We start from the raw sequence: 57,671 nt of genomic DNA, 5'->3' as shown, positions 1-57,671 counted from the left end.
TATAATTGATCCTCCCAAAGATGGACTGTAATTTATTCTTCTCCGCCAGCGCACTCCTGTTGGTCGGTGTAATCTGGGTACTCGTCTGGTCCTGATACCTGGGTTCAATGCCATTGTCGCTAAACCCCTCCATGGCCAGCGAGCTGACTTCAATCAAGTATTCCTGATAGGAGTGCCCCGCGAGAAGGTTTAATGAGTGGGCTTTGGAATCGAGCGCATACGTAAGCGTATTTTCTACCAGGGTATTCGTGTTCTTATAGTTAAATTCTGTAAGAGTGCCCGTCTCGAATCCCTCGAGCAGGGAATACGGTGATACCTGAACGGCTCGATCGGTTGCCGAGTAGTCCCGTCCAAAATTGAGCCTATACCTAAGACCATCAACGATTTCCAGCGTAGGCGCGACATTCGCCACGATGCGATTATTCAGGCTTTCGTCAAGGTACAGGTCGTATCGCACGACGGGGTTCAATATTTCATCCAGCAGGGTAGGAACCCCGTCGCTATATACCGGGATGGTTGGGTTCAGCTGCAGCATATCGACGACCATAGCCGTATTGTCTGGCCGGAGATTGCCGGAGTGAATGGCATTGATGTGATAATCCACATGAAGCCGCCCGTTCAGGGCAGACTGGCTCATGTTGAGTCGGGCAGAATACCGATCAAGGTTACTTTCTTTGAGAATGCCTTCCTGGTTCTGCAAACCGAGTGACGCGTAATAATTGAATCGATCGCTTGCAGCACCACTCATAGAGAAGTTGATGTCGCTCGATAATGCCGTCTGGGTGAGTTCATCCTGCCAATCGGTATTGGCCCCAAAATCATTAAGCTGCCCACCAACATTTTGAACCCGACTACGAAATTCGGAGGCACTGAATACATCAATCGTATTGGTCATGGACGACCAGCCCACAGAGCTGGACAAGTTTATCCTGGTATCGCCTGACTGCCCTTCTTTCGTCGTGATGACAACCACACCATTGGCGGCTCTTGCTCCATAAAGAGCCGTCGCGGAGGCGTCTTTTAGCACCTCGATGCTTTTGATATCAGCCGGGTTGATGAAGTTCAGCGGATTATTCGCGACCCCGATCGACGAGTTGTCCAGCACAAAACCGTCCAGTACATAGAGTGGCGTAGTGCCAGAGCGTAAACTGCCTATACCTCGAATAATGATGTCTTGCGAAGCGCCCGGCTCACCGCTGGCATTCGTCACGTTTACACCCGCCACCACGCCCTGAAGCAACTGCCCGGGGTTAACCACCACCCCCTGATTGAAGTCTTCCGCGGTAGCGGAAGCTATAGAACCAGTGATGTCCGATTTCCGCTGGACGCCATACGCAACGACAACCAACTCGTCGGTTTCTATCGCCATAGGAATCAGCCGTGCTTCGATCGTCTGACGTCCATTTAGTGGGACACTCAGGGTTTGATATCCCACAAATGAAAACAACAGGGTATCATTCAGTGAAGGTGCGGCAATTTGAAACTCGCCATCCCCGCCAGAAGCTGTACCGATGTTCGTTCCTTTAACGATAATGTTCACGCCCGGGAGGGGTAGATCTGTCATGTCATCGGTCACAACACCTCTCACGGTTTGTGCCTGGACCGATCCTGCACACAATAAAAAGGCGAAAACAAACCACAATAAACGCATATCGGCAATGACTACTGTTCTGATTCGTCTCATAGCACAGTCTGGTGTACAACTAGGTTGAGGGGCCCGCGATGGCTCTATCCTTCGGAAATTCACTTTCACAACGTGTGATACCGTGGGCACGATCGAGGCGGAAGAACGCTAACGAACGTAGGTGCTATAAGCAAATTAAACAACTGTTGTGTACGGCCTCTGGGGTAGAGCCGGCCGGCGTGCGCCGGGCGGTGTGGAAGCATGCCGTGCCGGCGGGAGTCTACATAGTGCGGCTGGTGACCGGCGGTGCAGCGCGCGTCCAGACGATCGTGAAGGTGGAGTAGGCGCGACTCACTCGTTGAACCGGAACACCTCCAGGTCGACGAGCCGCCGGCCCGTCCCGGTGCCGCCCTGCCCCGACGACCCGCCTGCGATCCAGAGCGCACCGTCGTAATAAAACATCTGCGTGCCGTGGCGCTGGATGTTCAGATGATCTAACGCGTGCCACGTCCCGGTCTCCGTATCGAGGGCCTCGGTTTCGGACCACGCCTTGCCGAATCCCTCCCCGCCGGCGACGATGAGGTATTTGCCGACGGCGGCCGTGGGCGTGCCGGCGCGTTCGGTTGGTATGGGCGCATCGTACAGGCTCGACCAGCTTCCCCTCGCGATGTCGTACACGTCCACCACGGCGACGGTGCTGTCGATGAAGCCCACCACGTCCGACGTGCGGCCGGCGGCGGCGTAGATCTTGCCGTCCACGACGGCGGCCTGGAAATGATCGCGGCGGTGCGGCGCGTCCGGCAGTTCGGTCCATTCGCCCGTCGCCAGATCCAGCCGGTCGAGCCACGTTTTCGCCTCGGCCGGCGGGCCGTGCCCGCCCACGTTGCCGGCGACGAGGTACAGGTGGTCGTCTACCACCACGGCGCCGGCGCCGCCGCGACGGCGGTGCGCGGGGATTTCAGGGCCTTGCGTCCACGCATCCGTCGCGGGGTCGTAGACCAGGACGTGCGAGATGCCGACCTGCTTCCGGTCGATGTCCGTCCACGCGCCGGCGACGTAGATCTTACCACGATGGGGCACGGCCTGGAAGTGATGGACGATCAGCGGGACGTTCGCGCCCTGCGTCCAGGTGTTCGTTTTGGGGTCGTAGATGCTCGTGTAGGCCGGCGGGTTGCCGAGTCCGCCGATCATGTACATCAGGCCGCCGACCTCGACGAAGGCGCTCTCGAAACGCGGCTCCGGGGTGTTCTGCGTCTCGACGGCTTCCCACGAGCCGGTTGGCTGGGCGCCGGCGGGAGAGTTGGATGCCCAGAGCAGAAGTCCCGCCAAAAACGGGATCAGGTGTCGTTTCGCTGGTTCAAGCATGATCGTCAACGGACGCGGTAGAACAGAGATCGTGTTCAATAAAACTCGTACATAGCGCGCTACAAATGCAAAAAAGAGCCGCCAGGGGCCCGTCTTCCGGAGACGCTCCACGCCGTTTGTCCAGCATCGTGACATCCATGCGTGCGACCGCGAGGCTCCCTCGCGCTCCGTTTCCGGGTGCGCAGCACCCTGTCTCGCACGACACGTTTCCGGGAACACCCCGATTGGCGGCATCGTAACCTCCCCGGTTCCGGGGCAGGGATCTTGACCTGAAAGACTGCGCCACGGAGCCTCAACGAGAATCAGGCAAACTCGCCACGCACACACTCGCCACTGTGAGTTGGTGCACGGATAGTAGGTCGATATTCGGCATGTCAGTGCCGTATGTCGACCTTTTTTTATGCACTAAAATCAACCTGACGACGCCCATGCATGCTACCGCACTGAACGGTATCGAGACCCACGCCACGGCCCAGCGCACGACAGAAAACCCCACACCCATCCCGGTAACCATCGCCTACGGAGACGGGATCGGCCCGGAGATCATGGAAGCCACGCTGCGTATCCTGGAGGCGGCAGGCGCCCCACTCCGCTACGATGTCATTGAAATCGGACAGAAACTCTACCAGCAAGGACACACATCCGGGATCGCGCCGGAAGCCTGGGACATCATTCGAAGAAACCAGGTTTTCCTGAAGGCCCCCATCACGACCCCTTCCGGAGGGGGCTACAAAAGCCTGAATGTTACGATCCGGAAGGCGTTGAATCTCTTCGCCAACGTCCGGCCAACCAAGTCGTACGCCCCCTACGTCGCTTCGTCACATCCGGGTATGAACCTCGTGATTATTCGCGAGAATGAGGAGGATCTCTATGCGGGGATCGAACACCGGCAGACGAACGAGGTGACGCAGGTTCTGAAGCTGATCACGCGCCCCGGATCGGAGCGCATCGTACGTTATGCCTTCGAATATGCCCGCGCCTACGGCCGGCGCAAGGTGACCTGCATGACGAAGGATAATATCATGAAACTGACCGACGGCCTGTTTCATCGCGTATTTGAGGAAGTCGCGGCTGCCTATCCGGACATCGAGTCTGAACATCAGATCATCGACATCGGGGCGGCGCGTGTCGCGGCGCAACCCGAGCAGTTTGACGTCATCGTGACGCTCAACCTGTATGGCGACATCCTCTCCGATATCGCCGCACAGGTCGCGGGCTCGGTAGGATTGGCGGGTTCCGCCAACGTGGGCGAGCATGGGGCCATGTTTGAGGCGGTCCATGGCTCGGCGCCCGACCTGGCCGGTCGGGGCGTGGCCAACCCGTCCGGGCTCCTGCTGGGGGCTGTCCAGATGCTCGTGCACGTCGGCGAGGCCCGGCGAGCCGAGACCATCAAAAACGCCTGGCTGGCGACGCTGGAGGCCGGCCTTCATACGGTCGATATCTTCCGAACCGGCCTGAGCAAACGCGAGGTGAGTACCGAAGCCTTCGCCGATGCGGTTATCGAACGGCTGGGTGAACGCCCACGGTCCCTGACCCCGGTGAAATATCGGTCCGGGGGCATCTCGCTCGCCTCGGCAACCGCTCGCCCGGCGAAGAAGGCGCTGGTCGGCGTCGACGTGTTCATCGACTGGTCGGAGGACGGGCGAAATCCTGACGTACTCGGGCGCAAGCTGGAATCGGCCGCCCCGGACGGCTGGCGGCTCAAGATGGTGACCAATCGGGGTGTCAAGGTGTATCCAGACGGCCTGCCCGAAACGTTCTGGACCGATCACTGGCGCTGCCGCTTCCTGCCGGCCGCGGAGGGCGCGATCGACTTTGATGCCGTGCTCACCCTGCTCGCCGGAATCCATCAGGCCGGCCTCGACGTGATCAAGACGGAGCACCTGTACACGTTCGACGGCGAACGCGGCTACTCGCTCGGGCAGGGAGAATAATCCTTCGCTGGACGGTCGCTACCCACCGTCCAGCCGGCCCGGCGTGCGCATGCTGCGCGGCGCAAGGCGGCTGAACAAAAAAGCCCCGGGTCCTGCCTTGACAGGGCCCGGGGCTTCGTATCGGGTGGAGATAAGGGGAGTCGAACCCCTGACCTCTTCAATGCCATTGAAGCGCTCTACCAACTGAGCTATATCCCCGTATGGCGCTCACGTCATCCTGCGGATTCCGTGAAGGGTTCAAGGATCCATGAGCAAGGTTTCAGGCAACGCCTCGTTGAACCTTGAACGTTTCGCCTTGAACAACACAGGAAATCCTGGAATCCCTGTGTGTTACAGGGCACGCAATATACGGTGCCCAAAGTCCGCTATCAACGCGGGCTTCCCGGGAAAAGTTCTCAGGGTCCCGCGCTTCAAGAAAGACTCACAGAGACGGGGCTGGAAGTGCGGGGTGGGGGGGTGAGCGAGGGTGGTTGATGAAGGTCCAATGTCCGGTGACCAATGTCCTGCAGAATGTGGTATCGTTCGCACGTTGGATTACGCCTCAGCACGTTGGGTTACGCTTCGCCAACCCAACATACCCATCCATCCACCATCGATGATTGACCATCCTCCATATCCGGAAGCCCTTTCTTCGTGCAAATTTTGGCGCAAGATCGGCGGATTTGTACGTTATTAGCCAACCGCACCGAACGACGCCACGCAACCCGCCCCTTTCATGCCCGCGCCCAGCATCTTCGTCTTTCCGGACGACGTCACCGAGGAACGCCTTGCCGCCTCGGCCGCCGGCTGCGTCGCGGCGTGCGGCGCGCCGGGCCGGCTGTTCGTTGTGGCGTCCGGCGCCATGCTGGAACGCATGCCGGCCATCGACCGGCTCAGCAGCCGGCCGCTGCATCGCATCGCGGGCGGCGCGCTCGTCCGGCTCCAGGAAGGGCGCGTGCACGAGCGCACAACCTCCGAAGCCATCGCGGCCTGCTGCGACGGGGTTCCGGACGACGCCATCGTCCTCGTCGAAGCCGGCGAAGCCACCGACGCCGACGGCCAGCGGGTGCCGCTCCGGCCGACCGGCATCGCGTTCACGGCCACCCTCCTCGCGCGGTACCTGGATGCGGTGTCCGTCACGTTCTGGACCCACACGCCGGGGGTATTGTCCGCCGACGCCCGGTTCGTGCCCGAAGCGTTTCCCCTCGCGCACCTCAGCTTCCGCGAGGCGAGCGAGATCGTGTATCCTAACACAGGATTCCTTCACCCCCGCGCCTTGCTGCCGCTCTTCGACCGGCAGACCCCGGTATTCATCCGCTCGTGCCTCGCGCCCGAGGCGCCGGGGACCCGGATCGACCACACGACGGGCAGCACCCAGGGGATGGCCAAGGCCGTGACCGCCATCGAAGGCGCCGGCCTGGTCGTCATCGAAGGCGCCGGCATGATGGGCATCCCCGGCATCGCCGCGCGGGCGCTCGGGGCGCTGGCCGAGGCCGGCATCAACATCGTCATGCTATCGCAGGCGTCGACCGAGCAGAGCATCGGCATCATCGTCTGTCAGCAAAGCATGGAGCCGGCGCTGCAGGCGGCGCGCAAGGGACTCGCCCACGAAATCGAGCGGGGCGAGGTGCAACGCGTCTACGTGCTGCCGCACCTCGCCGTCGTCACCGTGGTCGACGACAACATGCGCTACCGCCCGGGCCTCACCGGCCGCATGTTCTCGACGCTCGGCCGCGCCGGCATCAACGTGGTGACAATGGCCGAGGGGGCGTCCGAGACGAACATCTCGGCGGTGGTGGAAGAGGCCGATCTGAAGCGGGCCGTGCAGGCGCTGCACGAGGCGTTCGCGCTGGGCCGGCAACGCGCGCATGTATTCATGTTCGGCGCCGGCACCGTGGGCAGCATGCTGCTCAAGATGCTGGGGCAGCAGACGGAAACGCTGCTGGAGCAGATGAACCTCCACATGCAGCTCGTGGGCCTCGCCAACACAAAAGGCATTTTGTGGGATGTCGACGGTATCCCGTTCGAGGAGGGCGTCGCGCGTATTCGGCAGGCGAGCGAGCGGCTGGACCAGGACGCCATCATCCAGCATCTCATCAACAGCCGGCTCGACCGCCTCATCGTCATCGACGCGACAGCCTCGGATGCCGTCACGCAGATGTACCCGACGCTCCTCGAACACAACATCGCCGTGGTCACCCCGAACAAGCGGGCCAACACGCAGTCGATGGCGTTCTACAACCGCCTCCGCCAGGCGGCGCGCGACCGGCAGGTGCCGTATTTTTACGAGACGACCGTCGGCGCCGGCCTCCCGGTGATCAGCACCCTACGCGATCTGGTGCGCAGCGGCGACCGGATCCTCAAGATCGAGGGCGTCCTCTCCGGCACGCTCTCGTTCGTCTTCAACCAGCTGGCCGCCGGCCAGGCGGTCGACGCCGTCATCCGCGAAGCGCACAAAAACGGATATACGGAGCCGGACCCCCGCGACGACCTCAGCGGCGAGGACGTCGCCCGCAAGCTGATGATCCTGGCCCGCGAGATGGGGCTCGCCGTCGAGCGGAGCGACGTGGACGTGGAATCGCTCGTGCCGCCCGGGCTCGACGGCGTGTCGCTCGACGCGTTCTGGTCCGGCCTCGCCGACGGCTTCGCCGGTCTGCAGCAGCGCGCCGAGGCGGCCCTCGCGCAGGGCCGGCGCCTCCGCTACGTCGCCGTCATCGAAGAAGGCCGGCTCCATGTACGGGTGCAGCCCGTCGGCGACGATTCGCCGCTCTACGGGCTTTCGGGCACCGACAACCTCGTCGCGTTTACGACCGCGCGGTACCGGCATCAGCCCCTCGTCGTGCGCGGCCCCGGCGCCGGCCCCGAAGTGACGGCCGGCGGCATCCTGGCCGACATCATCAAGGCGGCGGAACTGGTCACCTGAACCTTTCGGAGGCTCCCCGATGAACATCGCACTGGTAGGCACCGGTCAAACCGGCAGCGTGGTGGAGGCCCTGGCCCGCGAACGCGGCCACGTGGTCGCCGCCCGGTTCAACAGCGCCCGCCCGCTGCTGGGCGAAGCGTCGGCCGAGGGGTTCGTGGGGATCGACGCCGTGATCGACTTCTCCCTGCCGGCGCTCGCACTGGCGCACATCGAGCGGTACTGCGTCTGGAACGTGCCGGCGGTGATCGGCACGACCGGCTGGTATCACGACCGGGGCCGTGTGGAAGCGCTCGTCCAGCAGCACGACGCGGCGGTGCTGTATGCGCCCAACTTCTCGATCGGTGTCGCGCTGCTGATGCACGCGTTGAAGAGCGTCGCGCCGCTCATCGACAAGCTGCCCGAATACGACGCCTACGTCCACGAAGTGCATCACCGCCGGAAGCTCGACAGCCCCAGCGGGACGGCCCTGCTGCTTGCGGATGCGCTGATCGAACACCTGAGCGCCAAAACCCACATCACGGCGGAGGCGCAGCATGAACGCATTGCGCCGGATGCCCTGCATGTCAGCTCGACGCGCGCCGGCCACGTGGTCGGCCACCACACCGTCTGTTTCGACGGTCCGTTCGACACGCTCCAATTCGTGCACGACGCGCGCAACCGAAACGGTTTTGCACACGGCGCCCTGGTGGCCGCCGAATGGCTGCCCGGCCGGCGCGGCCTCTTCACCCTCAACGACATGCTCCAGACGGCCTGATCCGCCGCACACGCCATGAACGAACGCCATCTCTTCCACGGCACCGCCCCCGCCCTCGTCACGCCGTTCACGCCCGATGGCGAGGTGGATGAACCGGCGTTTCGCCGGCTGATCGACGACCAGATCGCCGGCGGCGTCGATGCGCTGGTCGTGCTCGGCACGACGGGTGAAAACCCGACGGTCACCCCGGCGGAACGCTCGCGGCTGGTGGACATCGGCATCGCGCATACCAACCGGCGCGTGCCGGTCATCATCGGGGTGGGCACCAACCATACGGCGGAGAGCGTCCGCTTCGCCCGCGAGGCCCGCGCCGCCGGCGCGGACGGGCTGCTCGTCGTGGGCCCCTACTACAACAAACCCACGCCGGCCGGCGTGATCGCGCACGTATCCGCCATCGCCGACGCGACCGACACGCCCATCATCCTGTACAACGTCCCCGGCCGCACCGGCAGCAACCTCACGGCCGACACCCAGCTGGCCGTGGCGGAGCACGTCCCCTCCGTCGTCGGGCTCAAGGAGGCGTCGGGCAACCTGGCGCAGATTTCCGACCTCCTCCAGCGGCGGCCGCCGCACCTGGCCGTGTACTCGGGCGACGACGAACTCACGCTCCCCCTGATCGCGCTGGGCGCGGAGGGCGTCATCTCGGTCATCAGCAACGCCATCCCCAAACCCTTCTGCTACATGGTCCGCGCCGGCCTCGCGGGCGACTATGAGACCGCCAGGAGGCTGCATTTCGACCTGCTCGAAGCCATGCGGATGTGTTTCGTCGAGAGCAATCCGGTGCCCGTGAAGGAGGCGCTGGCGCACGCCGGCAAGATGAACGCGCGCGTCCGGCTGCCGCTCGTCGGTTTGCAGGAAGCCAACAGGGAGAAGGTGCTGCGCGCCTTTGCGCCGTTCATGAAGGGTTGATCGACCGTCCCGCGCCTAGCGGGAAACGAAGCGCGCGGCGATGTTGGCGACGACGGCGGTGTAGAACGCGGCGCCGATCCAGTGGGAGAGCACCAGGCTGATGTCCCGCGCGCCGGATTGCAGGACGAGCAGGGCGACGAGCAATCCGTTATGGAGGAGGGCGATGACCAGCCCCATCAGAAAGGCCTGCGGCGGACGAATGATGGGCATTTCGCGCTGGTCCGGGTTCTGGAAAAAGCCGACCATGAAGCCGACGATGGTCTTGACGAACATCTGGATGCCCCACGTCCCGTAGATGACATCCATCAGGAATCCCAGCGCAAAACCCGACACCGCCCCTACACGCCGGCCATAGGCAAAGCCAAGCCACGCGATGTAGATGAGGATGCCGTCCGGATACGCCCCCCAGAGCCTCAATCTCCCCAGCACGATCCACTGAACCAGCACGGCCAGCAGTCCGGTGAGGGCAATGCGAAGGAAGACGGGCATGAACGACGGAGCGCGAAAGGGAAAAACGACGGGGGAAGTTCCGCCTTTAACGCCTGAGTCGCAAGTTGTGCCAGTGCGGCTGCTGTGTAATCCCCCCTACTCGTGCACGTAGCCGATTGCGGGCAGGAGGATGGGTGTATGAAAGGATGGGTGTATGGGAGGATGGGTGTATGGGAGGATGGGTGTATGGGAGGATGGGTGTATGGGAGTTGTTTTGGTGGACCAGGGTAAGGGTACTCCCAAACCCCCAAACTCACATACTCCCAGACTGCATATTCCGCGCATTCGGGGGAGTAGCCAGGGATCAAGCGTCCTCGCTACGGGTGATGGCGAGCACCACCCGGTCCATCGTCTGCATGATCCGATAGCTCGGGACGGTGTAGTTATTGGCGATGAGCGAGAAGGCGACCAGCCGGCCGTCCGGGGTCTGGGCGTAGCCGCTCAGGGCGCGGACGTATTCGAGCGAGCCGGTCTTGGCCCACACGGGTTCGCCGCGGAGACGGTAATCGAGCGTCGTCTCCGCCTCGCCGCCGCGCGCAAGCGAGCGGAAGAAGGTGTCGCGCTGCGGATGCCGGTTCATGTAGGCGAGCAGTTCGCCGATGGTCTCCGGCGTCACCATGTCCTTGCGGGAGAGCCCCGAGCCGTCGCGCGCCGAAACGCCGTTCATCGGGATGCCCGACTTCCTCAGAAACTCCTTGACCCGTTTCTCCGCCCCGTCGGTCGACCCACCCCATCCGAAGGTCCGAAAGAGCTGCTCTGCGTAGAAGTTGTTGCTCTCCTTGTTGATGTGCATCATGATCTCGCTGAGCGGCGGCGACTGATACGTAAACAGCTCCTGCGCCCGACGGTAGTCGATCGGTCGCTCGAGATCGTCGATATCGACCAGCACAACATCGACGGCGATGCCAACGGCCTCCAGTTCCTGTTTGAAGCTGTGCAGCGCGAGCAGGGTCGGGTTGGAAACCGGGATGGTGACGCTGCGCCGGTAGGTGCGCGGCACAGACCCGTCGAGAAGGACCCGCTCCGTGCCCAGCGTGCGATGCACCTGGATGGACTGCCCCCGCCGGCGCGCGCTGGTCGAGGCCTGGTTGCGGATGTCGAGGTAGCCGCCCGGCTTCGCGTTGATGATGGGCGCTTCGCCCACACGGCCGGACTGGATCTGCACGACTACCGTGTTGTCGAGCGCCGATATCCCGCTCACCGCCGGCGCGAACGATTCCGTCGCGATGTATCCCACATCCCACCCTTCGGGATAGGGCGATTCGTCGAAGATGTTGTCGTCGCCGATGATGCGGCCCTGGATCCGCGTCACCCCCTGCGCCGAGAGGCCGCGCGCCCAGGTCTGCATCGGATTGTTGCCGCGGAACTCGCTGCTGGCAAAGGTCGGGTCGCCCGAGCCCTCGAGGATGAGATCCCCCTTGAGCACGCCGGCCTCGATGTCTCCCAGGAGATGGAGCGACGTCGTGTAGGTGTAGTCGGGCCCGAGCACGTCGAGGGCGGTGGCGGTCGTGAGCAGCTTCTGATTGGACGCCGGCATGAGCGTCTTGTCGCTGTTCTGGGTATACACCACGCGCCCCGAGCTGAGGTCGCGGACGTATACCCCCCAGATGGCGGCGTTGACGGATGGATCGTTGACGAGGCGCTCGATCTGATCCGATAGCGATGCCGGCGCGACGGCGCCCCCGTTGAAGAGGCCGACGAGCACGAACAGCGCGGTCAGCCGCATCGCCGCAGAGAAGCGAAGATTCATGTGTAGACTACCCGTATTCAAAAGCGTGTGGGTCGCGGCAACCGATACAACCTGCCGTATGGTGGCCCCGCTGCCGCCCGCAGTATAGGAAATTTCTGCCGGCGACGGGTCATCCTGCAGCAAACGGCCGGTGCGCCTTTGACCCTTGCAAACGGCTCAAGATGCGCGCTTCGTCCGATCCTGCTTGCTTCTTGTATCGCAGGCACTTCGTACCGTTCCAGAGCCTTTATACGAATGCAGGAACTACCATACAAGCACCGTACCGGGAATCGCCCCGCCGCCGGCATCCCACCGTAGCGGACAGGAACACCCCGGGCGTCGGAGGGTTTGCCCCCAACCCACTCGCCGAACGATTCCGCCTGGACCGCGGCACACGAAACCGACCTCTTCATGGCACAACCGACCTCTTCACGGCGCGCGCGACAGGGACGCAGACAGGGCGCTGCCGGCGTCGACAAACGGACCGCCACCCGCGCGGCATCGAAGCGCAACGCCGCGATGGTCTTCACCGCGCGCAACTACCTGCTGATGCTCCTTGGCGTGGGGCTCGTCGTGCTCGGGTACGTGTTGATGCGGATGGAAAACGAGGTCGACGGATTCATCTCGCTGTACGTAGCGCCCATCCTCCTGCTCGGGGGCTACCTCGAGATCATCTACGCCATCCTGTGGCGCCCCCAAAACCGGCCTGCGCCCGAAGAAACGGTGGAGCAGGCCTAGCCGGCCCCGCCCGTTCGCACCGTCAGGGATACAGCAGATACGGGGTCCGGAGCACCTTGAAGGCCGCCACGTCCTCTTTCCACGACGCCACGATCTGATCCGCCGTCTCGCCGGCCCTGAGCTGCGCCTCGAGGCGCGTCGTGCCCGCCAGCCGGCTCAGCCAGTTCGCATTGAGAAACGACGCCCGCTCGGCGGTCGGCGCCATGCGGTAGAACGCCTCCACCAGATGCATGCCGGCTGCGACGGGCCGGAGCGCATGCGCATCGGTTACCGTAAGCCGCACGCCGCGCACCGCCTCGCCCTCGAACCGGGGCGACGTGGCCATGCCGGCGATGGGCTGGGGGATGAACTCGGCCGGATCGAAATGCAGACCAGGTATCGCCAGCGCGTTGAGGGTATCGGCCAGCCGGCGGCCATTGGCCCAGGTCGCCCCCACCATCTTGAACGGCTCGCGGGTGCCGCGGCCCTCGCTGGCCTCGACCGCCTCGAAGAAACAGGTGCCCGGATACACGAGCGCCGTCTCGAGGTCCGGGATGTTCGGACTCGTCGGCCGCCACGACAGCCCGGTCTCGCTCCAGAGCATCCCCCGCGTCCACCCTGCCATCGGGACGACGTGCAGCACCAGCGACTCGAGGCCTTCCACCCAGCCTTCGCCCTGGATCATCCGCGCGAGTTCGCCCACCGTCAGGCCGTGGGTGACCGGTATCGGGTAGGCGCCGACGAACGACGTGTGGGCCATGTCGAGCACGAAGCCCTCGACGTGTTCGCCACCGAGCGGGTTGGGGCGGTCGAGCACGACGAACGGCACGCCGGCCTCGGCGGCGGCCTGCATCGCAAGCCCCATGGTGGAGATGTACGTGTAGAACCGGGCGCCCACATCCTGGATGTCGAACACGAGCACATCGATCGAGGCCATCTCCTCGGGCGAGGGCTTTCGCCGGCTGCCATAGAGGCTGTAGATCGGCACGCCGGTGCGCTCATCGCGACCGCTCTCGACGTGTTCCCCGGCCGCCGCGTCGCCCCGGAGGCCGTGCTCGGGGCCGAACAGGGCGGCGAGCGTCACCCCCGGCGCCTCGTGGAGGCGATCGGCGAGATGGACCGAGTCGATCATCGAGGTATGGTTGGCGATCAGGCCGACGCGTTTGCCGGCCAGCAGCGCATAGTCGTCATCCGCGAGCGCCTCGGCGCCGATCCGAACCCTCGGCGGAGTATGCGAGGCCTCCGGGCCGGCGGTGGAGCCGGCGCAGCCCGCGAGGATGGCCATGCCCAGAACAAAAAAGGCGAACCGGTTCGCCTTGCGACGCACCGATTCGCCCGATACCTGCCTTTCGGTCATCGTCCGGCTCAGCTGTTGGAGACGATTTCGTACTCCGGGAAAAAATACGCCGCCTCGATGCGGGCGTTTTCGTCGGAATCCGAGCCGTGAATGATGTTCTCGCCGACCGAGTCGGCATAGGCCTTCCGGATGGTGCCTTCCGCCGCCTGGGCGGGGTTGGTGGCGCCGATCAGCGTACGGAAATCGGCCACCGCGCTGTCCTTCTCCAGCACCATCGGGACGCAGGGTCCGCTGGACATGAACGCGGTGAGTTCCTCGAAGAAAGGCCGGCCACGGTGTACGGCGTAAAATCCTTCCGCCTCGATCTTGCTCAGCTTCATCAGCTTCATCGCGCGAATCTTGAAGCCGGCCTTCTGGATGCGGCTCGTCACTTCGCCGATCAGCTCTTTCCTGACGCAATCCGGCTTCAAAATGGTCAATGTACGTTCACTCGCCATGTTTTTCGTATGGAATGAGAGGTAGGTTGTCTGATTGAAAGGGGTGATTATACGTGCCGTTCGGCATGGTACGACGACCGCACGAGGGGGCCGCTCTCGACGTGATCGATGCCCTTCGCCTCGCCGGCCTGTTTATAGGCGACGAATACATCGGGGTGGATGAATGCCTCCACCGGCAGATGCATCCGCGTCGGCTGCAGGTATTGTCCGATGGTCATGACGTCGAGCTCGATCGCCGCGAAGTCGTCCATCAACGCAAGCACTTCCTCTTCGGTCTCACCCAGGCCCACCATGATGCCGCTCTTCGTGCGCAGGCCCTGGTCCTTAGCGCGTTTGAGCACGTCGAGCGAACGCTGGTAGTTCGCCTGCGGGCGCACGCGGCGGTAGAGCCGGGGCACCGTCTCGACATTGTGGTTGAGCAGCTCCGGACGGGCATCGAGCACGACGTCGAGCGCCTCCCAGATGCCGCGAAAGTCGGGTATGAGCACCTCGACGGTGCAGCCGGGCTGGTACTCCCGGATCATGCGGATGGTCTCGGCGAAGATCGGCGCGCCGCCGTCCTTGCGCTCGTCGCGGTTGACGCTGGTGACCACGGCATGCCGGAGGCCCATGAGGCGCGCGGCCTCGGCCACCCGCCGCGGCTCGTCCCAATCCAGGCCGGCATCCGGCCGGCCGGTGGCGATGGCGCAGAACCCGCAGGAGCGGGTGCAGACGTTGCCGAGGATCATGAACGTCGCCGTGCCGGCCGTCCAGCACTCGCCCATGTTGGGGCATCGCGCGCTCTGGCAGACGGTGTGCAGCTGGTGCGAATCGATGATGTCGACGAGCTGCCGGTACGTCTCGCCGTAGGGCAGCTTGACGCGCAGCCAGTCCGGCCGGCGGCCCCGGTCGTTGGCGACGACAGGCTTATCGATCACGGGCAACTCGAAGAAACCGGAATCTCCATCACCCGTTGGAAGGAGCGGTTCTTTCTTTACCCGTTTTAATGCAACTTCTCCCGGATGCAAGGGCTTTTTGGCGCCCGTATTCGGCAAAGGAGAATCAGACATAGGGTATGGTCGTGGGTATTCTGTACAGCGGAATGCCGTCGCTTCGCTAATAGAATGGGGCTTTCTGCCGATCCTGAAGGAAGCAAAACGACCTCCTCGTGAGTTGACTTGGCTACCCCTTCCCGCCAATAATGATCCCCCTTTCGGGCGATCCACGGGGCGCCATGCGTCGCCACGACACCCTGTTTTTCGCTATAGATCTGGAATCTGTCAAGACACTATGCAAACCGTATTAGATACGCGCTCGATCACGCCGGAGACCGTTCGTTCCACCCTGTCCCGCCATATGCTCACGGATGGGCTGCACCTGGTGCTGGACATGGAAAAAAGCCAGGGCGTGAACCTGATCGACGCATCGACCGGGCAAGGGTTTATCGATTTTTTTGGCTTCTTCGCCTCGAATGCGCTCGGGATGAACCACCCCAAGCTGACGGGCGACGCCGGCTTCCGGAAGCGCCTCATGGAAGCCGCGATGAACAAGATCACCAACTCGGATGTGTACACGGTGCACATGGCACGTTTCCTGGACACGTTCAGCCGGGTCGGCATCCCCTCCTACCTGCCCTACGCCTTCTTCGTGTCCGGCGGGGCGCTCGCCGTCGAGAACGCGCTCAAAACGGCCTTCGACTGGAAGGTGCGGCTCAATCACCGGAAGGGCTTCCGGCGCGAAGTCGGGCAGCAGGTCCTGCACTTCGACCAGGCCTTCCACGGCCGCTCGGGCTACACACTCTCGCTGACCAACACGGCCGATCCGCGCAAGACGCAGTATTTCCCGAAATTCGACTGGCCCCGCATCCTCAACCCGAAACTGTCCTTCCCGCTGACCGATGAGCGGATGACCGAGGTGCTGCGGATGGAATCGATGGCGCTGGCCCAGGCCAAGACGTACTTCCGCGAGCGGAAGGACGACATCGCCTGCATCATCATTGAGCCGATCCAGGGCGAAGGCGGCGACAACCACTTCCGCCCCGAATTCCTCCAGCAGCTCAAGAACCTCGCCCACGAGAACGACGCGCTGATGATCTTCGACGAAGTCCAGAGCGGCGTCGGCATCACGGGAACGTTCTGGGCGCACCAGGCGCTGGGCGTGGAACCGGACATCATCGCCTTCGGCAAAAAGACGCAGGTGTGCGGCATTCTCGCCGGCCCCAAACTGGATGAAGTCGACGGCCACGTGTTCAAGACCGCCAGCCGCATCAACTCCACCTGGGGCGGCAACCTGGTCGACATGGTGCGTTTCGACCGCATCCTCGAGGTCATGGAGGAAGATCACCTGGTCGATAACGCCGCCGAGACCGGCGCGCACCTCCTCAAGCAACTCCACGCGTTCGCCGAACGGCATCCCTCGGTCACGAACGTCCGCGGCCGCGGCCTCATGTGCGCCTTCGACCTGCCTTCGGCCGACTACCGCGGCCGCTTCCTCAACGAGACCTACCAGCAGGGCGTCCTCGTGCTGGGCTGCGGCACGCACTCCGTCCGCTTCCGCCCGCCGCTCACGATCACCCCGGACGAGATCGATCAGGGCCTGGAGATCCTGGGAAAAGCGCTGGCCAAGGTGGCGTGAGTGGGTGTGGGAGTGCGGAGGTGCCTCAGGATCTGCCCCCCTCACCCCCCCACTCCCAACCTCCCATACCTAAATCCTTCGTCCGAATTCCAGCACACGGGCCCGGGCGGATCGAAGGGTAGATAGGCTGCTTCCTCGCCGGCGCGGCCTCTCGGTGAAACGCGCATGCGCCTTCCGGCTGCCCCGAACCCTCAGCCGGACTTCCTGGAGGCCTCTATCGTTTGCCACGGAACGATAATCCATCGGACGAAGGCATAATAGTTGACGTAGTCGTCGCCGAGACGGTTCTTATTGAATGCGCGTCTCGCATCCGATGTACGATCCTTCGAGGAGTAGCCAATCCAGAGCCGTGATACCCCCTGAGGCGGCCCATCGCGATGCGTCAAGACTCGCCCCTCCCCGGTGAACTTCCATGCGACGAACTTTTTTGCCGGCGCTGTTGCTTGCCAGCGCCACGCTTGTGCCTGTCCAGGCGCAATCCCTGACGTCCGCCCAGGCCCGATACCACATCGCCCCTCCGCCTGAAGCGGTCTGTATTCTCAAAGCCGTACCCGAAGATCTGGGCGTTTCGTTCGGCCCCCGCACGACGCCGGGCAAAGCCGGCGCGGCGTCGGCTACGTTCAGCGTCAACTACCTCGATGCGGCCATGGACGACCCCTGGCCCCAGGAAGCCAAGGATGCCTTCGACTATGCGCTGGGCATCTGGGCCACGCACATCGAGTCGGCCGTGCCCATCGCCGTCGATGCGACGTGGGCCGGCCTCGGTGGGTGCGATCTCAACCAGAGCGTGACGCTCGGATCCGCCGGTCCCACGTTTTTCATCAGCGACTTCGGCGCCGGCGAGGCGGACACCTACTACCCGATCGCCCAGGTCGAGGCCATGATCGGATCCAACTTCGTCCCCGGATCCGCCGACATCATCGCCCGCTTCAACCGGGCCTGCGACGACCCGGGGTCCCCGCTCTGGTATTTCGGCACCGACGCCAACCCCGGCCCGAACCAGGTGGATTTCGTCAGCGTGGTGCTCCACGAAATCGGCCACGGGCTCGGCTTCACGGGCACGGCGGACGTCGATGACGGCCTCGGAAGCGGCGGCTCCATCGAATGCGACGGCACCGCCGGCCATGGCTGCTTCTCCGACCCGCCCAGCATCTACGACCGTTTCACGACGAACGCCGCCACGTCGGGCGTTTCGTTGCTCGAGACGGGCTCCTTCCCGATGAACTCGACGACGCTCGGTGACGCCCTCCAGGGCGGATCGGGCGCCGGCGTCTTTTTCGACGGCCCCGCCGCCCGCTATGCTCACGGCGCCGGCGGCCCGAGGCTCTTCGCGCCGGCGGAATGGGATGCCGGATCGAGCTTCGCGCACCTCGACGAGTCGTCGTTCCATAACACGGCGAACGCCCTCATGACGCCGGCGCTGAACAGCAACGAGGCGGTCCATCTGCCGGGCCCGATCGTCTGCGGCATCTTTCAGGACATGGGGTGGCCGCTGGGCAGCGACTGCCTCGACCTCCTCCCCGTAGAGCTGACGCGCTTCGAGGCCATCGCCAACGGGCGCTCCGCCCGGTTGACCTGGAGTACGGCCAGCGAAACGAACAACGCCGGCTTTGAGGTCGAGTACCGCACGACGGACGGCGCGTTCGCCTCGCTCGGGTTTGTCCCCGGCGCCGGCACGACGTCCGAACCCCGTTCGTATGCCTTCACGACACCCCGGCTGACGCCCGGCAGCCACCGTTTCCGGCTCCGCCAGGTCGATTTCGACGGAGGCTTCACCTACAGCCGCGAGCGCGACGTGACCATCCTGGCCACCGAAGCCTACGAGGTGTCCGCCGCCTTCCCGAACCCGTTTAACCCGCAGACCCAGCTTACCGTGGCGGTGCAATCCGCCCAGCGCGTGCGCGTCTCGCTGTACAATGTGCTCGGGGCCCGCGTCCTCGACCTGGAAGACGCGCCGCTCGACGCCAACCGGTCACATACGTTCACCCTCGACGCCGCCGGCCTTCCCAGCGGTCTCTACCTCGTCCGCGTTATCGGCGAGACGTTTACCGACACGCAGACCGTGACGCTGCTGAAGTAGCGTTACCGCCCGGCGATGGGCGAGCGCGCAGGTATGCCATGCAAAAAAGGGTAGAGGACGGGACAATGCGCCCGGCCTCTACCCTTTTCCGTATCAAGCCCTGTGCTCGCGGCCTACGCTTCCGCTTCGTCGGCCTCCGGCGCATCGTCCGGAGCCGGGTCATCGTCGCCGGCCGGCAGGACGCCTTCCACGCCTTCGATCGCCTCTTCGTCCTCGAAGAACGCGATGCGGGTCACGTCGGCGATGGCATCCTGATCGCGGATGCTGATCAGGCGCACGCCCTGCGTGTTGCGGCCCAGCATGCGGATCGCGGCGACGTCCATGCGGATCATGATGCCGTTCGTCGTCACGATCATCAGGTCGTCCGTGTCGTGGACGCCCTTGAGGGAAACGAGCGGCCCCGTCTTCGGCGTGGTCTTCATCGTCAGGATGCCCTTGCCGCCGCGGCTCTGGATGCGGTAGTCGTCGAGCGGACTCCGTTTGCCGTATCCGTTGGCGCTGATCGCGAGCACGGAACGGTCGTCGTCGTTCTCGAACACCGTCATGCCCACCACCTGTTCGTTCGCCTGGAGCGCGATGCCGCGCACGCCGCGCGTGTTGCGGCCCATCGGCCGGGCGTCGTTCTCGTGGAACCGGACACTGCGTCCGCTCGAGGAGGCAATGAGGATGTGCGCGTCGCCGCCGGTGATCTGGGCTTCGAGGAGCTGGTCGCCCTCGTCGATCGCGATGGCGATGATGCCGTCGATGCGAGGCCGGCTGAACGCCTCGAGCGAGGTTTTCTTGACCTGCCCCTTGAGCGTGGCCATCATCACGAAATGGCTGTTGAGGAACTCGTCCGACTGGAAGTCCGGCTTGCTGACGGCGAGCACGGCGCGGATGCGGTCTTCGGGCGACGTCTGGATGAGATTCCGGATGGAGCGTCCCTTGCTGGTGCGTCCGCCCTCCGGGATTTCGAAGACCCGCAGCCAGTAGCACTTACCATGGTCGGTGAAGAACAGCAGATAGTCGTGGTTGAACGACGTGAAGAGGTGCTCCACGAAGTCCTCGTCGCGCATCCCGCTGCCCCGCTGCCCGACGCCGCCGCGACCCTGCTGGCGGAATTCGGACGTGCTGGTGCGTTTGATCAGGCCCTGATGGGATATCGTCACCACCACCTGGTCGGCCTCGATGAGGTCCTCGATGATGATGTCGCCCCCACCCGTGTAGTCGATGTCCGTCCGCCGCGCGTCGCCGTATTTTTCCTTGATGACGAGCAGTTCATCCTTGATGATCTGCATCCGCAGTTCGCGGCTGTCGAGGATGCCCTTGAGGCGGTCGATTTCGGCGAGGACGTCGCGCAGTTCGTCTTCGATCTTCTGGCGCTCGAGGCCGGTGAGCCGGCTCAGGCGCAGGTCCAGAATCGCCTGGGCCTGGATCTCGGAGAGTTCGAAGAGCGGATTGCCGTGTGTGGGCAGGCCGAAGCGTTCGAGCTGCGCCGGCGTGAGCTGCTCGGGGAAGACCCCCTGCATCAGGTTCGTCCGCGCGGCGTCGGTATCCGGCGAGTAGCGGATGATCGTGATCACCGCGTCGAGGTGGTCGAGCGCGATGACGAGGCCGCGGAGGACGTGCGCCCGTTCCTCGGCCTTGCGCAGTTCGTACTGGGTCCGGCGAACGACGACCTCGTGGCGGTGGTCGACGTAGTGCCGGATCATGTCCTTCAGATTCAGCGTCCGCGGCCGGCCGTCCACCAGCGCCACGACGTTGACGCCGAAGGTCTGCTGACAGGCCGTGAATTTGTAGAGCTGATTCTGAACCACGAGCGGGACGGCGTCCCGCTTGAGTTCGACGACCACGCGCATGCCGTCGCGGTCGCTTTCGTCGCGGAGGTCGCTGATGCCCTCGATGCGTTTCTCGCGGACGAGAAAGGCGATCTTTTCGAGCAGGGCGCTCTTGTTGACCTGGTAGGGGATCTCGTCGATGATGAGCGCGGCGCGCCCGCCGGCCATCTCTTCTTCCCGGATCTTGGCCCGGATGACGACGCGCCCACGCCCCGTGAGGTAGGCGCTCTGAACCCCGGCATATCCATAGATCGTGCCCCCGGTCGGAAAGTCCGGCGCCGGGATGAAGTTCATCAGCTCCTTGATCTCGATGTCGTTGTTGTCGATATAGGCGACGATGCCGTCGACGACTTCACCGAGGTTGTGGGGCGGGATCTTGGTGGCCATGCCGACGGCGATGCCGTCGGTGCCGTTGACGAGCAGGTTCGGGATGGCCGCCGGCAACACCTGCGGCTCCATCAGCGAGCCGTCGAAGTTTTCCTGGAAATCGACCGTCTCCTTGCCGATATCCTTCAGCATCTCGTCGGCGAGACGCGTCATGCGGGCTTCGGTGTATCGCATGGCGGCGGCCGAGTCGCCGTCGACGGAGCCGAAGTTGCCCTGGCCGTCGACGAGCGGGTAGCGCATCGAGAAGTCCTGCGCCATGCGGACCATCGTGTCGTACACCGCCGAGTCGCCATGCGGGTGGTACTTACCCAGCACTTCACCGACGATACGCGCGCTTTTTTTGTACGCCGCGCCCGGCGTCATCCCCAGTTCGCTCATCCCGTAGAGCACGCGCCGGTGCACCGGCTTGAGGCCGTCGCGCACATCGGGGAGGGCCCGGCTCACGATGACCGACATCGAATAATCGATGTACGAGGACTTCATCTCGTCCTCGATGTTGATCGGGATGATCCGATTCTGATCTTGCTCCATAAACCTTCAATCGAGTCAGCTTCGCCGGCGCCTCCACGACGCATCGAAAAGCCTGACAGAGCGAGCCGGCGGCAGGCATCCTCCTGCTCCCTCCTCCTCCCCGGCACTCAGGGGAGGCACTCAGGGAAATGCAGGAAAAAAGCGGGATTCTTGCCCGATTACGCCACAGCGTGAGGCGGCCGTTACGTGCTCGCAAAAAAGCTGCACAGCAAACGCCCGGAGCGGGGATTTGATCCGTTTTTGTGGGATATCCGGCGAGCCCGCGAAACGGGTCCCGCGCGGGGCCGGATGGGCGCCGACACAGGCGGTTCGGGACGCCTCTGACCGGGGGCGGGGGGAGGGCACGACCTATCGTGCCCCTATGAACCCGGATGCATCCTGAAAGCTGAAACCTCGATCCTCAAACCGCGAACCCTTTCACATCTTCCGGGTGCTCTTGACCCATTCGGCGGCGTAACGCGCCAGTTCGGCCGCGTCCTTCAGCAGGATTTTCTGTTTGAGTCGCGCTTTGTAGGATTCGACGGTCTTGGTGCTCAGCGTCAGCTTTTCGGCGATGTGGCGGGTGCGGTAGCCTTCGCCGATCATGCGAAGGACCTCCAGCTCGCGGTTGCTGAGGCGATCCACGGGCGAGGCATGGTCCGCGCCGCCGGAGAGCAGCTTGAGGATCTTGGAGGCCGCCTGGTCGCTCACGTACACCTCGCCGCGAAGCACGCGCCGGATGGCGTGGATCACGTTGCGCGGGTCCTCCTGCTTCATGACGTAGCCGCGCGCGCCGGCGCGGAGCGCGCGCTCGGCGTACAGACTCTCGTCATGCATCGAGAGCATCAACACGGGCAAATCGGGATACTGCGCCTTCACGTTGCGCACGAGATCCATCCCGTTGATCCCCTCCATCTGGATGTCGACGATCACGAGGTCCGGCGAAGCCTGTTCGATCGCCGTCATGGCCTCGAATCCGTCGGACGCCTCGGCGCAGACGGTCATGTCGCGCTCCTGGTTGATGAACTGGGCGAGGCCCTGCCGAACGATGGGGTGGTCGTCGACCACGAGAATGCGTTTGCGAATCGGCTCCTTCGTCGGAATGGAAGCGGATATCGCTACGGTATCGTAGGAGCTGTGCTGCATGGATCCATACATGGGCTTAAGAGGTGACAGGTTCTTCAGTATGCGCTAAAACACCTGGATATACAAGACTGCAAAGCACGAGCGTACCGCCTTGTTCTCGGTTTCGGATATTTAGCATGGCGTTAATCATCTGCGCGCGGAAGGCCATGATCCGCAGGCCCATGCCTTCCCGGGCCCTGTCGGCGGTCGTGATGCCGGCTCCGTTGTCCCGAACCGCCAGCAACAGCTGATCGCCGTCCTGATTCAGTTCGATGTTCACGTGCGTGGCACCGCTGTGCTTGATCGCATTGTTGACGGCTTCCTGGCAGATGCGGTACAGATGGGTGGCTACCGTTTCATCCCACAGGGGGGTGTCCAGATGGCAATCGGCGGTGCAATGGATGCTGGCCATCTGTTCGGTATTGGCGGCCAGATCCTCCAGCGCGCGGACGATGCCGGTGCCGGAGAGGTCGACCGTGACGAGGCCGCGCGCGAGGATGCGGGCCTGGGATTTCGTGTCGTTCACCAGTTCGGCGATCGTCATCGCGGCGCGGGCGGCATCCTCGTCCAGTTCCTGCAGCTTGCGTTCGAGGCTGCGCGCCATGAACGCGAGGCCGGTCAGCTGCTGGCCGAGGCCGTCGTGCAGGTCCCGCCCGATGCGGCGCTGCTCGCGTTCGCTTATCTCGACGAGTTCGCGTTCGAGCCGGCGCGTCTCCGTGATGTCGCGCTGAACGGATACATAATGGGTGATCCGGCCGGTGTCGTCGCGGACCGGGGAGATCTGCCAGCGGACGAGGAAGCGGCTCCGGTCCTTCTTGTACAGCACGATCTCCGCCGAAAAGGCGTCGCCGCGCACCAGATGGCTTCGCATCTCCGTGAGCACGTCGCGATTCGTCTCGGGCCCCTCGAAGATGTCCAGCGGCTGGTTCATCAGCTCGTCGGTCGCGTAGCCGGCCATCGCGGCCATGCTCTCGTTCGCGTAGACGATGTGCGTGCTGTCGTCGTCGAGATCCGCGGTCGTGATAAACATCCCTTCTCCGGAACTGCGGACCGCCGTGGCCAGCAGCCGGCGCTGCTCCTCCGCTTCCTTGTGCGCCAGGATGTTGTGCACGCGCCGCTCGGCGACGGCGAGGCGGACGTTCATCAGCTTCTGCGCGATCGGCTTGGCGATGTAATCGTCCGCGCCGGCCTCGAGCACCGCTTCGAGATGCTCGGGCTCGTTCATGGCCGTCACGACCAGCACGATGCTGAAGGGCCCCTGCGGGGAGTTGCGCACGTTGCGGCAGAGATCCAGGCCGCTCATCCCGGGCAACATCCAGTCCAGCAGCAACAGGGGATAAAAACCTTTCTGATAGGCCTCCCAGGCCTTCTCCGCGTCCGAGAAGGAGTCCACCGTATGCCCGCGCGACTCGACGATGCGCACGAGGAATCGCTGGGTGATCTGGTCGTCTTCGACGAGTAGGACGCGCATGAACTTCCGGGGCTGAGTGCTTACGTGAGAAAAATGCCGGCTACGAACGACTGGAGGGTTCGAGTACCTGCGATATCACCTGATAGAGTTCCTTTTTCGTGAGGGGCTTGCCCAGGTACCCATCGAATCCCTGCGACAGGAAGCGTTCGCGGTCCCCCGCGATGGCATAGGCGGTTAGCGCCACGACGGGCACCTGCTCGTATTGCGAGAGGTGACGCAGCGCGCGGAGGGCATCCACCCCGGTGCGATTCCCGCCCAGGTTGATGTCCATGAGCACGATGTCGAACTGCTGACGCCGGGCGGCATCGAGCGCCTGGTCCTCGCGCGAGGTGAGGGCCACCTCGTATTTCTCGGAGAGAAATTTCTGCAGCAGCACCCGCGCGTCGCGGTTGTCCTCGAGCACGAGCACGCGCGGCCGGCTCCGGCTGATGCCGCTGCCCCGGTACCGCATGGCGGCGTCCGACACGTCGATCGGCGCATCCGCCACCCGTTCCATGGGCAGCAACACCGTGAAGACACTGCCGTGGCCGGGGTTGCTCTCCACCTGGATGGCTCCCCCCATGAAGGCCACGAGGCGTTTCGTGATCGTCAAGCCCAGCCCGTTCCCCTCGAACGAGCGCGCCATGCCGGTGCTCTCCTGCCGAAAGGCGTCGAAGACGTAAGGCAGGAAACCGGTCTCGATCCCGATACCGGTGTCCTCGACGCGAATCTCGACCTCCTTGCCGCGGGGTTGCATCGTCACATGGATGCCCCCCTCCCGCGTAAACTTGATGGCGTTGCTGACCAGGTTGTTGATGATCCGGTCGAGACTCGTGCGATCGACCACGGCGCGGATGTCCTGGTAATCGGAGGCGAAGGTGAGAAAAAGCCCTTTTTCCTCGACCTGCATCGCCAGCTGCGACACCAGCGCCTCCACCTCGTCGACGATATTGACCTCCTGCGGCTTCACCTTGAGCGTGCCCGACTCGAGCATCGAGAGGTCGAGGATGGAGTTCAGGGTCTGCAGCAACCTATGCCCGCTCTGTTCGATGAGTTCGATCAGCTCCCGGTGTTCTTCCGACACCTCCTCGGCCAGGATCGACGCAAAGCCGATGATCCCGGTCAACGGCGTGCGGATCTCGTGGCTCATGTTCGTCAGGAACGACGATTTGAGCAGGGTCATCTCCTCCGCCTTGCTCCGCGCCGCGATCAGCTCCTCTTCCGTCTTTTTGCGTTTGGAGATGTCCTCTACCAGAAAAATGAAATATTCGAGTTCGTCGTTTTCCTTGCGCAGGGCCGTGGCGACGACGCTGCCCCAGGCATAGGCCCCGTCCTTCCGCTGCAGCCGCTTCTCCATATGGAAGCGGTCCATCTCGCCGTCGTGCACCTGCTGCACGAAGTGATTGTAGATGGTCAGATCCTCGCTGTACGTCAGGTCGCGGCACGTGAACCGGGTGAGTTCCGCGGCCGAGTACTGGAGCATGTGCTGGAAGGCCGGATTGGTGGTGATGAGCCGGGTATCCGGCGTGGCGATCGCGATCCCGATGCCGGCGCGGTCGAAAACCGCCTGAAAGCGCTGTTCGCTGCGGGCCAGGGCGTTCTCGGCCAGCTTCTGCTCCGTGATGTCGTGCAACACGGCCTGGACGACGGACCGGCCGTCGATCAGCAGCGGAACGCAGCGGGAACGCACGATACGCTCCTCGCCGTCCTCGCGCCGCAGCCGGTGCTCGATGGTCGGGATCGTTCGGCCGGCCTCGACCATCCCCATCGCGCGCCGCACGTCGGCGGCATGCTCCGGGAAAAAGAAATCGTAGATCGAGCGGTCGTGCAGGGTCGCAGGGTCGACCGTCCCGAGCAGCGTGGCGCACGCCGGGTTGACGTGCACGATGTTGCCGTATTGCAGGATGGCGATCGGCTCGGGATGGTTCTCGACGAGCTTCCGCCAGGGGCTGCTCACGGGGATGCCCGGGCCGGCCTGATCCAGTTCGCGGATCTCGCGGATCGACCGGAAGCTGAGCACCGCGAACGCCCACCCGCCGGCGCCGCCCCGCAGCAGGGTGATCGAGGCCATCGTCTTGAGCAGGCCGCCGGCCCGATCGCGCTGCACGACCTCGCCGGACCATGCGCCGTCCGTCAGCACCTTCCCCAACGGCGTCGCGTCGTCGTCAAACGGGTACCACGTGGGGAGGACGTCGTCGATCATGCGACCGACCGCCTCGGCCGGCGTCCACCCGAACAGGCGCTCGGCGGACGGATTCCACTGCAGGATCCGCCCCGTAACATCCACCACGACCACGGCGTCGCTCAGGTAGAGGAAGACGTGCTCGAGTCCGTGATGGGGCTGACCGGCAGGCGCGTCCAGCGATTCCTCGGCGACTACGGACTGTGGGCCGCCGTCACCGCCGGCGAGGCCTCGTTCTGCATTGAAGAGATGCGCAAACTGGAATTGCGGACGTGATCGTTCCATACTCGACTTTCCTGCTATGGAAACTACCGAATATCATGATGTCCCCCGTCGCGCGGCGAACAGGGAGATAATGAGCGACACAGACATGGCGGAAGACGTGCTTCGGATAACCGCACCAATGTTCCGGGCCGCACACGGGATGCGAACCATCGGATACCCACCCGCTGGAGGGATTTGAGGAGCGCAATATACTGATAGGCTGGCTCTCGTGCGGCGGATGTATGTAAACGATAAGCTAACATAGATAAAAAACTTTTTCTTATTTGCAAGCAGTCTTCAGATTTAGCGTGGTCTTTTTATATTTCACGGATCAGACCGAAACACATCTGACATGAACCGCGGGATAATCGCCGTATTTTGCTTTCTTTCCTTTGCCTGCAACCGCGGGATCTCTTTACCTATGGCCGATACGACTACCCCCTTTCCCCTTCCGGCATTCGATCTACAGGGACATCGCGGCGCGCGGGGCCTGCTACCGGAAAACACTATTCCCGCCTTTTTGAAAGCGCTGGACATCGGTGTTACCACGCTCGAGATGGATGTGGTGATCTCGAAAGACCTGCAGGTCGTGGTTTCGCACGATCCCTGGTTCTCGTCGGAGATCTGCACGCGACCGGACGGACAGCCTGTGCCGCCGGATCAGCGCGAGGCGTACAAATTGTTTGAGATGACCTATAAGGAGATCGCCCGGTACGATTGCGGGAGCAGGGGGAATCCGCGCTTCCCCGGGCAGGAACCCATGCGGGTTGTTAAGCCATTACTAAAAGATGTCATCGCGGCCGCGGAGGCTTACGTACAGGCGCATAACCTCCCAGCGATTTTTTACAACATCGAGACCAAGTCCACGCCCCGGACCGACCGCATCTACCACCCGGAGCCGGCGCTCTTCACCGAACTGCTCTACGACGTACTCTCGGAAGCCGGCATCACCCAGCGCGCCACCATCCAGTCGTTCGACGTGCGCACGCTCCGCGTGGCGCGCCGGCTCGACCCGCACCTGCGCGTCGCCCTCCTCGTCAGCGCCGACGAGGACCGGGGCTTTCGCGGCAACATCGACGCGCTCGGCTTTGCGCCCGACATCTACAGCCCGCAGTTCACGCTGGTCGACGAAGCGCTCGTCGCCGAGGCCCACGCCCGGCAGATCGCCGTCATCCCCTGGACCATCAACGCCCTCGAGGACATGCAGCGCCTCAAGGCGCTCGGCATCGACGGACTCATTACCGACTTTCCGGATATCGGCATCGCGCTCCTGAACGAAGACGGCTCGTCCATGTGACGCCTTCGCAACGAGCCCGCGGCGCGGCGATCTTTTTTTGGCCGGCCCAGTAAAACGAACACCGGCCAAAACCCGCGCCCTCAGACCAGGCGCACCCCGAGCCGGCAAACCCTCTAAGACTATGATGCCAGACCCTATTGAGGACCGCGACGCCAACCCCGCCGCGGACGCCGCCCTCCGACAGCAGATCGAGGAAGCGCTCGACATGATCCGGCCCTACTTGATGGCGGACGGCGGTTCTGTGCGTCTGTTGAACATCACGGCAGACCACGTCGTCGAGCTGGAATTGCTCGGCGCCTGCGGGACCTGCCCCATGAGCACCATGACGCTCCGCGCCGGCATCGAGCAGGCGCTCAAGCGCACCATTCCGCAAATCTCCCGCGTCGAGGCCATCAGCGCCTCAGCCGCCGCCTGAACCCGCCCCGCCGGGGCGCTCCACGCGGACGGTCCAGAACGGCAGAAAAAACCACCGGCAACGGGCATCGCGCGTCAGGGAAGCCCCGGGTTCCAACGTCAGTTCCACCAGCATCGGCGACTCCGTGCCGGGCGTCAGCGGCACCCCCAGTTCGATGGGCCGGTCGCGCGGCATCGTCAGCGGCCCCCCGGCGTTGGCATCGTACAGCACGAACACGTCGCTCAGCACCAGCCCCAGCGAATCGTACGGCTGCGGAGGCACCCGCGTCGAGAAGATCGTCTTGCTGCCCGGCCGGCGCGACGCGGTGATGTCGAAGCTGTTCAGATCGGCCGGATAACTCGTCCAATCCCCTCCGCGCGGTTTAAAACGGACCTCCTCGACCCGAAACCGCAGCGCCCGGGCATCGGCCGGCAGGGCGGTATCACCAACCCGCACATCGATCGTGAGCAGCGCCATCTGCCCCGCGGCCTCGCCGCTCCGCCCGGTCAGATGCGCCGGCTGGGGAGGGGATGTCTGGATCTGGCGCGTACCGCCGCAGCCGGCGAGCACCAGGCAACAGAGGTACGCGAACGAAGTGACGAACGATCGGATCATGGCGCGTGCTGGATAGGATAAGCGGGGGCACCAAGATACGACATCGGCGGGACGTGGAACGAAACAGGCCGGCCGCCCCGAAGAGCAGCCGGCCTGCGATATCGTCTTCAAGGCCGAGAGGCCTTGAAGCCCCTTGAAGGCCCCGCGGGACCTTCAAGGGCAACAGGTTACTTCACGAGCACCATCCGGCGCGTCATCACCCGATCGCCGAGATCGAGGCGATAGAGGTACACGCCCGAGGCCACCGGGATGCCGGCCGCGTTACGGCCGTTCCACTGCACGTCGTACGTGCCGGCGGGCATCTCCGCCGCGACGAGCGTCTGCACTTCACGTCCGACCACGTCGTAGACCTTCAGCACGACCCGCGCGTTCTGCGGCAGCGCAAAACGGATGGTCGTCACCGGGTTGAACGGGTTCGGATAGTTCTGATGCAGTTCGAACGTCTCCGGCAGGGTCTCCTCTTCGTTCGCCGTCGGCGACGAGTCGGAGTTGTCGAGCTCGTATTCGCCCGAGCCTTCCGCGTCGATGATCTTCACCTTCGACACGAGGACGGCCGAGCCGGCTACCTTGCCAACCACACTGCCGTCCGAGCCCGCGACGCCGCGAACCTCCACATACTGCCCATCGCCCAGGTTCTCGAGGTCGAGCTGCGCGTTTTCGTCGCCCAGCACGATCGTGTTCTCGTCAACCCGGTACGTGGTGCCGAACATCGTGAACTGATCGCCCTCGATGTCGCCGATTTCACCCTGGCTGAGCGACACGTTCTGGATAGAAACGCGCTTCAACAGGATGGAACCGTTCGGCTGGCCTTCGGCGATGACCGACACCGTCTGTCCTTCGACAAAGGCATCGACCGTCGTCTCCTCGCCGTCGAGCCCGTAGAAGAGGGACTCTTCGTTGATAAAGAAGAAGACGTTCATCACTTCGAGCACGCTGGCGCTCACGGAGACGATCGGACCTTCGACGCGGATGTCGGTCGCATCCTCGCCCAGCTGCTGAACCTGGAGCGCGACGAGGTCGTCGCCGGCCAGGAGCAGACCGCGGACGCGGACGGCATCACCCACGGAGAAGTTGTCCATCGTGATCGGGTTCTTGTCGACATCGTAGAACACCGTGTTCGGGATCACCTGGAAGCGGCGACCCAGCACCACGAACAGCTGGCCGAATGCGGCTTCCACGGTGCCGGTGAGCACCACTTCGTCTTCGATGCGCGGCAGCAACTCGATCTTCGTGGCCACCGGCACGCCGCCGGCGCCCGGAACGAAGGTCAGGTTGATCGTCTGACCCGCCACCAGATCGCCGAGCGAGATGTCCTCGCCGTCGGCGTCGAGGATCTCGGTCGTGACGTCGACCGTCACTTCGAGACCGGCGATATCGATCGTCGACGAGCCGATATCGGTCAGCGTACCCGTCAACTTCTGATCGCGCGGACGCGCCGTGATGGTGCGCGCCAGATAGACGCCTTCACTCTCCTCGATCGCGTGCACTTCGACGCGCATCCGCTCGAAGAGGTCTTCGAACGTCATCGCGTTGCCCAGCGGATCCTCCATGATGGTTTCGTCATCCACCCGGAAGGTGTAGCCGCGCATCGTGAACGAATCGTTGCCGAGCGTAGCGATGCGATCGACCAGCGTCTTTTCGTCGCGAATCAGGTCGAAGACCTGGACGAAACGAGCCAGCAACGCATCGCCGTCGCCTTCGAGCGCGACCACATCCACGTTGTTGTTGTTCTGGATGGTCGACGGATCGAGCGGCCGGCTGTTGCCGTCCAGCACGAACGTCTGCGCGTCGAAACGCACCTCGATACCGGCCAGCTCGAAGCGGTCGCTACCCAGGTTGCTGACGATGCCGCGTATATCCAGCGCCACGCGCGGGTCCATGTTGAACACCTGGACCTTGCGCGCCACGAGGCGATTGGTGGCGTCCACGCCGCCTTCGACCTCGACAATGAGGCCGGCGAAGAGGTTCTCGACCGAGATATTGCCTACATCAGGCGCCACGACGTGCGTCGTTTCCGTGAGGAAGATGCGCACGCCGGCGACGGTGAAGGCATCCCGACCGATCTCGGAGAGTGCACCCGTCAGGTGGAACGTCTCCTGCTCCGGCACGCGCACTTCCGCGCGCCAGCCTTCGATCTTGCCGTCCGGCTGCAGCCATCCCCAAACCTGGAGGTTGGCGCCCACCTTGAGCCCATCGAACGAGATCGGTTCATACTGCGAACCCACGATATCGGCCTGATCGTTCAGATAGATCTTGTGGTCGCGGATGACGAGCAACCGCTGGCTCTTGTCGGCTTCGACGAGCGAGCCGGCGATGCGGACGTTGCGGTCCTCGTTGCCGCTGGACACGTAGATCCAGCGAACACGGTAGGTCCCGTCTTCGAGCGGCGTACCGGTGATGCCGACGATCAGGCCGGCTTCGAGGTCGGCAGCCGGGAAAGGCTTGCCGTCGCCGCCATCGATCCAGGTATCCGGGCCGAGGACGAACGAGATGCCGCGCACGACGATCGTCGAGCCATCGACTTCCGTGATGGCGCCGCGGAGTTCGAGTTCGCGGTTCTCGGCGCCGACGCTCTCCACGCGCCAGGCGCGGATGCGGCCGCCATCTTCGTAGAACCCGAAGACGCGCACGTTCTGATCGACCTTGAGGTCGAGGAACGGAATGCGTTCAAAGGATTCATTGATGATGTCGGCGTATTCCTCCACGATCACCTTGCGACCGTAGATCGTCAGCGACCGCTTCGTGCGGTCGAGCGCCGTAATGACGCCGCTCAGGTTGGCCCCGCGGTCTTCCTGGCCGGCGCCCAGCTGCATCCACTGCGCGCGGAAGGTGCCCTCGGTTGCCGGCATCGCGAGCACGCGAACCAGCGCTCCGGGGGTCAACTTCTCGGGGCTCAGCTGGAACCCGCGTTCGTCCTGGATGAACGTGCGGTCATCCACGGCGATCACAAAGCCACGGATCGTCACGAAACCGGCTTCCACGGCATCCACCACGCCACGGAACTCGAGCTGCTCGAGGTCGGCGGCGAACGCCTCCACGTTATAGGCCAGAACGACACCGTCGCGGTTGAGGCTGCCGAATACCGTCACCATCTGGCCGTCGACCAGCTGGTCGGGCGTAATCGGCTCGTAGCCTTCGCCCACGATATTGACATATTCCCCATAAGTCACCTGCCGGCCCAACAGCATGAAGCCGTCGATCGACACGTCCGAGATGGTGCCGCGCATGCGGACCTGCTCGTCCTGTTCCTGGTTCTCGATGTTGATCCGCGCGGCCAGGATGTCTCCTGCCTCGTTCGGCTTGCCAACGATCGAGATCTTCAGACCGAGCGCCAGATCGCCAAATTCGGCCGGCGCTCCCTCGAAGGTGTTGATGAACGTGTTCTGGGTGTAGATGAACGCCGTACCATTGACATAGATCAGGTCACCGTCGAGCGACGAGATCGCGCCGCGCAGTTCGATTTCGCGCGCATCCGTACCGAAGCGCTGCGCGAAATGGCCTTGCACCGATTCGGCTTCGAACATATCGCCCGAGACCTGCACGAAATCGCCATCCTGCAGCGTGGTCACATCCACCGGCTGGTAGTTCTCGTCCACCACGGTGGCCCACTCGGCCATCGCCACGCGGAGACCCCACACGTAGAAGTCGGGCGCCGCCACCATCTCGACCGGACCGACCATGTCGACATGGACGCGATCGATCTGCAGGAAGACGACGGTCGCCGTCAGCACGCCCGTGTCGTCGAGCTCACCCGAAATCGACACGAACTGACCGGGCTGGAGCGTGGTCAGATCGACCTGCGAGCCATCCTCCGCCGTGAAGAAGGTCACGTCCGACGTGAGGAACGGCACGTTTTCCACGAACACCAGATCGCCCTGAACGCCGGATACGCGACCCCAGAGGTCGAGACCCGGGCGTTCGCCCGAGCGGAGTTCGATGCGGAAGGCATCGATGCCGCCGTCGGGACGGAGCGTGCCGGACACCACGACGCCCTGGTTGAGGACGAGGTCGGCCAGGGCCATCGGCTGATAGTCCTGGTTCAACACTTCGGTATTCATCGTGGTGAAGATCTGCCGGCCGCGGATGCGGATCACGTCGCCGTTGATTTCGGCGATCTCGCCCCGCATGCTGACCTGGCCGCGCTCGTCGCGCAGGCTGACGCTGACGGCGACGAGGGCGCCGTTTTCATCCGGCACGCCGAAGACTTCGACCGCCATGCCTTCCGCCAGGTCGAACGCGTTGACGCGCTTGCCGGCGAACGGCCCGAACGACATCTGCGCACGGCGGGCCGCGGCGCTCTTGGAGGCGACATCGCCGCTGCCGGGCTCGAACGTGTTTTCGTTGCCGAAATACTGCGTCTGTTCCGTCAGCAGGAACGAGAAGCCGCCCACCTCGAGGGTGACGCCATCATAGGCCGAGACCGATCCCAGCAATTTGATGTGCGAGGTGGCCTCACCGCGCAGCTCCACCGAGTTCGCGAGAATGCGGCCGTCGTCCTGATAGACGCCGTAGACATTCACGCGCGCGCCCTGCAGCACGGTGGTCGGATCGATCGGCTGGTAATACTGATCGTGGAAGTGGGTGTACGTGTTGAACACCACCTCGTTGCCTCCCCAGAGGGTGAGGCCGAACTCATCGATGGCCTCGACGTCGCCGCTCACCCGGACGCTACGGTCCTCCTGGCGCGGAACGAAGATGCGATCGACGACGAAGGAGCCGTCCTCCTGGGCCAGGCCCACGATCGAGACATAGAGGCCGTCCTGGAGGTCGACGAGGTTCAGCTCGCCCTCCTCGCCGAACACCTTGGAGAACTGCGAGAAGACGAACGGCACGCCGCCCACCGTCACGACATCGCCCTCCACGGCGCCGATGAGGCCCCAGAACTCGATCTCTTCACGCTCCTTCCCGTTGAGCACCACGGTATTCGCCCTGATGCCGTCGCCCTGGAAGACGCCGTATACGTCGACGGCCCGGCTCTCGGCCAGGTCCTCGAACGTCAACGGCTCCCACTGGCGGTCGACGATCTGCGCGAAGGGCTCCAGCGAAATGAGCTGCCCGAGCACCGAGAAGCCGGCGTCGGTCAGGTTTTCGATCAAGCCGCTGATGCGCATCCCCTCGTCCTTGTTCTCGGGCACGCGCACGACGTCCACGTCCCATCCGCCGGCGGCGTTGGGAACGCTGACCACTTCGACGATCATGCCGACCTTCACATCCTCACGCGTGAGCGGCTGGTTGAAACCGAGCTCGAAACGCGAGTTTTCCGTCAACACGAACGGCACGTCCCACACCGTGACGCCGGCGTCGGTCATCGCGGTGACCGGGCCGAACAGCGAGAACTGATCGCGCGCGACCAGCCGGAATTCCACCTGATGGGCGCGAATCTGCCCGTCTTCGATAAACTCGCCAAACACCATCACGAGCTGGCCGTCGGCCAGGTCCTCGATGGCGATCTGCTCGTATTTCTCGTTGAACAGCGGCGTGTATTCGTCGATCGTGATCGACCAGCCGCGGATCGTGAACCCGCTATCGGACACGTTTTCGACTTCGCCGCTGAGCCGGACAAACCGGTCGTCGCCGGATTCGATCAGGATGTGCTCCGCCGTGAGGCCGCTCGTGCCCGCTGCGCCGACGACGCCGACGATGCGAACGATGAGGCCCTTCTGGAGGTCTTCAACCGCCGCCGCGGCGCGCTTGCCGGCCGGCTTGCATTCGCCCGTCACAGGGTCGCACACCGGCGGGCAGTCGCCCATCGCGGGGTCACACACCGGCGGGCAGTCGCCCATCGCGGGGTCGCACATCGGCGGGCAGTCGCCCATCGCGGGGTCGCACACCGGCGGGCAGTCGCCCATTGCGGGGTCGCACACCGGCGGGCAGTCGCCCATCGCGGGGTCGCACATCGGCGGGCAGTCGCCCATCGCGGGGTCGCACACCGGCGGGCAGTCGCCCATCGCGGGGTCGCACACCGGCGGGCATTCACCCGTTACCGGGTCGCACACCGTGCCGCAGTCCTGCACGTTCGGATCGCAGATCGGAGGGCAATCGCCCTTCGCGGGATCGCAGGATCCGCCGCCCGGAAAGCCGTTGTCCGCCAGCCGCTCGATCACCGTTGCGTCGGTGATCTTGAACTGGAAGCCCTGTATGGTGATCAGGTCGCCGTCGAGCGCCGTCACCCGGCCGCGTACTTCGAGCTCGGGCTGCACCGCGCGCCGAAACTCGACGAAGTGCGCCTGCACCGTGCCGTCGTCCAGGAAGTCGCCGAAGACGCGCACGAGCTGGCCGACGTTGAAGCCACCGCCGTTGCCGGAGGCGTCGCCGCCGATGCCGGTGAACTCGGTAACCGCGATCGTCAGGCCCCGCACCACGAACGTCTGGCTGGCCTCATCGACTTCCGCGATGCGACCGCTCACATTGACGAAGCGGGGAACGTCAAACGGGCCAAGCACGCGAACGCTCTTGGCCAGCAGGGTACCCTGTTCGGTAAGCACGACACGGGTTTCGACGCCGTAATTGACCTGCACGTCATCGAACGAACCCTGTCCTTCGGGAGGAGGGGGTTGCGGATTCGGGTTGCGCGGGTCGCCGAAGTAGAAGACTTCGAAATGCGTTTCGTCGTCGACCAGAACCGTCTGACCGAGCATCACGAACGTCCCGTCTCCCTTTTCCTGGACGAGGCCGCGCATCTCGACGCCGGCGACTTGCTCGCCCGGATCGCCGATGCGAAGGAAGAGACGCACGTTGAACGTGCTGCCGGTCTTGTCCCGAATCTCGGCTTCCCAGTTCCAAAAATAGTCGACCAGTTCGAGGTCGTCCACGGCCACCTTGCCGGAATACGAGCCGTCGAAGTTGTTGTCGAACCCGCCCTCGTAGAACGCCTCGCCCTCACGGGAGATGAGCCTGTAGGCGCTGTACTCCACGCTGGAGTAGTCTACTTCTGACGCATCGACTTTCATGTAAATCGTGTCGCCAGGGGCAAATTCCCGGTCCTCCGTAGAGAAATCCGGTTGCCTGGATAACATCAGGTTGCTCTGAGCCTGCACGTTCCCCGCCATAATGACGACGAACAAGAAGAGCCAAGAAGTTACCTGACGAAACCATCGTATCTGGGTCGGTTTCATCATGTGCAAAAGGTTGGTTTGAGGAAGTGCAAGAATGACCTTTACGTCATCGACCCGGATGAGCGGTCATTAAGACAGGGTGGGTTAATTCCCGGAGAAGTCGCCATCAAAACCGCCTTTACACGGGGTTCTGGGGAGGTTCCACGCCCGAGATGGCTGCGGCGGGGCCGTTGGTCGAAGAGCTATTCGTTGGCGTGCCGGCGGGTGGGATCGACGGATCAGGGACGCGCGGGCGGGTGAATCGGGCCGGCGATAGCTGGGCGATGTGGGAGCGGACGGTGCGCGGCGAACGGGCCCTGCAGGAGGGGCCAAGCTACTTCTTCGGCTCGTCCCACTCCTTCAGCTTGTAATGGAGCCAGCTTCGGGATACCTCGAGCACCCGGGCGGTTTCGGAGATGTTGCCGTCGTATTCCTTCAGGGTGCGCGTCACGAGCCGGCGCTCGCCTTCCTTGAGCGTAATGCCGGGCTCGAACGGGTCCATCGCCTCGGCCTCGGGGAGCTGCAGATCGGCCACGCTGATCAGGCTTTCCGTGGCCATCACGACGGCGCGGCGGACGGTGTTCTCCAGCTCGCGGACGTTGCCCGGCCAGGGATGGTGCTGGAGGGCGTGCAGGGCCTCGGGCGAAAACCCTTTGATGAAGGCGCGCTTGTCGATGGCGAACCGATCCAGAAAGTAGTTGGCCAGCAGCGGGATGTCGCTGCGCCGATGCCGCAGGGCCGGCGTGGTGATCGAGATGGTGTTGAGCCGGTAATAGAGGTCCTCGCGGAACTCCTTCGCCTGGATCAGCTCGCGGAGCGGCTTGTTCGTCGCCGACACGACGCGCACGTCGACCTTGCGCACCTCGTTCTCGCCCACGCGCTTGATTTCCCCTTCCTGCAGGACGCGCAGCAGCGACGTCTGCATGCGCGGCGACAGGTCGCCCACCTCGTCCAGCAGCACCGTGCCGCCGTTTGCGGCCTCGAAGAGACCGATTTTGTCCGTCGTCGCGCCCGTAAAAGCGCCTTTTTTATGGCCGAACAGCTCGCTCTCGAGGAGGCTGTCCGGCAGCGAGCCACAGAACAGCGCGACGAACGGCTTGTTTTTGCGGGCGCCGTTGTAGTGGATCGCGCGCGCCACGAGTTCCTTGCCGGTGCCGCTCTCGCCCTCGATCAGCACGCTCGCGTCGGTGTCGAGCACGCGCGAGATCGTCCGAAACACGTCCTGCATCCGCGGGCTCTGCCCGATGATGCCGTCGAACCCGTTGATCTGGGCGATCTCCCGCCGGAGCTGCCGGTTCTCGTTGCGCAGCGTCTGGTAGAACTGCGCGTGTTCGATGGCGATGGCGGACTGGTTGGCAAAGGCGGTTAGAAACGGCAGGCTGTTGGGCGTGAAACGGCCGCGTTTCTTGACGCTGTCCAGGTATACCGCCCCGATCTGCCGGCTCTTGATCCGCAGCGGCACGCAGGCGATGGACTGGATCTGCTGGAGCACGATGCTCTCCGCGCCGGCATACCGTTCGTCCTCCAGCGCCTCCGCCACGACGACGGGCTCGCCCGTCTGCAGCACCTGATGCACGACGTTCGTCGACACGTTCATCAGGTCGTCGATCTGGCGGTCGCTCACATTCTGGCGCACGCTGACGGTGAATCCCCTGGGGTCGGTCTCGTCCTCGAGCAGCAGAAATCCCCGCTCCGCCTGGAGGGTGTCCATGGCGATCTCGAGCACTTTTTCGAGCAGCGCGCCGGGCTCCTGGATGGAGTTGATGACGAGCGCGATATCGGTCAGCGCCTGAAAAGAAGTACGGGGTGAGTCGTTTACCGCCTCGCTCATGGTCGGTTGTATTGCGCGCGCCCGCCGGCCCGTCAGAGCACGAGCACGCTTTTTACGCTCGCGCCGCGAATGTCCAGATCCGTATCGACCGGTTCTCTGAACGCCTTCCGGGAGCCGGGCGAGACATCCTGGATCGTGACGCTCATCGTCGATACCCGCACGTTGTTCTCGTCGTACAACGAGATCTGAATCTGGGCGTTGCGAATGGGCGTCTCGGTGGGATTGTAGAGGGTGCCCGTCACGATACGCGCGCCGCCGGGCAACTTCGCGTAGCGGACATCCTCCACCTGCACCTGCGTATCCGCCGCGTCCGTCTCGTCCGTAGACGCTCCGCACCCGCCGAACAGTACCGCAAGAAACACCAGCCCGGCGATGCCGGGCCATCTATCTATCATCGAAACAATCATCGTTTGCTATCAGGCATGTGAACCAGCCAGACATGCAAACGACGCGCCGAGGGCGGAAGGTCCCAGGCGTGAGAGTCAAGGTTCAAGGTCATCCTCTCCAGAGTCCCTTAAACCTTGACCCTCAAACCTTACACCCCGCTCACCCCAGATCCGCCAGGTTGGCGCGGAGCCGGGTCAGTTCCTCGTCCGTCTGCCGGGCCTTGTCGCGTTCGGCCTGCACGACGTCGGCCGGCGCGCGCGAAACGAAGTTCTCGTTTTCCAGCTTGCGGAGGACGCTCTGGAGGTAGCCGGCCTTCTGCGCGATCTCTTTGCCCAGGCGGTCGCGCTCGACGCTGAGGTCGATCATGCCGGCGAGCGGGATAAACACCTCGTTCGCGCCGACCACGACCGACGCACTCGCCTTGGGCTTCTCCTGACCGACACCGACCTGCAGGTCCCGCACCTTCGCCAGCCGCTCGAAATACCGGCGGTTGGCGGTCAGGGTCTCGAGCAGGCCATTCGCGTTCGCCGGCAGGTTCAGGATGGCGTCGATCTCCTTGCCGGGCGACACGCCGTATTCGTTCTTCACATTGCGGATGCCGGAGATCAGCGCCTGCATCAATCCGAGCGCCTCGATGGCGGACGCGTCGATCTCGCCGGCGTCCGACGCCGGCCACGCCGAGGCGATGCAGGCCTCGCGGGGCGCGCGCGGACGCAGACGCCACCACAGGTCCTCCGTGATGTACGGCATGAACGGGTGAAGCAGCTGCAGCATCTTTTCGTACAGCTCGATCGCCAGCGCGATCGTCTCGTCGGCCACCGGCTGCCCCTGCTGGGGTTTGATCAGCTCCAGATACCAGTCGCAATAATCCCCCCAGAAGAGGGTGTAGATTTTGGTCAGGGCGTCGTTCAGACGGTACCGGTCGATGTCTTCGTTGACCTCGACGATGGTCTGATTGAGCCGCGTCACCATCCATCGCTCGACAAGTTCGAGGTCTTCGAACCGGCGCGTGCGCCGGTACGCCTTGCCGTCGTCCATGAACTGGCCGAACACGTTGAAGGCGTTCCAGATCTTGTTCGCGAAGTTGCGCCCCATCTCGAACTTCGTGGGGTCGAGCTTGATATCCTGCCCCTGCGCACAGAGCACGGTCAGCGAGAACCGCACGGCGTCGGCGCCATACTGCTCGATCATCTCGAGAGGATCGATGCCGTTGCCGAGGCTCTTGGACATCCAGCGGCCCTGCTTGTCCTTGATCATCCCCGTGATGAAGATGTCGCGGTACGGGATATCCCCCATGAAATGGAGGCCGGCCATGATCATGCGGGCGATCCAGAAAAAGAGGATGTCGTACCCCGAGACCAGCACCTGGCCCGGGTAGAAGTAGGCGAGATCCTGCTCGATGGCGTCCGTCTTTTTCGGCCACCCCAGCGTCGCGAACGGCCACAGCCAGGACGAGAACCAGGTATCGAGTACGTCCTCATCCTGAATCATGCCTGGCTCGGGCTGCTCGACCGACACAACGAAAGGCCGGCTCTCGTCGATCTGTCCCTGCGCGTCGGGGTGATACCAGACGGGGATGCGATGGCCCCACCAGAGCTGCCGGCTGATGCACCAGTCGCGGATGTTCTCGAGCCAGCGGTAGTACTCGTTCTCCCACCGCTTGGGGTAAAACGTGATCTTGCCGCTCCGCACGGCCTCGATGGCCGGCTCGGCCAGCGGCTGCATCCGGACGAACCACTGACGCGAGATCAGCGGCTCGATGACGGCCTTGGAGCGGCTCGAAATCGGGACCGTCAGCCGGTGCGGCTCGGTCTTCTCCAGCAGGCCCTGCGCCTCGAGGTCGGCCACGATGCGTTCGCGCGCGGCGAATCGGTCGAGGCCGGCATAGGGTCCGCCGAGCGCATTGATGGTGGCGTCGGGGTTGATGACGCCGATGCATTCGAGACCGTGCTTCTGGCCGATCTCGAAGTCGTTTTTGTCGTGCGCCGGCGTGATCTTGAGTGCCCCGGCCCCGAACTCCATCTTCACGTACTCGTCGGCGATGATCGGAATCGGCCGGCCCAGCAGCGGCAGCACGGCTTTTTTGCCGATGAGCTCCCGGTACCGCGGGTCGTCGGGGTGCACGGCGATGGCGGAGTCGCCCAGCATCGTTTCGGGCCGCGTCGTGGCGATCGTGATGTGGCCGCTGCCGTCTTCGAGCGGGTAGCGGACATACCACAGAAAGCCGTCGCGCTCGACGTTGTCGACCTCCTCGTCGGACAGCGCCGTCATGTCGACCGGGCACCAGTTGATCATGTACTCGCCGCGATAGATCAGCCCTTCGTCGTAAAGGCGCACGAAGACATGCTGAACGGCCTTGACGTAGGCGTCGTCGAAGGTAAATCGTTCGCGGTTCCAGTCGCACGAGTCGCCGAGCCGGCGCTTCTGCTGCAGAATGATGTCGCCGTATTCATCGACCCATTCCCAGCATTTTTCGAGAAAGGCTTCGCGGCCCAGATCGTGGCGATTCTTGCCTTCCTGCGCCTTGAGGGTCCGCTCGACGACGTTCTGCGTTGCGATGCCGGCGTGGTCCTTCCCGGGCATCCACAACGCCTCGAACCCCTGCATCCGGCGGAGCCGCGTGAGGGCGTCCTGGATGGTGTCCTGCAGGGCATGGCCCATGTGCAGCCGGCCCGTCACGTTGGGCGGCGGCATCACGATCACGTGCGGCTTCTTATCCGGATCGCGCTCCGTGGAAAAGAACCCGTTCTCTTCCCAGAACGCATACCACTTCTTCTCGATCGATTGCGGGTCGTATGCGGCTTTGCTGGCGGCCATGGAGGTTACTGCGTTGAACCGTTAAAGGAGTAGCAGAAAACCGTAGCCCGCCAACGCATGTTCCGCCCGTCCGGACGCGCCCCGCGCCGCGCTTACCGCGCCCCGGCAAAGGTCCCGTTCCGCCCCACGATCGCCGCCGGATCCGGCACCACGGTGTCCAGCACGCGGGCCGTGGACAGCACCCCGGGCAGGCCCGCGCCCGGATGCGTGCCGGCGCCGACGAAATAGAGGCCGTCGATGTCCTCGCTGGCGTTGTGCGGCCGGAAGTAGGCGCTCTGGGTCAGCACCGGCTCGATCGAAAACGCCGCGCCCTTGAACGAGAGGTAGTCGTCGAGAAAGCCCTGCGGCGTCAGGACCCGGGAGGTCGCCAGCGACTCTGACAGACCCGGCAGCACGGTCATCGCCAGATAGGACTCGATGGCCTTGCGGTACCGCTCCGCCTGCTGCGACCAGTCCACCCCGCTGTCGAGGTGGGGCACCGGCGAAAGCACGTAGAAGGCGTCGCATCCCTCCGGCGCCATGGCCGGGTCGGTGGCCGACGGGCGATGGAGGTACAGGCTGAAGTCGTCCGCCAGCCGCTTGTGCTCGAAGATGTCCTCGAGTAGCCCTTTGTAACGCGGACCGAGGAGGATCGTGTGGTGGGCGACGTCCGGGTACTGCCGGCGCGTGCCGAAATACCACACGAACAGGCTCATCGAGTAGCGGGCCGCGTCGAGGCGGGCGTCCGTCCACCGCGTCCGGCTGTGGGCCGGCAGGAGGTGCCGGTAGGTCCAGGCCACGTCCGCATTGGATACCACGAGATCCGCCGGGATCGTCTCCCCCGTGGCGAGCCGAACACCCGTGGCACGCTGGCCGTCGAGCGTAATCTCCCGCACCTCTTCGCCGAGACGGATCGACACGCCGCGCGATTTCAGGAGGCCGACCAGGCCCCGCACCAGCGACCCCGTTCCCCCCATCGCGTAGTGCACGCCCCACTTGCGCTCCAGAAACGCGATCAGGGTGTAGATGGAGGTGACGTTGAACGGATTCCCGCCCACCAGCAGCGGATGAAAGGAAAGCACCTGCCGGATCTTCTCGTGCTTGATGTATTTCGACACGAGGCCGTAAACGGTGCGATAGCTCTCGAGCGCCGCCATCGCCGGCGCGATCTTGAGCATGTCCGTCACCTTGCCGAACGGGACATGCCCGAGCTCCTCGAAGCCGATACGGAAGATCTCGGCGCTTTTTTCGAAGAACCGCCGGTAGCCCTCCACATCCTCCGGACTGAACCGGGCGATCTCGCGGCTCATGGCCTCGGGGTCGGCGGTGTAGTCGAACGACGTGCCGTCGTCGAAGCGGATCCGGTAGAAGGGGGATACGGGGCGCAGCTCCACGTCGTCCGCCATGTTGCGGCCGCAGAGCGACCAGAGCTCCTCGAACAGGAACGGCGCCGTGATGACCGTGGGGCCGGCATCGAACGCGAACCCGTCCTGCTCGAACACCCGGGCGCGGCCGCCGGCCTGCTCGAGCCGATCGACGAGCGTCACCTGAAAACCCCGCACGCTGAGCCGTATCGCAGCCGCCAGCCCGCCAAAGCCCGCGCCGATGACCACCGCGTGCGGCGCGTCGTCCTCAACAGGACGGGGGGTCGTGGAGGTATTCAGCCGGGCGTCGGCACGATGGACGAGGGAGTCGATCCAGGGCATAGGAGCTCAAGGAATAACGTTCAAGGTTCAAGGAATAAAAAATGCAGGCATGAACGTTACACGCCCGGGCAAGAGAGCAACTAGCGACATCCCATGAATGCCACCTCGAAATGGCCCTTGAACGTTGAACTTCGAACCTTAAACTGTAAAAAGCTACGCGTTCGAACCCCCGTACCGCTCGAGGATCTCCGCCAGGCTGTCTCCGCCGTATTTCTCCAGAAAGGCGTTGGCTATCGTGACGGCTACGACGGCTTCGGCCACGGTGGAGGCCGCCGGCACGCTCGTGACGTCGCTGCGCTCGTAGCGGGTCGGGGTCGATTCGCCGGACGCGATGTCGACGGTGCCGAGCGGCTTGATCAGGGTGGGGATGGGTTTCATGAAACCGCGCACGACGATGGGCATCCCGTTGGACATGCCCCCCTCGATCCCGCCGGCGTGGTTCGAACGCCGTGGGTAGGAGGCCCCGTTTTTGTCGATCGGGTCGTGGAAACGCGATCCGGGCACGCGCGACGCATCGACGCCGTCGCCAATCTCAACGGCCTTCTGCGCCTGAATCGAGAGGATGGCCTGGGCGAGCAGCCCGTCGAGCTTGCGGTCCCACTGAACATAGGAGCCCAGCCCGGGGGGGACCCCGGTCACGATCACCTCGTATTGCCCGCCGAGCGAATCGCCCTGCTGCTTGATCTGCTTGATGTGCTCGATACAGCGTTGGGACAGGTCGGCATCCAGCATCCGCACTTCGCTGCCGTCGGCCAGGGTATTGAGTGTCTCGGCGCCGGCGGACGTGATGTCGGCCACACGGTCGCGCCACGCGTCGGGACTGTCATATCCAACTTCCCCGATGCGCACCACATGGCTGCCGATCTCGATGCCCACCTGCTTGAGGAACTGCCGGGCGATCGAGCAGCAGGCGACGCGCATGGCCGTCTCGCGGGCGCTCGATCGGTCGATGACCGGCCGGATGTCGTCGAACCGGTATTTCTGCACGCCGGTAAGGTCCGCATGTCCGGGGCGGGGCAGCGTGATAGGCTCGACCCCCTCGCCACGGCCGTCCACGGCCATGACGACGGGCCAGCCCGACTTGTCCTTCTGATAGGCTTCGTTTTCGAGCTTCAGCGCGATGGGGCCGCCCATGGTCTGCGAAAAGCGGACGCCGGAATAGAAGTGGACGAGATCCTTTTCGAACTTGGCGCGGCCGCCGCGGCCGAAACCGAGCCAGCGGCGGGCGAGGTGGGTGTTGATGTCGTCGGCCACCAGCGGGATGCCCGCCGGCACGCCCTCGACGATGCCGATCAGCGCCTCGCCATGCGATTCGCCGGCCGTCAGATATCGAATCATCAGGGGGTAGTCTCCAGTGAAGCCGGTACGTCTGCTTCGTAAAACGCGATGCGGCCGTCCTGCCGGCGCACCTGGAACACAACCGGCTCGCCCTCGCGTGCCAGCTTCTCGAGCAGCCCCACGGCCACTTCGAGGGAATACACTTCCTGGTCGTTCAGCGCGGTGATGACCACGTCGCGCGGCAGGCCGGCGAGCGACGGCGTGCTGCCGTTCGCCACGTAGGCGACATACGCGCCATGATCCACGCCGAACCGCGTACGGGCCCGGTCGCCGACGGCCTGCAAGCCCAGACCCCAGGATTTGACCTCGAAGGTCGCCTCGGCCTCTTCAGGCCGCTCCGGCGCCTCGAGTGACGGACCCTGGCGCTCGCTGCGGCGCTGCAGGTCGCTGATCCAGGTCTGATACCCCGGATCGTCGCGCCCGAGGAGACGCACATGGAACAGGCGGATCGACGCATCGCGCCAGACTTGCAATTCGAGGAGATCGCCCGGGTGGAAGCGGGCCACCGTGCGCTGCAATTCGTTGGTGGCATCCACCCGCCGGCCGTTGATCGCGAGGATGACGTCGCCCTGCTTCAGGCCGGCTTCATGCGCGTGGGTTCCGTTGTGCACCCCCGTCAGCAGCACGCCGCCGATGCGGTCGAGCCCCAGATCCCGCGCCAGCTCGGCGTTGATGTCGCCGATCTCGACGCCCAGGAATCCGCGGCGAACCTCGCCGTAGGCGATGAGGTCGCGCGCGACGCGGTCCACGAGGTTGACCGGCACGGCGAACCCGTAGCCCTCATACGACCCGCTCTCCGTGGCGATGGCCGTGTTAATCCCGATGAGTTCGCCCTCGAGGTTGACCAGCGCGCCGCCCGAATTGCCGGGGTTGATGGCCGCGTCCGTCTGGATGAAATCCTCGATGCTGAAATTGTCCTCTATGATATTGACCTGCCGGCCCAGCGCGCTGACGATGCCGGCGGTGACGGTCGACGTGAGCCGGAACGGGTTGCCGATGGCGATCACCCAGTCGCCCACGGCGACCTGATCCGAATTGCCGATCCGCGTCTTGGGAAGCCGCTCGTCGGTGATGGCGCGGATGACGGCCAGATCCGTGGAGGCGTCGGTACCGATCACCTCGGCCGGGTAATGCCGCTTGTCGTCGAGCGTCACCCAGATCTGCTGCGCGTTGTCGACGACGTGATTGTTGGTGACGATGTAGCCGTCCTCGCTGATGATGACGCCGCTGCCGACACTCTGGCGCGGCGAGCGGAAGCTCGGCAGCCAGCGGCGCTGCGCCTCGTCGACTTCCATGTCCACCCGGATAAACACGACCGCCGGCTTTACGATGCTCGCGACATGCCGGAACGTCTCGCTCAGCGCCATCATACTCACCTGGGGCACCGCCTGCGCCGTGTCTGAATAGACCGGGGGCGTCAGGGACTCCTCGGGATCCAGGTCGACCCGCTCGACAACCGTCGGCGTCTCCGCCAGGCGGGATTGCGACTGGATGACGAACAGCATGAACAGAATGCCGGCCAGCAGCCCGATCACCACGAGTCCGATGCCCGTGAGCAGGCGAATGCCATGTGCGTCTTTTGCGTCAGCCATGCGTGTGTTGCCAGATAACGTTACATCGGAGGGTATCGTTGGGGCGCTGGGAGCGGTCTCGGGGAGCGGTCGCGATGGGCCACGAAGCGAGCGGCCGTTCAGGAGGATGCGCCTTCGCTGATGCGAAAGCCGCCGAGGGATTCGACGGCCTCCTGTGTGAGCCGGGCCAGCTCTTTTCGATCCCGCCCGGCCGTGGCCACCGGCTCGCCGACATGCAGCGATATAACAATGCGCTTGGCTTTCAGAAGTTGCCACGCATGCTTGAACATCGTGGTCTCGCTCGTCCAAGTCAAGACCTGCCGCAGGAAAGCGGGATCCTCGCGCCCGGCCACCGAAACGCCTTTCAGACAGAGCGGCAGGACGGCGGTGTCGGGGAGACCCGCTACGGCCGCGAAGGAGCCGGTCTTGAAGGTGAGCACCCCCGTCCCGTTGCTGGTCGTCCCCTCCGGAAAGACGAGCACGGAGACGCCTTCCCTGAGCCGCTGCTGGACCTGCTCGACCAGCTGCCCGGTTTGCATCTTGCGCTCACGCTCTACAAAGATGACGCCAACCAGCCGGGTCACCCAGCCCACGAACGGCCAGTGCCGCACTTCGGCCTTGGAAACAAACGTGACATGCAGGCGCGATGCGATGGCCACCGTATCGAGCAGCCCGAGGTGGTTGCTGACGGCGAGCATCCCATCTTGAGACGGTAGTTCGCCATGGAGCTGCACCTCCACGTCGAGCGCGCGGCAGATGCCGCGGCAGCCGGCTTGCTGCTTGTACGCGCGGTACCGGGGCCGATCGGCCTCGGGCACGCGATGCAGCGTGAGGATCAGATGAACGCAATGCGCCAGGGTAGAAAAAAACGCGCGCGTGAGCCGCCAGACCGGACGCATGATCGTGGTTTTTATGAACGGACCCGATACACCGCGCCCCAGCCGCGTGAGATCCGCGCCATCGGATGCGGGATACGTAAGGTCCGTTATGAAGAAGGATAGGGGGTTGAGGCCGACTCGGTCCAATCCCCCGAAGCGCTGGATGCGGCATGCCCGTCGCCGGCTTCCCGATGGATCGGAAAGACGATGGTGAAGGTGCTGCCGCTGCCTTTTACGCTTTTGACGAGGATCCGGCCTCCCATCAGGTCGACCAGATGCGACGTGATAGCCAGGCCGAGGCCGCTGCCTTCCGGCTGACCGTCATCGCGCGGCTCCTGTTTGAACTCGCTGAACAAATGGGGGATGAAACTCTCCGCGATGCCCACCCCCGTGTCGCTGACATGGATCCGGACCTCGTTCCCTTCCTGTTCCACCTCGACCGCGATTTCGCCTTCATCCGTGAACTTGATCGCATTCCCGATCAGGTTATACATGATGCGCTCGAAGCAATGCGTATCGAGCAACGTCTCGATCGGCGCATCGGGCCGCCGCACATGCATGTGCAGGTGCTTGTTTCTGGCCAGCTGCGACATCATGTCGACGACTTCTTCCGACTTCTCGCAGATGTCGAGCACCTCCAGGCGCACTTCGAGCATCCCGGCCCTGAGTTTCGTCAGATCGAGCAACGAATTAATCGTTTTGAGCAGACGCTTGCCGTTCTCGTCGATCAATTCCAGAAATTCGATCTGACCGGCCGGGATTTCTTCTTTCAGCACGTCGGTGAACCCCAGAATCGCGGTGAGCGGGGTACGCAGCTCGTGCGAGGCGTTTGCGAGGAACTCGTCCTTCAGCTTGTTCGCCTGCTTCAGGGTCTCATTGGCGGTGCGGAGCTGGCTATTCGCCTCGTTGAGCCGCTGGTTGACCGAGCGTTCACGCTCCAGCTCCTTCAATTCCTCCCGTGCGCGGCGATGCCGGACGAATTGCACGACCGGCGTGAGCAGGATGAGCCCGTACAGGGTCCACGCCAGGCCGTTCCAGTACCACGGCCGATGGATGCGAAACGAGGCCGATACTTCGTTGGTGAACAGGTGCGAGCGCGTCTGCGCCTGCACCTTGAACTCATACACGCCGGCCCCGAGGTTGCGATAGGTGGCGGACGTAGCCGGCGACCAATCCGACCAGCGACTGTCGAAGTGCTCGAGCTTGTATTTATAGAGCACCTCATCCGGCGTCGTATACTCCGGCAGCACAAAGTCGAACGTCAGGTCGTTCGTCTCATGGTCCAGTTCGAGGCGCGTCCCGAACTGCGTCCAGGCTTCGCCGGGGTTGGCCAGCAGCAAGGAATCGGTGGCCGCGATGGTGACGCGGCGGATGAGGGGGTTGAAATAGACCGTGCGATCCACGCCGGTGTCGAGCCGCTCCACATACCGATAGAGGTTGCTCCCGCAGGCGATCCACATCGTCCCGTAGTGATCCTCGTACACCGACACCGAAGCCCCCCAGCGCGGCATGTTCACTTCCTCCAGGGTATGACGCACGTAGCCGCCCTCCTCAGTTTTCTGCGCATAAACCAGATGATCCCGGTACACGAGCCACACGACATCGCCGATCTCCGATAGCGTGACCAGCGAATCGTTCACGATGTGCGGCGAGGCGAGCAGCGTATCCGCCACGAAGCGGTCCGCGCCGGCGCCGTCCGTTTCATGCATGAACAGCCCGCGACGAGGCACGAAGCGCATCGTCCCGTCGACGGCGGCGAGCACGACGTGGCCGTCCCAGGGCATGGCTTCGGGGTCGATGCGGGTGATGACGCCGGTGCGGTCGGACGGGCCGGCGAAGCGGATCTTCCACAGCGCATTTTCCGAACTGCGCGTCACGACCCACAGCGTCCCATCGCCCTCCTCGCTCATGGAAAGCACCGGATCGCTGATTTCATCGGCGAAGCGAACCACGTCCCAGGTGCTGCCTTTTTTCTCGAGCCGCCCGAGCCCCTTCTGCATCCCGAGGTATACCCGATCCGGGTACCGCTCGGACGCTACGATGCGGCGCACGTTTTTGATCGGCTCCTCCAGGGGCAGGAGCTTGAACCGGTCGCCGGCGAGGCGCATCACGCCTTCCTCGGTGCCGGCGAACAATTCGCCCCGGAAGGCGGCGAAAGCCCAGGCCGTGAGCGGCTTCTCGGCGACGGCTTCAAAGGCCCGGGGGTTGTAGAGCCCCCCATCCGACGGATCGCGCTGTTTGAGACGGAATATGCCGTTGGCGGAAGCGGTATAAAACCGGTCGCCGAAACGAATCATGTCGTGCACTTCCGGCAGGCCGTGCGAGGGACCGAACTCGGTGAGCGCCACGGGCGCGTTGACACGCGAGACCCCGTTCGCGTTGTGCGCGATCCAGAGCCCGCCGTTGGCGTCCACGTGCATCCCGTTGCCGTCGCGCGGGACCCCGTAGTTTTCGTCCAGGACCTGAATGAGCTGCCCATCCCGGCGGATGATAACGACGCCGCTGCCCATCGTGCTCAGCGCGAGATAGCCGCTGGGCAGGGCCACACCATTATAATAGGCGATCTCACTGCCTTTCAGGTGGTCGTCCACCTCGATCGGGGAGATGTCGCCCTCGACCATGAGGTACAATTCGAGCGGACCGTCGATCCCCTTCTGGGCGGCGATGAGTATGCTGGAGGCACCCGCCGGCGTCATCGACACGATCCGCTTCCGGGCAAACAGGTCTCCTCCGGCCACGGCGTGCAATTCGTCGCCGGAAATCTCCTGGAGGCCGATCGAATCGGTGCGCACAAAAAATCGATCCTCCACGCCGAAGGCCGTGTGCATGCGCAGGTCGGAATCCCAAACCTTCATGGCCTGGCCGTCCCACCGAAGAATGCGTTTGTTGGTCTGGAAAAAGACGCCGTGGGATGTCCGGACCGTATTCCAGACGTAGGTGAAGTTGCGCCGGTCCGCCGGCACGTACCCGAGGAGGGACACGAACTGCATGGCGCCCAGCGAGTCGGCCGCGAGGTATCCGATTTCGCCGCGTCCGCCGACAAACACAACGCCGCTGTCGCTCAGGGCGACGGAAAAGGCCCCTTCGCCGTTGGCCATCCGGATGCGTCGCCAGCGCGCGCTGTCGTATTCGAGAATGCCGGAGTGGTTCGCAACGTAGGCGATCCCGCGCCGATCCTGCACCACGCCCCAGTTCTGTCCGTGGCCGGCGTAGGCTTCCGCCGGAAAACGATGGAGATCGTACGCGTAGCCGACCTGCTCGTGATAGGGGGCATCCTGTGCGAAAACCGGCCAGCACATACCAAACAGGAGCAACCAGGCACTATGAACGAATACATGCTTCATCAGATAGGCGCTGCGAGATAACAGATGCGTAGACAGGCTGTGGGGGCGCGATGCGGGTCAGAAAATCGCAGAGACAGGAGCATGCCAGAAGCGAGGCAAGGCTACAGAAAGTGGGTGATGACTGTCGTGGCGAACAGGCGAAACATACGCCCCGGTGCCGCAAGACGCAACGAATTTCAGTGAGCTTGAAACGGCAGGTCGAGGTATTCCGGATGGGTGATCGCACTGCCGGGCTTAGCCGGTAAACGCTGCCGGCCACGCCATAAATCGCGCAAGTTAGGAAGGATTACTTAAGTAATCTGTTTCTAAATCTTCACAGGTGTGTGGGGATTTTGTAGCGCGTACCAACTTATTTTCCGACCTCACAGCATAACCCTGCCCGGGTTATGCTGCACAACGACCCTCCGGGCGCCTACCGCCAACCCCACTCGGCACCAGCCGCCCCAACGAGTAGCTTCGACCCCCGAAGCCTCCTCTTCCTGTTTAGCCGGCACGCGGGCACCCCGTTGCTGTGTGCCGTTAACCTAAACGTTCAATAACCTGTAAGTAGTATGTGAGTCCGCATCCGCCCGGTCCAGGGCTCGAACGAACGGACTTTCCACATTCCTTCGTTCCACCCGCTCCCCGTCGCTAAGAACACGTCCCGTCCGTGAGGGAGCCGGCTCTGTCCTGCCAGAGAGGTCGTCGCACCGTGGCTCAGGCCATTCCTCTCTGCATCAAACGAAAGCATGCCCCGCCGCCGCCCTCTCCCGACGGCTTGCGCCCGCATGATTTCCGTTTTTCGCCCACCTCGCTGTTCTAGATGTGCCCCGACCGGGCACGTATCAGGTTTCCTTTACCAATAACCCGACACTGCAAGCATCCCTCGTCAGCCGATCCGTCGGCCGGGGTCGGCTATTGCGCATCCCGCAATACGTCCGGACCGAGGTCGGCTCAACGGGTATGGCCTGTTTCCCCTTTTTCCCCTGTTTCCAGCCCGGCGGACCTCCTGAATGTCCGCCTCAACCAACACCCAGAGGTACACCATGAACACTATCCGCTTCTCCTTCCGCTCCTTCGTCGTCGTCCTCAGCCTCGCCGGCGCCACCTTCCTCGCCGGCTGTAACGCCGCGTCCCTCACCGGGCCCGAGCCCACCCCCGTCCAGAACGAGGGCGGCGACGGCAATGGCGGTGGCAACGGCGGCGACTCCCACGACGAGTCCGATCCCCGCAACATCTGATTCCCCGCTTTCTACTTCACCTTCACGCTTTTTGAGGTCTCTACCATGAACACCATCCGCTTCTCCTTCCGCTCCTTCGTCGTCGTCCTCAGCCTCGCCGGCGCCACCTTCCTCGCCGGCTGCAACGCCGCATCCCTCGCCGGGCCCGAACCCACCCCCGTCCAGAACGAGGGCGGCGACGGCAATGGCGGTGGCAACGGCGGCGACTCCCACGACGAGTCCGATCCCCGCAACATCTGACGATGATACAATCCGCGCATGATGCTAATAAACGGACCGCTCAACCCGATCGAGCGGTCGAGCGGTCCGTTAGTATCGACTAACTTTTTTACAGTTATCCCCGCAATCAGGCACAATCAATGCGTACATTAAGTGTACTAGGTCTGTCTGAAAAATCGATCAGACAGAACCGTATCCTGAACGTGTTTCGGGATCCGGCGCCTTCCAGGTGGATCGCCGGATGCGCACGAATCACCCGGACGATTTTTCAGACACTGCCAGGAAAAAACCGGGCTTCTTTTAGATCGATGTTTCCTTTCGTCATTTTCCTCTTTGCGTTTGGCTTTTTGTTCGGTGTTGCGACAACGGATGGCGACACTCCGGGCGATACGACGAAACAGGCCGTAGTCTGGCATAAAACAGCGGTCTCATCCGAGACCATGCTGCTGGAACAGCACGTGATCGATACGGCCATCAAGGCCAGGCAGAAAAAGGCCGAACCGAAAACCCCCTACCCGCACAACCTTGAAGCCCGCGATGGCTATTCGGCAGAATACGCCAGACGGATGCAGGTGCCGGCCCCGATCATCCCCGCGCGCCAGAAAGCAGCCGAGCCGGGAGACCCTCAGAACATCTGACCGGTGGATTACCAGGTCGATGCAGCCCGCATGTCGAGGACGCCAGGACGGCGAGCAGGAGATCCCTGGCCATGAAGTCCTGATCCGAGCCGGATACACCATGAACCCTTTTTATCGAAGCCCATTCGTCACCGAGTGGGCTTCTTCATTTTATTTCCCTCCATGCCGTTACCCGGTGGACGTTTGGAGCGGCTATTGTTGTGTTCGACCCCACGACACAAACCACTCTTCTAACCAGAGCGCCAGCCCGCGTCCCCTAGTTCATGCGCGACGCCTACGAAGCCATCCTGCATTACGACGAGCTAACGCCCGAAGAGCGTGGGGCGCTGCGCGATGAGTTGGAGACCCATCCCGAACTCAGGACCCTGTTGACGCGCTGGCAGATGCTGGGCGCGCACGTGCGGGAACGCCTGAACCACGATGTGCCCGACCGCTCCCTGCTCGTACTGTATGCGTTGGAAGCGGAAGGCGTTGCCCTGAGCGACGAAGAATCGGCACGCCTGCACGCCGGCATGCCGGCGCTGCGCGCGGCGCTGGAAGCGCATCCCGGGCTCGAGGACGTCACCAACCAGATCCGCGAGGCGAGCCGGGATTTCAGCCAGCTCTGGGAAGAGGTCCCCGCGGCGCCGGCGCGGCGCGATCGCGCCCCGAGCCGCCGACGCGGTGTACGCGCCCTGTGGTCAAATCGTCTGGCCGGCGCGCTGGTCATCCTTGCGGTGGTTGGCAGCCTGTCCGTTTATGCCTGGCGCAGCGAACACCTCGTCGTCGTCCGCACCGATCCGGGGCAGAGCGAGGACATCGTATTCGCGGACGGCTCCACGATCCGGCTGCACGGCAAGTCGCGCCTGTCGTATCGCCGGCGCGACGACGCGCCCGCGTACACCCGGACGGTCTCGCTGCGCGGCCAGGCCTTTTTCCACATCATCCCGGGCAATGAAGCGTTTGTCGTGGAGACGCCGGCGGCGCTGACGCGCGCGATCGGGACCAGCTTCAGCGTTGAAGCCAGCCTCGCCGAAACGCGCGTCATCCTGGCCAACGGCCAGGTGTCCGTCACCTCCCGCCGCTGGAATCATCCTCCGGTGACGCTGGCGCCGGGCGAGATGAGTCGTATCCAGGTCCTGCGCGCGCCGACGCCCCCGGTTGCGGTGCAGGACATGACGCGCACGCTGAGCTGGTCCGGCTATCTCGTCTTTCACGACACCCCGCTCCGCGACGTAGCCAGCCACCTGAGCCGCACCTATGGCGCGGAAGTGACCGTCGCCCCCTCGCTGGAAGAGGAGCGGTTCACGGCCACGCTGTCGCCGGACAGCCTCTCCATCGATCAAACGATGAACCTGCTCGCCACCGCCTTCAACGGGCATGTCGACCGCAACGGGGCCGCTTTTCATCTCGCCACCGGCGCGCCGTAACCTCCAGCCGGCCGGCCTTCGCCCATCGTGTAACCACGTCCCCGCCCGATCCGTCTTACGATCTGACCTCACGCACTGCAGCGAAACGCTGTACGAATGACCTGAAGCGATGGGGTGTAAGATCGAAGTCGATTCGACTCGACGGTCCACCCGGACCAGACGACAGCACACCCGGCAGATCCTACCGCTCGGTTCTTTTGGCTGGAGCTCGCCGCGTCCGGATTGAACCCGTCGCCGATTGAATGGTACTTTAGTACGTGCGCGCCGGTGCGTTCTGCGCGCGCGATCAGGGTACTCCAACCCTCGACAGGCCGGGATCATTGCGTCGCAACCTATTCACCGTACTGGCTCTGCTTCTCGTTGCCCTGCGGATGGCACTGCCCGATGAGGCGGCCGCCCAATCGATCACCATCGACATCCGCAAGGCACCACTCCGGGAAGCACTTGACTACCTCAGCCTCAAAAGCGGGGTCGACTTCGTCTATTCCGTGCGGCTCATCGAGGAGAACACGGCGACGTGCCACTACGAGGGCGAATCGTTTGAAGAGGCGCTGCGCTGCGTGCTGGTCGACACCAACGTCCGCTCGATCTCCCTGCATGCCAAGCAGTACGTGCTCGCGCCGGCGATCGAAGGCGGCGCCGGCCTCGCCGGATCGAGCGCTTCCCGACAGAACAACCTGGCGCTGGGGCGCATCGTGGATCGCCAGACCGGGGCGCCGCTGCCCGGCGCCCACATCTACCTCATCGACGAGCAGCGCGGCGCGACATCCCGCAGCGACGGCACCTTTACGCTCACGCACCTGCAACGCGGCGATCACCGGGTCCGCGTCTCGTACCTCGGCTACCTCCCGGTCGACACCACTCTCGCCGCGCCCGGCAGCCGGGCGCTCCTGGCGCTGAACCCGGTCGCACTGGAGACCGACGGCCTGCTCGTCGAGGCCCCGGCACCCTCGCGGCGCGACGAACTGCCCATCCCGGGCGTCCTCGCGATATCGATACAGGATATCGAGGCGATGCCGGCGTTCAACAGCGAAAACGACCTTTTCAACACCCTCCAGTGGACGCCCGGCGTACGCAAGGAGGGCGGCATCAACACGGGGCTCCTCGTGCGAGGCGGCGCACCCGACCAGAATCTGTATCTGCTGGATGGCGCCCCGGTGTATCATCCGTGGCATGCCTTTAACCTCGTCTCCACCTTTCAGTCGGACACGTTCAAGGACATCAAGCTGTATCGCGGCGCGTTTCCGGCCCAGCACGGAGGCCGGCTCTCGTCGATCCTCGATGCGAACCTGAAGGACGGAAGCCGGACGCAGCCCCAGGCGCGCGTGGCGCTCAGCGCGCTGAGCGGCCGCTTCCTCTTCGAAAGCCCGCTCACCCGCCGGAGTTCGTTCATGGTGTCGGGCCGGCGGTCGTACCTCGACAAACTCATCGGGCGCGAGCACCCGGTAGAGGACCGCAGCGGGGTGCGGGATACCCTGCGCACGGGGTACTATTTCTCCGATTTTACCGCCAAGCTCGCCTATAAACCGGGCAACGAACACCGGCTCTCGTTCACGTATTACGCCGGCCGCGACGTCCTCGACCTGCGGCTTCCCTTCGATCTGTCGCTCGATTTTTCGTCCTGGCTGAGGCCGGCCGATCTGTACTTCGAGGTGGACCACTCCTGGGGCAACCGGCTCTACTCGTTCCAGCACAAATACCTCGTCTCACGCCGGCTGCTGCTGACGACCACGGCGTACCGGACCAGCTACAACGCCAACGAGGGCGCACTCATCCGCCCGACCAGCAACGCCATCGTGGACTCCTACTACCACGTCCGCGTGCGCGATCTCGGCGTCAAGGTCGACGGCGACTACTTCGCCAGCGACGCCCATCACATCCAGTTTGGATTTCAGGCCATCGACCATGCCTTCAACAGCAGCATCGACGCCCGCATCCAGCGAACGCCATCCGCCATCGACACCACCTCCGACGCGAGCGCGGTCGGCGCGCGCGAACAGGTGACCTATCTCGAAGATACCTGGCGCCCGACGTCTCGCCTGACCCTGCAACCCGGGGTACGCCTGAGCCGGTTCAGCAGCCGGCAGCGCCTGTACACGAGCCCGCGCCTGAGCGTCGAGTATGTAGCGGATCCGCGGTGGCTCGTCCTGCGGAGCGCGTTCGGCCAGCAGGTCCAGTTCATGCAGCGCCTGCGCGATCGCTACTCGCTGATCTACGACCTGGTATCCAGCCGATGGATTCCGACCGACCGCTCGGTGCGCCCGTCGACCGGCTACCAGGCGTCGCTCGAAGGCGAAAGCCACCCGTTTCCCTGGCTGATGCTCGCCGCCGAGACCTATATCCGGCACGCCGACCGCGTGCTCATCCCGACCGACGAATTCCAGACCAAGGACGAGCTCATCGGGCCGGGTATCGAACTCGGGTCGCTCCTGGCGCAGTACACCCAGGGCAAGAGCCGTGGATACGGGATGGAGTTCACGGCCCAGGCCCGGCGCGGCCCGTGGCTCTTCTGGGTGAACTACGCCGGCAGCCGCGCGCTCATCCGCGAATCGAACGGCACCCTGGCCGACTACCGGCCCACCGACTACGACGCGCCCCGCCTGTTTCGCTCGACCATCACCCGCTTTTTCAACACCTGGAACGTCACGCTCTCCACGACGGCCCGCAGCGGCTACCCGCTCACGGTGCCCGTTGCGCGCTACAGCCTCAACGGACCCACCGGCGAGCCGCCGACTGCGTATCTCTACCGCCCTGAAATCAACAACGGCCGGCTTCCGCCCTACCTCCGGTTCGACGTGACGATCAGCAACCGGTTTACGCTCATCGGCGCCCAATGGAAAGCGCAGCTGCATGTCTTCAACATCACGAACCGGCGCAACGTCATCGACCGCCTCTACGACCCGGCGCAGTCGATCGTGGTGCCGCGCGACCTCAAGGGGCTGCCGATCCTGCCGCTGTTCGAACTGGAAATGGAGCTGTGATGCCGGCATGGCGCGGACATAACGTGCGACGCCTCGTCGCGTGGGCCGGCCTGGCGCTGGTCCTGGCCGCCGGGTGCGATACCGTGTCGCCGACGGACGACAACGTGCTCGTGATCGAGGGGTATCTGGAAACTGGCCAGCCGCTTCCGGCCATCTCCATCCGGCGCGCCCTGTCGCTCACGACGCCCCTCGGGGGCGAACCCAACGCGATCGACGATGCCGCCCTCGCCCTCACCGTCGACGGCACGCGCATCCCCTATGCCCTCGGCGACACACCCGGGACCTACGAGCCGGTGCTCGACCAGCCGTTCGTCGTCAGCGCGTATACCCGCTTCAGCATGGAAGCCGCCTGGCGGGATCTGTCGGCCGCCGCGGAAGGGGCCATCCCCCCGTCCATCCGGCTCGACAGCGTGCTCGTGTCGGTGCCCGCGACGCCGGCGGATGCCATCCTGATCGACTCCCTGCGTCTGGATACGCTGGGTGTGGGCGCGCAGAAGGGGTATCTGTATCCCGTCGAAGTCACCATGTGGTGGCGCCCGGAAGACGTCGCCTCCGACGGCGCCTACTGGATCGAGACGCTGCTGCGGCCCCGCATCGCCTTCTCGTCGACCGTGATCGATTTTTTCCTCCAGCCGACCGACATCCGGCTCGAACAGGAGATGACCGCCCGTCCTGACGGGTCGCTCCAGTGGAAGGGGGTGTACGGCATCCCCGTCGATTCGCTGACCTCCCCCTTCCCGCCTCACGCGTTGACCGTGTATCTGGTGCGATCCCACGAGGATTACGCCGAGTTCGCCGCCACGCGGGACGCGCCGCAGCGGCGCGAGCCGAAATCCAACATCGACGGCGCGGTCGGCATCCTCGCCGGCATCTCGATGGATAGCCTCTCGCTCACGGTATCGGCTACCACAACCGCCCGCAGCAACCCTCACTGACCCCTCAGCCCCGTGCCGAGCTACGACGACGCGCATGATGAACCCCGGGCGACGCCCGCCGCCGGCACCGTGACGGCGCTGGAGCCCCAGAAAAAGAACGCCAACCGGCTGTCGGTTTTCATCGACGGGGTATTCAGTTTCGGCATCGAACAGGATGTGCTGCTGGATCACCCCATCGCGCGGGGCAGCGAACTCGGCGAGGAGGCCATCCGGCGCATCCTGGAGGACGACGCCCGGCTGCGGGCCCGGCGCTTTACCATTGCCTACCTCGCCCGCCGTGCCCGCACGGAACACGAGGTGCGCGACGCGCTCCGGCAGCGCGACTTCGCCGGCGAGGTCGTCGATCACGCGATAGAGCGGCTCAAGAACCTCA

Annotated in this window: 38 protein-coding genes and 1 tRNA gene (1 of these 39 running past the window's edge); 17 read left to right on the top strand and 22 right to left on the bottom strand. The window is 64.0% G+C overall.

Going from position 1 to position 57,671, the window contains the following annotated elements; genetic code table 11:
* Window positions 1-1,684 carry the 5' portion of a TonB-dependent receptor gene (locus tag R2834_17750; protein MEZ4702183.1) on the bottom strand. It extends 1,310 nt beyond the left edge of the window, so the window shows 1,684 of its 2,994 coding nt (coding positions 1-1,684); its start codon is at window positions 1,682-1,684; the stop codon falls past the left edge of the window.
* 146 nt (window positions 1,685-1,830) lie between these two features.
* On the opposite strand from R2834_17750, the gene R2834_17745 reads away from it, so the two are divergent.
* The gene (locus R2834_17745; GenBank protein ID MEZ4702182.1) at window positions 1,831-1,968 is read left to right on the top strand and encodes a T9SS type A sorting domain-containing protein; all 138 of its coding nucleotides are present in this window, start codon (window positions 1,831-1,833) and stop codon (window positions 1,966-1,968) included.
* A 7-nt stretch (window positions 1,969-1,975) separates the two neighbouring features.
* Here R2834_17745 and R2834_17740 read toward each other — a convergent pair whose 3' ends face one another.
* Window positions 1,976-2,989, bottom strand: coding sequence for a kelch repeat-containing protein (locus tag R2834_17740; protein MEZ4702181.1), 1,014 nt, complete (start codon window positions 2,987-2,989; stop codon window positions 1,976-1,978).
* Window positions 2,990-3,417: 428 nt separating this feature from the next.
* On the opposite strand from R2834_17740, the gene R2834_17735 reads away from it, so the two are divergent.
* Window positions 3,418-4,923 carry an NADP-dependent isocitrate dehydrogenase gene (locus R2834_17735; GenBank protein ID MEZ4702180.1) on the top strand — a complete coding sequence of 502 codons (1,506 nt, stop codon included), beginning with the start codon at window positions 3,418-3,420 and terminating at the stop codon, window positions 4,921-4,923.
* Window positions 4,924-5,048: 125 nt separating this feature from the next.
* On the opposite strand, the gene R2834_17730 is transcribed toward R2834_17735, so the two are convergent.
* Window positions 5,049-5,121 (bottom strand) — tRNA-Ala (locus R2834_17730).
* 517 nt (window positions 5,122-5,638) lie between these two features.
* Here R2834_17730 and R2834_17725 point away from each other — a divergent pair.
* From R2834_17725 to dapA, 3 genes are read left to right on the top strand one after another with little or no spacing between them, the layout of a single operon-like run.
* On the top strand, window positions 5,639-7,825 hold the full coding sequence (locus R2834_17725) for an ACT domain-containing protein (GenBank protein MEZ4702179.1): 2,187 nt from the start codon (window positions 5,639-5,641) through the stop codon (window positions 7,823-7,825).
* Between the two features lie 19 nt (window positions 7,826-7,844).
* Complete coding sequence (gene dapB, locus R2834_17720) at window positions 7,845-8,579, top strand: 4-hydroxy-tetrahydrodipicolinate reductase (GenBank protein MEZ4702178.1); 735 nt, start codon at window positions 7,845-7,847, stop codon at window positions 8,577-8,579.
* Window positions 8,580-8,594: 15 nt separating this feature from the next.
* Window positions 8,595-9,488, top strand: a complete 894-nt coding sequence (gene dapA, locus R2834_17715) for a 4-hydroxy-tetrahydrodipicolinate synthase (GenBank protein ID MEZ4702177.1) — start codon at window positions 8,595-8,597, stop codon at window positions 9,486-9,488.
* 15 nt (window positions 9,489-9,503) lie between these two features.
* Here the strand turns inward: dapA and mreD are convergent, their stop codons facing one another.
* A complete protein-coding gene (gene mreD / locus R2834_17710) occupies window positions 9,504-9,977 on the bottom strand; it encodes a rod shape-determining protein MreD (protein ID MEZ4702176.1) in 474 nt (157 codons plus the stop codon).
* A 304-nt stretch (window positions 9,978-10,281) separates the two neighbouring features.
* Window positions 10,282-11,727 (bottom strand): D-alanyl-D-alanine carboxypeptidase/D-alanyl-D-alanine-endopeptidase, encoded by a 1,446-nt coding sequence (gene dacB / locus R2834_17705; protein MEZ4702175.1) that lies wholly within the window; start codon window positions 11,725-11,727, stop codon window positions 10,282-10,284.
* 390 nt (window positions 11,728-12,117) lie between these two features.
* Here dacB and R2834_17700 point away from each other — a divergent pair, with 390 nt between their 5' ends.
* Entirely contained in the window at window positions 12,118-12,444 is a 327-nt protein-coding gene (locus R2834_17700; protein ID MEZ4702174.1) for a DUF3098 domain-containing protein, read from the top strand.
* 22 nt (window positions 12,445-12,466) lie between these two features.
* On the opposite strand, the gene R2834_17695 is transcribed toward R2834_17700, so the two are convergent.
* Genes R2834_17695 through lipA form a run of 3 tightly spaced genes read right to left on the bottom strand, consistent with a single transcriptional unit; the run spans window position 12,467 to window position 15,266 of the window.
* Window positions 12,467-13,780 carry a DUF1343 domain-containing protein gene (locus R2834_17695; GenBank protein MEZ4702173.1) on the bottom strand — a complete coding sequence of 438 codons (1,314 nt, stop codon included), beginning with the start codon at window positions 13,778-13,780 and terminating at the stop codon, window positions 12,467-12,469.
* A gap of 8 nt (window positions 13,781-13,788) precedes the next feature.
* A complete protein-coding gene (gene ndk, locus R2834_17690; GenBank protein ID MEZ4702172.1) occupies window positions 13,789-14,217 on the bottom strand; it encodes a nucleoside-diphosphate kinase in 429 nt (142 codons plus the stop codon).
* 47 nt (window positions 14,218-14,264) lie between these two features.
* Window positions 14,265-15,266 (bottom strand): lipoyl synthase, encoded by a 1,002-nt coding sequence (gene lipA, locus R2834_17685; GenBank protein ID MEZ4702171.1) that lies wholly within the window; start codon window positions 15,264-15,266, stop codon window positions 14,265-14,267.
* 220 nt (window positions 15,267-15,486) lie between these two features.
* Between lipA and lat the strand changes: the two genes are divergently transcribed.
* Both lat and R2834_17675 read left to right on the top strand, forming a co-directional pair.
* Entirely contained in the window at window positions 15,487-16,830 is a 1,344-nt protein-coding gene (lat, locus tag R2834_17680; protein ID MEZ4702170.1) for an L-lysine 6-transaminase, read from the top strand.
* Window positions 16,831-17,242: 412 nt separating this feature from the next.
* The gene (locus tag R2834_17675; GenBank protein MEZ4702169.1) at window positions 17,243-18,910 is read left to right on the top strand and encodes a T9SS type A sorting domain-containing protein; all 1,668 of its coding nucleotides are present in this window, start codon (window positions 17,243-17,245) and stop codon (window positions 18,908-18,910) included.
* A gap of 113 nt (window positions 18,911-19,023) precedes the next feature.
* Here R2834_17675 and gyrA read toward each other — a convergent pair whose 3' ends face one another.
* The 4 genes from gyrA to R2834_17655 form a co-directional block, all read right to left on the bottom strand.
* On the bottom strand, window positions 19,024-21,645 hold the full coding sequence (gyrA, locus tag R2834_17670) for a DNA gyrase subunit A (GenBank protein MEZ4702168.1): 2,622 nt from the start codon (window positions 21,643-21,645) through the stop codon (window positions 19,024-19,026).
* A gap of 417 nt (window positions 21,646-22,062) precedes the next feature.
* Complete coding sequence (locus R2834_17665; GenBank protein MEZ4702167.1) at window positions 22,063-22,782, bottom strand: response regulator transcription factor; 720 nt, start codon at window positions 22,780-22,782, stop codon at window positions 22,063-22,065.
* A gap of 4 nt (window positions 22,783-22,786) precedes the next feature.
* Window positions 22,787-24,220, bottom strand: a complete 1,434-nt coding sequence (locus tag R2834_17660) for a response regulator (protein ID MEZ4702166.1) — start codon at window positions 24,218-24,220, stop codon at window positions 22,787-22,789.
* Between the two features lie 40 nt (window positions 24,221-24,260).
* On the bottom strand, window positions 24,261-26,666 hold the full coding sequence (locus R2834_17655) for a PAS domain S-box protein (GenBank protein MEZ4702165.1): 2,406 nt from the start codon (window positions 26,664-26,666) through the stop codon (window positions 24,261-24,263).
* Window positions 26,667-27,066: 400 nt separating this feature from the next.
* On the opposite strand from R2834_17655, the gene R2834_17650 reads away from it, so the two are divergent.
* A complete protein-coding gene (locus tag R2834_17650) occupies window positions 27,067-27,942 on the top strand; it encodes a glycerophosphodiester phosphodiesterase (GenBank protein MEZ4702164.1) in 876 nt (291 codons plus the stop codon).
* Between the two features lie 121 nt (window positions 27,943-28,063).
* Window positions 28,064-28,357, top strand: a complete 294-nt coding sequence (locus tag R2834_17645; GenBank protein MEZ4702163.1) for a NifU family protein — start codon at window positions 28,064-28,066, stop codon at window positions 28,355-28,357.
* Here the strand turns inward: R2834_17645 and R2834_17640 are convergent.
* From R2834_17640 to R2834_17595, 10 genes are all read right to left on the bottom strand, one after another.
* The gene (locus R2834_17640; protein MEZ4702162.1) at window positions 28,343-28,951 is read right to left on the bottom strand and encodes a hypothetical protein; all 609 of its coding nucleotides are present in this window, start codon (window positions 28,949-28,951) and stop codon (window positions 28,343-28,345) included. The two genes, R2834_17645 and R2834_17640, sit on opposite strands and share 15 nt — an antisense overlap.
* A gap of 167 nt (window positions 28,952-29,118) precedes the next feature.
* Window positions 29,119-35,967, bottom strand: a complete 6,849-nt coding sequence (locus R2834_17635; protein MEZ4702161.1) for a DUF5666 domain-containing protein — start codon at window positions 35,965-35,967, stop codon at window positions 29,119-29,121.
* Window positions 35,968-36,379: 412 nt separating this feature from the next.
* On the bottom strand, window positions 36,380-37,876 hold the full coding sequence (locus R2834_17630) for a sigma-54-dependent Fis family transcriptional regulator (GenBank protein ID MEZ4702160.1): 1,497 nt from the start codon (window positions 37,874-37,876) through the stop codon (window positions 36,380-36,382).
* 32 nt (window positions 37,877-37,908) lie between these two features.
* Window positions 37,909-38,271 (bottom strand): FxLYD domain-containing protein, encoded by a 363-nt coding sequence (locus tag R2834_17625; GenBank protein ID MEZ4702159.1) that lies wholly within the window; start codon window positions 38,269-38,271, stop codon window positions 37,909-37,911.
* Between the two features lie 151 nt (window positions 38,272-38,422).
* Complete coding sequence (locus R2834_17620; GenBank protein ID MEZ4702158.1) at window positions 38,423-41,080, bottom strand: valine--tRNA ligase; 2,658 nt, start codon at window positions 41,078-41,080, stop codon at window positions 38,423-38,425.
* Window positions 41,081-41,172: 92 nt separating this feature from the next.
* Window positions 41,173-42,765, bottom strand: coding sequence for a phytoene desaturase (locus R2834_17615; GenBank protein ID MEZ4702157.1), 1,593 nt, complete (start codon window positions 42,763-42,765; stop codon window positions 41,173-41,175).
* Window positions 42,766-42,918: 153 nt separating this feature from the next.
* Window positions 42,919-44,103, bottom strand: a complete 1,185-nt coding sequence (gene aroC, locus R2834_17610; GenBank protein MEZ4702156.1) for a chorismate synthase — start codon at window positions 44,101-44,103, stop codon at window positions 42,919-42,921.
* Complete coding sequence (locus R2834_17605) at window positions 44,103-45,695, bottom strand: trypsin-like peptidase domain-containing protein (protein MEZ4702155.1); 1,593 nt, start codon at window positions 45,693-45,695, stop codon at window positions 44,103-44,105. The genes aroC and R2834_17605 overlap by 1 nt, the downstream gene beginning before the upstream one ends.
* Window positions 45,696-45,793: 98 nt before the next feature.
* Entirely contained in the window at window positions 45,794-46,573 is a 780-nt protein-coding gene (locus R2834_17600) for a lysophospholipid acyltransferase family protein (protein MEZ4702154.1), read from the bottom strand.
* A gap of 86 nt (window positions 46,574-46,659) precedes the next feature.
* Window positions 46,660-49,851, bottom strand: coding sequence for an ATP-binding protein (locus tag R2834_17595; protein ID MEZ4702153.1), 3,192 nt, complete (start codon window positions 49,849-49,851; stop codon window positions 46,660-46,662).
* 1,070 nt (window positions 49,852-50,921) lie between these two features.
* Between R2834_17595 and R2834_17590 the strand changes: the two genes are divergently transcribed.
* The 7 genes from R2834_17590 to R2834_17560 form a co-directional block, all read left to right on the top strand.
* On the top strand, window positions 50,922-51,116 hold the full coding sequence (locus R2834_17590) for a hypothetical protein (protein MEZ4702152.1): 195 nt from the start codon (window positions 50,922-50,924) through the stop codon (window positions 51,114-51,116).
* Between the two features lie 45 nt (window positions 51,117-51,161).
* Window positions 51,162-51,356 (top strand): hypothetical protein, encoded by a 195-nt coding sequence (locus R2834_17585; protein ID MEZ4702151.1) that lies wholly within the window; start codon window positions 51,162-51,164, stop codon window positions 51,354-51,356.
* A gap of 287 nt (window positions 51,357-51,643) precedes the next feature.
* Window positions 51,644-51,973, top strand: a complete 330-nt coding sequence (locus R2834_17580; GenBank protein MEZ4702150.1) for a hypothetical protein — start codon at window positions 51,644-51,646, stop codon at window positions 51,971-51,973.
* A 263-nt stretch (window positions 51,974-52,236) separates the two neighbouring features.
* Window positions 52,237-53,382 (top strand): FecR domain-containing protein, encoded by a 1,146-nt coding sequence (locus R2834_17575; GenBank protein ID MEZ4702149.1) that lies wholly within the window; start codon window positions 52,237-52,239, stop codon window positions 53,380-53,382.
* A 371-nt stretch (window positions 53,383-53,753) separates the two neighbouring features.
* The gene (locus R2834_17570; GenBank protein ID MEZ4702148.1) at window positions 53,754-56,363 is read left to right on the top strand and encodes a TonB-dependent receptor; all 2,610 of its coding nucleotides are present in this window, start codon (window positions 53,754-53,756) and stop codon (window positions 56,361-56,363) included.
* A gap of 23 nt (window positions 56,364-56,386) precedes the next feature.
* Window positions 56,387-57,298 carry a hypothetical protein gene (locus tag R2834_17565; GenBank protein ID MEZ4702147.1) on the top strand — a complete coding sequence of 304 codons (912 nt, stop codon included), beginning with the start codon at window positions 56,387-56,389 and terminating at the stop codon, window positions 57,296-57,298.
* 12 nt (window positions 57,299-57,310) lie between these two features.
* Window positions 57,311-57,671: hypothetical protein (locus R2834_17560; protein ID MEZ4702146.1), on the top strand; the 361-nt coding region annotated here is incomplete at its 3' end.

This window comes from Rhodothermales bacterium (assembly GCA_041391505.1).
GTDB lineage: Bacteria > Bacteroidota > Rhodothermia > Rhodothermales > JAHQVL01 > JAWKNW01.
This window is presented reverse-complemented; position numbering and strand designations above follow the sequence as displayed.

Bases quoted from the DNA above. Each gene is read 5' to 3' on its own strand.
- gyrA (MEZ4702168.1), bottom strand. From the start codon at position 21,645: ATGGAGCAAGATCAGAATCGGATCATCCCGATCAACATCGAGGACGAG.
- R2834_17605 (MEZ4702155.1), bottom strand. From the start codon at position 45,695: ATGGCTGACGCAAAAGACGCACATGGCATTCGCCTGCTCACGGGCATC.
- lat (MEZ4702170.1), top strand. From the start codon at position 15,487: ATGCAAACCGTATTAGATACGCGCTCGATCACGCCGGAGACCGTTCGT.
- R2834_17650 (MEZ4702164.1), top strand. From the start codon at position 27,067: ATGGCCGATACGACTACCCCCTTTCCCCTTCCGGCATTCGATCTACAG.
- R2834_17570 (MEZ4702148.1), top strand. From the start codon at position 53,754: ATGGCACTGCCCGATGAGGCGGCCGCCCAATCGATCACCATCGACATC.
- R2834_17600 (MEZ4702154.1), bottom strand. From the start codon at position 46,573: ATGCGTCCGGTCTGGCGGCTCACGCGCGCGTTTTTTTCTACCCTGGCG.
- R2834_17590 (MEZ4702152.1), top strand. From the start codon at position 50,922: ATGAACACTATCCGCTTCTCCTTCCGCTCCTTCGTCGTCGTCCTCAGC.
- R2834_17640 (MEZ4702162.1), bottom strand. From the start codon at position 28,951: ATGATCCGATCGTTCGTCACTTCGTTCGCGTACCTCTGTTGCCTGGTG.
- mreD (MEZ4702176.1), bottom strand. From the start codon at position 9,977: ATGCCCGTCTTCCTTCGCATTGCCCTCACCGGACTGCTGGCCGTGCTG.
- R2834_17665 (MEZ4702167.1), bottom strand. From the start codon at position 22,782: ATGTATGGATCCATGCAGCACAGCTCCTACGATACCGTAGCGATATCC.
- R2834_17735 (MEZ4702180.1), top strand. From the start codon at position 3,418: ATGCATGCTACCGCACTGAACGGTATCGAGACCCACGCCACGGCCCAG.
- R2834_17700 (MEZ4702174.1), top strand. From the start codon at position 12,118: ATGGCACAACCGACCTCTTCACGGCGCGCGCGACAGGGACGCAGACAG.
- R2834_17660 (MEZ4702166.1), bottom strand. From the start codon at position 24,220: ATGCGCGTCCTACTCGTCGAAGACGACCAGATCACCCAGCGATTCCTC.
- R2834_17580 (MEZ4702150.1), top strand. From the start codon at position 51,644: ATGTTTCCTTTCGTCATTTTCCTCTTTGCGTTTGGCTTTTTGTTCGGT.
- dapB (MEZ4702178.1), top strand. From the start codon at position 7,845: ATGAACATCGCACTGGTAGGCACCGGTCAAACCGGCAGCGTGGTGGAG.
- ndk (MEZ4702172.1), bottom strand. From the start codon at position 14,217: ATGGCGAGTGAACGTACATTGACCATTTTGAAGCCGGATTGCGTCAGG.
- R2834_17645 (MEZ4702163.1), top strand. From the start codon at position 28,064: ATGATGCCAGACCCTATTGAGGACCGCGACGCCAACCCCGCCGCGGAC.
- R2834_17575 (MEZ4702149.1), top strand. From the start codon at position 52,237: ATGCGCGACGCCTACGAAGCCATCCTGCATTACGACGAGCTAACGCCC.
- R2834_17695 (MEZ4702173.1), bottom strand. From the start codon at position 13,780: ATGACCGAAAGGCAGGTATCGGGCGAATCGGTGCGTCGCAAGGCGAAC.
- R2834_17635 (MEZ4702161.1), bottom strand. From the start codon at position 35,967: ATGTTATCCAGGCAACCGGATTTCTCTACGGAGGACCGGGAATTTGCC.
- R2834_17595 (MEZ4702153.1), bottom strand. From the start codon at position 49,851: ATGTGCTGGCCGGTTTTCGCACAGGATGCCCCCTATCACGAGCAGGTC.
- R2834_17655 (MEZ4702165.1), bottom strand. From the start codon at position 26,666: ATGGAACGATCACGTCCGCAATTCCAGTTTGCGCATCTCTTCAATGCA.
- lipA (MEZ4702171.1), bottom strand. From the start codon at position 15,266: ATGTCTGATTCTCCTTTGCCGAATACGGGCGCCAAAAAGCCCTTGCAT.
- R2834_17625 (MEZ4702159.1), bottom strand. From the start codon at position 38,271: ATGATAGATAGATGGCCCGGCATCGCCGGGCTGGTGTTTCTTGCGGTA.
- R2834_17620 (MEZ4702158.1), bottom strand. From the start codon at position 41,080: ATGGCCGCCAGCAAAGCCGCATACGACCCGCAATCGATCGAGAAGAAG.
- R2834_17585 (MEZ4702151.1), top strand. From the start codon at position 51,162: ATGAACACCATCCGCTTCTCCTTCCGCTCCTTCGTCGTCGTCCTCAGC.
- R2834_17630 (MEZ4702160.1), bottom strand. From the start codon at position 37,876: ATGAGCGAGGCGGTAAACGACTCACCCCGTACTTCTTTTCAGGCGCTG.
- dacB (MEZ4702175.1), bottom strand. From the start codon at position 11,727: ATGAATCTTCGCTTCTCTGCGGCGATGCGGCTGACCGCGCTGTTCGTG.
- R2834_17615 (MEZ4702157.1), bottom strand. From the start codon at position 42,765: ATGCCCTGGATCGACTCCCTCGTCCATCGTGCCGACGCCCGGCTGAAT.
- R2834_17740 (MEZ4702181.1), bottom strand. From the start codon at position 2,989: ATGCTTGAACCAGCGAAACGACACCTGATCCCGTTTTTGGCGGGACTT.
- aroC (MEZ4702156.1), bottom strand. From the start codon at position 44,103: ATGATTCGATATCTGACGGCCGGCGAATCGCATGGCGAGGCGCTGATC.
- dapA (MEZ4702177.1), top strand. From the start codon at position 8,595: ATGAACGAACGCCATCTCTTCCACGGCACCGCCCCCGCCCTCGTCACG.
- R2834_17725 (MEZ4702179.1), top strand. From the start codon at position 5,639: ATGCCCGCGCCCAGCATCTTCGTCTTTCCGGACGACGTCACCGAGGAA.
- R2834_17675 (MEZ4702169.1), top strand. From the start codon at position 17,243: ATGCGACGAACTTTTTTGCCGGCGCTGTTGCTTGCCAGCGCCACGCTT.